Consider the following 53,408-nt stretch of genomic DNA (forward strand, 5'->3'; position numbering starts at 1 on the left):
GGTGGTGTGATCCCCGAGCCGGTAGCTGACCGCTTCGATGAGCGTCGGCCCCTTGCCGCTGCGAGCCCGCTCGACGGCGGCGCGGGTCGCCTCATAGACCGCCACCACGTCATTGCCGTCCACCTGGAGGCTGCGCACCCCGGCCCCTATGCCCTTCTGGGCCAGGGTGGGCGCGCTCGACTGCAACTTGCGCGGCACCGAGATGGCCCACTGGTTGTTGTTGATGATCATCACCATGGGGAGATGCCAGACACCGGCACAGTTGAGCCCCTCGAGAAAGTCTCCCTTGGAGGTGCCGCCATCGCCGATGGTCACCACGGCGACTCTGGGCTGGTTGCGCAGCTTGAAGGCAGCCGCGATGCCGGCAGCATGGGTGATCTGGGTGGCGATGGGAACGCAGATGGGCAAGTCTTCCGACAACTCGCCATCGGCCTTGTAGAAGACGCTGCCACGCTCGTCCCCGCCCCAATACTGCAGGTTCTGCTCCATGGGCACGCCCCTCACGTAGAGAGTGGGCATGTCCCGGTAGTAGGGCACATAGACATCCTCTGGCTGCATGGCGAGCCCGACCCCGATCCCCACCGCTTCCGCCCCGAGATGGGAGGGAAAGGTGCCGAGTTTGCCGGTTCGCTGCAGTGCTATCGCTTTCTTGTCGTAACTGCGCACCATCACCATGTTGCGGTAGAAGGTGTGCAGCATCGCCTTGTCCAGCCAGGTCGGCAGTGTCGCGACCGGGCGCCCCTCCTCATCGAGGTAACGAAGGAAGGGGATGTCGACATGGGTCATAACTGGCTCCTTGCCGTTGTCAGCGTCACCACCATGAGGTGACATTTAAAATGTAAACAACATGTTAACCAAAGGGCAACGAGATTCATCCAGGTAAGACCAGTAGAAACTTCTTTTATTTTCGAAGGTAATCGGAATTTTCGGCGAGCATAAACAAAGAAGGGAGCCTGTTCAGGCTCCCTGTCATATCGAGTTCGGGATCATACCCATCACCGCCATGCTGCTTGCCACCGCCCGTGGCGCAGGATCAGCATGACAAAAAGGCATCAATTCACTCCCACAAACGGGTGGGTACCACCAGCAGCATGGTGCGCTGTCCGATGGCCACGTTGGCGTTGGGGAAGACCACCGCCTCCCGCGGTTTCTCTACCCTGTATTGCCGATCCCCATCTTCTGCCAGCACAAAACCCTGGGGAAATTCGGTGAAATTGTCCACATCGCTGGCAAACAGGAAGCGGAACTGCTCCGACTGCTTGTTGATCACCCGATCTATGGCAAAAAGGGTGAAGTCATCGGCTCGCCATGGCTCGAGGGCCACCTCATCCCGGGTCACCAGCTCCTGCAATGTCTGGCGCACCTCGATGAAGCAAGTCATGTCGTTTTCACCGAAGGGCCGCACCTTGCCCAGCTCCACCGTAAAGGCATGGGCGCCGTGCTGGTGCGAGCTGTAATAGCTGAAGGTGGTGGTCGGGCCGCTCGAGAGCAGTATGGTGCGCACGCCGCAGGCACCGAGGAAACGTACCTGCTCCTTGCAGTGGGGGCGTTCGTGGGGGAAGGGATAGACGGCAAACTTCTCGTGGCGTGAGCCGCGAATGGCGGTATGGAGATCGTAGTGGTAACGGGGCCTAGCCGAGTCGGCAAAGAAGCGGCTCACATACTGCTCCAGACGCATGGCGCGGATGCGCTCCCGGTTGCACAGCCCCTCCCCCTTGCTGTGGGCGCCCGAGAAGAGGCGGTTCATGTTCTCTTCCACCTCCCTCACCCCCTGGTTCATGGCGGCGGGGTTGCCAAAGAGGAAGAGCACCCGGTGACGAACCTTGAGCTCCTCTGCGAGCAACCGGGTCAGCAACTGGTTGCAGATCTCGATGGGGGCTGTCTCGTTGCCGTGGATGCCGCAGGAGAGGACGATGTCCTTGTGCCCGGGTTGCCCCGCCTCGGAAGCGGGTTCCAGGCAGATCACGCCGGTATCCCACACGCTCACCCGGGTACCGTCGGTCAGATTGAAGGCGAAAGGCTCGAGCTGCCACTCATGGCGGCGCGTCAGGGCCAAAAAGTCATGCTGGGGAATCATCCGTCTCACCCTTTAGTCTGGAATGCCATGGCCGGATTATACGCAAGGCAACCGGGCTTAAAATCAGTTTTTAAACAAATTCAAACAGTAAGGATACAAAAATGGTGAAAATGAGTGACAACTCATGCAACAGGATCAAGCGGGGGGAAACACGGAAGAGGGAAAGCGGTGAACGGGTATCGGCAGGTGAAGACAGCATGTCTTCGGCAGACAGGCGGGCAGCATGCCCCTGGGATCAGCAGAAAAACAAGGCATCCATGCCCGGCTGATCAACCACGCCAGAACGGCTTGGTGGTCTCTTGATAGCGGTCGGCTTCGTTCAGACCGATGTCCTTGAGCAGGTAGGCGGGCAGCTCGGAGAGCTGGCGACGGCTGCGGCTGCGTTCCAGCCAGGTCAGGACGGTCATCTTGACGCGAGCAACCAGATTCGATTCGCTGGAATGCTGGTAACCGGCTTCGGTATAAGTCATGTTGGCCATGATATGGCTCCTCTCTCTAGTTCTGCGCAAGGCTCGGATTTGATGCGCAAAGCTTAGTCAGGGCGGGGAGGTGCCTCAATTGACGAATTTTGATACATGACATTAGTAAAAGTAATGGTTGATATCGCCAGGGCAATAACCATAACCATATGATTTTAAAATGAAATAATGCTGAAACTTTCCCCCTGGCAGCCTGACAGCATTTTCTCCTGCGCCACCCACTTCTAACTATGCACTTTCCCACGCTAGCTATGCACGGCACGACGCCGAGTCAGCAGGGTGCAAACTCTCGGCCACCAGGGTTTGTTAACAAATAGATCGCGACAAGATCGTTATTTAACAAAAAGATACGAACAGGCAACCCGAACCGGATGCCCCCATGTCACCCCCATCGTCAGGGTGGCACCGGACACTTGGCACCCTGCCATCATACTGGTATGGTTATTTATACAGTGGTTTATCATGCTGCCTCCCCACACTGCCCCAATATCATGCTGAACAGGGGAGCGGCACACACACAGGATCTGCCGATGGACACCTTTACCCCCACCGCCGCCCTGCGTCAACAGATGGCCCTGCTGGAGGCGTCGCTGGCACGCCTTGCCCGGCAACTGGGCCAGCTCGACCTGCTGGAGGCTCATGTCTATCCCCTCCCGGCCGTGGCCCAGGGGGAAGAGCATGAGCCCATCGAGGCCATCGAGGTGGGCTATCTCTCGGGCGAGGCGGCCCTGGCCGCCACCCTCGCAGCCTTTCAGGACCACAGCGCCCGCCCCGGCTGCTCCACCAAGGCGACCCACCGTCTGCCCGGCTGGCTGCGCTTTCCTGCCGCCTGCGCCAGGGTGTTGGCCCCCGTCATCGAGGAGATCAACGCGCACAAGCTCGCCTTCAAGGCCATGGTGCAGGCGGCGGGCGGGCGGGACGAGAAGTTCGAGCTGGTGCACGGCGCCCTGCCCGGCGTCATCACCCTGCAGGTCTATCGCAAGCTGACCTGGCTTCAGGGGGATCTGCATTCGCTGGGCTTCACCTGGGCCGACAAGCAGAGCATCAGCCGCCTCAGCCGGGAGCAGGTACTGGAGATGCTGGAGCGCAGCCGCCGGTATGTACCGGCGCTCTTTGACAACGAAGAGTGGAGCAAGATGGTGGATCAGGAGGTATACGACATTCGCCGCCTGCCGGCGGATGCCGCCCTGCGGATCCGCAGGCCGGTCAAGACCCACCCCATGATCAACCTGCTCTGGCAGGACAGGGAGCCCCGCAAGCAGCAGATCAAGGCGAGCCTTCCCCTGCTGCTCTGCTCCGATACCCAGCCGGCCGTCACCCATCTGGGCCACTACCCGCCCAAACTCCGCCAGGCACGCCGGGATCGCAAGATTGGCGGTGACCCCATCATAGAGCGGCTGCACCTCTACCTCTATCAGGGGTAGCGCAGGCTCGGCACCGCCACAAATGACAAGGGGAGCATCACGGATGCTCCCCTTGTCACATCGGGCGACAGCCCATCGCCGTCAGCTCATCAGCAGTGCCCGCAGGCTCTCCACATCCAGCCCCTTCACCTCGGACTGGCCGCTCAGGAGGCCGTCGGCCAGTGCCCGCTTCTCGTCGTGCAGCGCCACTATCTTCTCCTCCACCGTCTGCTCGCACACCAGGCGATAGACGGTCACCGGCTGGGTCTGGCCCATGCGGTGCGCCCGATCGCTCGCCTGATCCTCCACCGCCGGGTTCCACCAGGGATCGAGGTGCAGCACGGTGTCGGCCTGGGTCAGGTTGAGGCCCGTGCCCCCCGCCTTGAGGCTGATGAGGAAGAGCGGCACCGCTTCGTGGCGAAAACGCAGGATGGACTCCTGACGGGACTTGGCCGAGCAGCCCCCATCCAGATAGCAGTAGTCCCACTGCCGCTGTTCGATACGGCTGCGCAGCAGGCTCAGCAGATCGACAAACTGGCTGAACACCAGCACCCGGTGGCCACCATCGATGGCTTCGTCCAGCAGCGCCATCGCCTCGTCCAGCTTGCTGCTGGTCTGGGACCACTCCGGCATCACCAGCTGGGGGGAGCAGCAGAGTCGGCGCAGCCGGGTCAGGCCGCTCAGCACATGCATCAGGGCACGGCCATCGGCACTTTGCACCTGCTGCACCACCTCGCGCCGGGTCGCCTCGTAGAGCTGACGCTCCTCGGGGGAGAGGCTGATGTGATGGATGATCTCGGTCTTGTCCGGCAGCTCCGTCAGCACCTGTTGTTTGAGGCGGCGCAGGATGAAGGGGCTGATCACCGCCCGCAGCATCGCCATGTGCTGGGGATCCTTGACCGCCTTGCCAAAGCGGCGCTTGAACTCCCCGAGGCTCCCGAGCAGGCCGGGGTTGATGAAGCTGAACAGGCTCCACAGCTCCCCCAGATGGTTCTCGATGGGGGTGCCGGAGAGGGCGAGGCGAAAATCACCGTCGAGCTGGAACAGCAGCTTGGCGCGCTGGGTACCGGCATTCTTGATCTGCTGTGCCTCGTCCAGCACCATGCTCGACCAGCGGCGGGACTTGAGCGCCTGGGAGAGACTGCCGAGCATGCCGTAGTTGACCAGGACGATCTGTCCGGCCCTGGCCCCCTGGATCAGGGTCTCCCGCTCGGCGGGATGGTCGAACACCACCACCTCGAGCTCGGGGGCAAAGCGGGCCACCTCCTCCTGCCAGTTGGTGACCACTGACTTGGGCACCACCACCAGCGCCGGGCCCAGGTGCTGGCGCATGCGCAGCACAATGAGGGCCTGCAAGGTCTTGCCCAGGCCCATGTCATCGGCCAGACAGGCGCCAAAGCCGTGATGGGCCAGGGTCGCCATCCAGCGTACGCCCTCCTTCTGATAGTCCCGCAGCGCCGTCAGCAGCTCAGGGGGACAGCTCACCTCCTGCTGCCACTCCTGCTGGAGATTCTGCCAGGCGGCATCCCCCTCGGTGGTGATGACGGAGAGCAGGCGGGCCAGCGGATAGGCCAGCTTGTTGTTGATGCGCTGCTCGTTGTCCAGCATGGCGCCGAGCACGGTGAGGCGTTCCACCAGCTTGTCGCTCAGCATCAGGCTGGTCTTCTCGTCGAGTTGCACCGTGCGCTGGCCCGGTGTCAGCTGGCGCAGGATGAGGCGAAGATCGAGGATCTGGTGCTCGTCCAGCGAGAGCGCCCCCTCCACCTGGAACCAGTCCTGACGCCGCTCGATGCGCAGGCTCAGGGCCGCCTCATCAAGGCTCTTGAGGCGGGCGCTGTCCTGGTGCCAGTGCACCACCACACCGGCGTCCACCAACTCCGGCAGGGCGTTGACCAGGGTGAGCGCCTGCTCCCCGTCCAGCTTCCACTCGTTGCCGGGCAGGCCGATGGGTAACTGGTTGCGAAGGCGCTGGGCATCGTCCTTCTCGGCAGCCAGATCCCGCTGCCAGTAGTGATACTCCCGGATACCCTGGCGCACGATGGCCTCCCCCTTGCCCAGAGGCAAGGGCGGCAGGTCCCCCTCCCGGGTCACCAGCTGGACCACGAGCTGCCCCTCCTGCCAGTCGAGCAGGACGGAGGGAACGCCGGGCCAGGGGGCCAGCTCGGCATTGCCCCTGAGCCCCACCACCTGGCTGTGCCAGGGGAGATCGGGGATCGCATCCAGCGTGCGTTGCAGCTCCTCGAGCCCGGCCGGCGGCAATGCCGGAATGGCCTCCAGGGCCGGTAATCTGTCCAGCAGTGCCTGCGGTGTCAGAATAAGCTGCCACAAATCCTGAGCCAGAGGGACGATGTGCGCACCGCGGGCGGCGGGAGCAGGATGTAGTCTGGCACTCATGCCCTCCCCGCTCTGTACCAGTTGCAGCAGGGGGGCGCTGACGGCCAGTTGCAGCTTCTGCCCCTTGGCATTGAAGAGGCGAGGATGGTTTGCCAGGGGCACCCAGGCATCCCGGGGCAGCTTGCCCATGTTGCGCGGCAGGGTGCGCACCAGTGCCCAGTCCGCCTCGTCCAGCAGGCTGGCGTACTGGGTGGAAAGCAGGGCCGGATCGACCCTTCGCCCGGCGGTCCACTCCCCCTTGGTGCTCTGCTTCTGGATCTTGCACTCAAGCTCAGGCCCCTCCGCGTGGAGCAGCCAGACCAGCCGCTCCTGGGGCTTGCGCACCCCGCTCGAGCGTCCCAACCCCTGCAGCCAGTTGAGCCAGCTTGCCGAGGCGGGGGCCTTGCCTTCCTCCTCGGTACCATCCTCTTCCTCCCCTTGAGCAGGGCGCAGCGCGCGCAGGGGCCAATGGGCGGCCTCCCGGCCAAGCAGGAGTCGCAGCAGATCCTGGCAGAAGGCCATCAGGCGATGCCGGGGCTCGGCGTCCAGCACGTGGGAGAGGTCCCACTTGTGCAAGATGGTCACCTGGGGGCTCTGCTCGCCGTGGCGCGCCAGGGCGCAGAGATCGAGCCAGAGGTAACCCCAGTGGAGCTCCTCCAGCGGCAGTTGCAGGGTATCGAACAGGCCGACCGCCTGGCCGTGGCGATCTCCGGCCCACTGCCCCAGCAGATCGGCCAGCAGGGGGGAGTGATGGCCCAGACTGCGCTGCCACTTCTTGCGCTGCTCGCTCCCCTGCACCGGATCTGCCTGTTGCAACCAGCCGAGCCAGAGCAGGGCGCTGAACATCCGGGGCCAGGGCGACGCCTCTTGCCCCTGCCCCTGGCCAAGCGCCCCCAGCAGCCGCTCGGCCAGGGGTTGCTCATCCCCTTGCTGCGCCAGTTGTTGCAGTGCAGGCCAGTGAGTGGTTACCTCGCCGCCAAAGGGGCCGCAGAGCCACTCCCATTCTTGGGCGCGAGCCTGGATCTGGCCAGAGAGCGCCGGGGAGCAGGAGGTAACCAGCGTTGCCAGCGGCCAGCCCTCGTCAGGCTCTGCGTCAAGCAGGGCCTGCAGGGCGAAGTGCTCGAGCAGCAGGGCCTGCCAGGCGGGGCTGGAGCCTGCCAGCAGGCGGGGAGCATCGGGGAGATCCAGGAGGCTCAGGAGTTCGGCACTCTGGTAATAGGCCGGGATCTGCCCCGCGTCTCCCAGACAGAGCTCGCGCACCACCTCCTGTGCCCGCTCCAGGCCCGTGACCGAGGGGATGCGGGACCACTGCGGCATGGGGCACTCCCCCGCACGCACCGCCAGGATCAGGGTCAGGGTTCCCTCTGCCGTCAGACTCCACTGCTGCTCCGCTCGTTGACGGACAAGCCCCCACTGCTGCAACTGATCGAGGGTGTCGAGCAGCGCACGCCCGGGTGCGCCCGGGGCATAGAGGGTATCTTGCAGGTAACGAGTGCTGGCGGCGCGCTGCAATTGCAGCTCGCACAGCAGGGCATGGCAATCTGAAGAGAGGGTGAAGGCTGACATCAGAACTCACGGGCAAGTGCAAAGGCGGAATTTTAACGGGAAAGCGGCGGCGGCTCGACCCTTAAGCGCGAAATAGTGCAAAAAAGCTGGCGCCTTTGATGGGTACGCGAGCGACAGGGCTGACAGGGCACTCGCCCCTGCCACCGGGCAACGGGCCGCAGGAGGGGCGCGGTCATCAAAAAAGGCGCCGCAGCGCCTTCTGGAAACAGATTGTTGGCTCAGCCTTCCAGCCGGGCCAGACGGGCTTCCAGCCCCTGCAACTGCCCCTTGAGGTGCTCGACCTCTTCTTCGAGCGCCGCCAGTCTGTCTGCCGCCGGTGACACAAGGTTGCCAGCGGGCGCCGCGTCGGCCAGCGCCTGCAGATCCACCTCGCCACTGAACAGGTGCGCGTAGCGGGATTCCCGCTTGCCCGGCTCACGGGGCAGCTTGACCACATAGGGCCCCCGCTCGATGAGGGTGGCCAGCACCGCATCCACCTCGGTCACATCGTCAAAGCTGCACAGCCGGTTGGTGCGCGAACGCAGCTCACCCGGGGTCTGCGGGCCACGCAGCAAGAGTTCGCAGATGATGCCGAGCTCCTGGGCCGAGAACTTCAGCTCGCCGAACTCGGTATTGCAGAAACGATGCTGATAGCGGGGCACCCTGGCGTTGAAACCGGCGGTATTGACCACCAGACGGCGGCGGATCAGCTCGTCGATCACGGCGCGAATATCCAGCTCGGCGAGCTCCAGCACAGGTTCCCGGTTGCTCTTCTGGTTGCAGGCATTGACCAGTGCATTGAGCGAGAGAGGGTACTGATCCGGCGTGCAGATCTCTTTCTCAATCAGGCAGCCGATCACGCGGGCCTCTAATGGGCCTAGTACTATCTCCATGTCATACTCCCTTGCCAAACAAGACGTTAAGACGGTTATCTTAGCCAAGGCGCTTGCGCCGTCCAGCAGATAACCCCATTTTTGCGAGCCGATGAAACCCTTGCTGCAACCTTGTACAGCAAAACGGCCTCGGTGCGCGGGCGAGGTGAACGGATGGCCGGGAACCTCTTTGGCAACCAGCCCCCTCCCCCTTCAACGAGGCGGGCACAAGAACCATCACGGCCGCAAAGGCGGCCGTGATGGTAGACAGATTGAAACGGCCCTCACGAAGAGGGCTTGCGCTCCAGGGTCGCGGCCACCTTTCTTGCGGCCGACACGGTGAGCAAAGGCTCACCCGGATAGAGCATCAGGGCGCTTGCCCGCAGGTTGTCGGCCTCCGCCGTGCGCCCCAGGGCATTGAGGGCGATCACCATGTTGGCGTAGATGTTGGCCCTCGGGGTATGGCGCACGAAGGCCTGTCCCCAGTCGAGGTAGGCTTCAAGCTCCGCCTGGTTGTTGGCCTGCAGACCGACCATGAGGCGCACCGCGTTTACGTCGAACTCCACCCGGGTCAGCCAGGCCATGGGGTTGACGATGTCGAGCAGGAGCGCAGGCTGCTTGTAACCGCCCCGCTCATACTTGGTCACCACCCAGGCGGTATGCATGGCGGTCAACATGAAGGGGATGACGATCAGGGGAATGGCGATGGCCATGAAGCGCAGCAGCAACCAGGGGCGGCACAGATGGTCGCGCCAGTTGCCGTGGTCTTGCTCCTCCACCTCCGCATCCATCGCATACAGGAGCAGCAGCAGCGCCCACCACAGGGCGATGGCGTGGTAAAAGGGGTACTCGGTCTGGGTGTGCAGCAAGATGGGGGTCACCAGCGCGAGCAAGGCGGCGCCCTTGACCCAGCCCGCCCGGCTCAAACGCCACAGCAGGGCCCCGCCCATCAGCACCATGCCCAGCATGGGGGCCAGACCCCCTTCCACCGCCCAGTAGAGAAACTCGTTGTGGGGGTGATCCAGGTTGTACTCGATCTGCACCATGGCCGGGTTCAGCGCCTTGTCGGCCATGTAGTGATGGAGAAACACCGACTCGAAGCTGCCATAGCCCCAACCGGTCCAGGGCATCTGGGCAATCAGCTTGGCGGCGTAGGGCCAGTAGATGGAGCGCATGCCGCCGGACTGGTAGATCTCCAGCCCTCGTCTGGCTCCGGCCATCAGGTATTGCGAGGCCAGCCCGAGCAGAATGCCCAGGGCCACCAGCGCGAGCATCCTGCCCAGCCGCCGCTCACGCCCCAGCTGGGCAGACAGCAGCAAGAGAGCCATCACGCCGCCCAGTTGCCCGACCCGCGATTGCAGGACCACCAGCAGCAGGGAAGTGGCCAGGATCACCCCATAGCGCAGCCCCTTGAGCCAGGGGTTGGCATCACCGCGCAGCTCCAGCCAGATGGCCAGTGACAGGCCGGTCGCCATGAAGCTCGCCATCACGTTGGGTTGCTGGAAGATGCCATAGGGGCGGTTGGTCTGGGTGTCGTACCCAATCCAGTTGCCCGGCACCAGCAGGTAATACTGCACCAGGCCGAGCAGCGCCTCGATGGCGACGGCCCCCAGCAGCAGATAGAGCAGCCTGTCTCGCGCCTCGCGGCCGAATCGCCACTGATAGAGGCTTGCCAGAAACAGCAGGCCGGCAAACAGCCCCAGCAGCCGGGGAATGGCATAGTCCTTGAGCTCGAATCCCGGATAGGCCATGGGCAGCAACAACAAGATCCCCCCCAGCCACTGGGCCGTCAGCAGCGGCGAGACCACCAGTCGCTGGCTGAGGGTCACATGCCACAACCCCAGCGCCATCACCAGGCTGGCGAAGATCCAGCCCCAGGCATTGAACGGCAGATAGAGCCCTGCCCCGCCCGGGTTGTGCATGAAAAAATGCATGCCAAGCAACCAGTACAAGACTGATGTTCCCCAAAAAACCTTATGAACCAAACTGCACTCTCTTCCCATTTATGCCTCATCATGCATAAAAAAAGCCGTGACAGTAAAAACACTATCACGGCTCATTAGACTAACGAATCAATACCGAGAAGAGTCTTACAACGGCAGACGTTCAGTCATGTCATACAAGGTATGGCTTCGGCTGAGCATCTGCCCCCCATCTCTTGTCAGAGGAACCCATCCAATTGTTCCCTTGGATGTTGTGGGACGAATCAACATCAAATCGAAGGGAATCGTGATGTAGATACCTTTGGTAAAACTGCCTTCCCCGTACTCTTCGGCCGACACATCCGTCAAGGTCGCGTATGCTCCCATCACAATCCCGGAGTCAAAGCGCTTGGAGAAATCAAACGTGGCCCCCAGGTCACCAGCCAGATAACGCCCGACAGCTACCTTGGCAGTGACATTGTCCATAAAAGGCAACTGCCAATAGCCAGTCAAGTGACCCGTAGCAACGTCGTAATCAGCCATCTTCAGGGTGTTGTTCCAATCACGCTGCTTGACCCAGTTGGTATCCAGACCCAGAGCCCATGACTGACCGAAAGGACGATAAAGCACCTCTCCCCCGACACCGGCGTACATCATTTCCAGATAGCCGCCGTATGCCTGGCCGAACCACTCCTGACCAAGTTGCTCCATATGTGTTAACTGGAGGTTGTTCAGCAGAATATTGGAAGAGTCGACATACTCTCTCACCCAAGTGCGTACTCTCGGTAACGCATCCGTGTCGGCAGGTGGTGTTTTGTAATTAAATTTGTCGTAATTGTTCGCAATATTGAAGAACAACGTACCCTGTAACCAATCCTTATCGGAAAGACGCAGCTCACTGTTGGCATTAATGCCTATCTGATACATATAAAATGATTCAGGACCACCAAAAGATTGCGTCAGGGCCGGGTCAAATGAATAAGAGAACCACTCTGGTTCAGATTGGTAACGGAGCGTTCCCTGAACAGGAGCAGGTACTTTTTGATGCTCTTCTACCACTGCCTCCTGCCCAAGAACCTGGGGCTGGTTCGCCTTTCGCACAGAGTCGAGATCAATCACCGTCTCTTGCAACTGGAAATCTCGCTGGCGCTCAATGACTCTCAACTCTTCGACAGTGTCAGGCAGATGATTAATCGCAACCAGAGCAGTACGATCGATCGCTTCTTGCTGGTCCCTATATTTGTGCTGTTGACCCAGCAAGGTTACAGTGGACTGGTCACTATAAAGTGATGCTGTATTCCAACCAGCATTGCTTTCAAACTGTCCTGCCATGACAGGCCAATCAACGTGTGACGAGTCTATCGGGGCCTTTTCAGCGATATACACAGGGCGAGGCTCATCTAAATGATTCTGACGTAAATCATTAAAGTTGGTCCGAAGAGTAACACCCCACATCAGAGTATTTCCCCTCTGATAACTAAGATGAGTGTCCATGTAATCAAACAGACGATAAACAGCACCTATATTGATAGGAGATGAATGATCAATTTTCCCGGCAAATTCATTACTGTAATCATTGCCATCATATTCCAGCTTCAGGCGAAGTGGCTGCCAAGGTGTCTGGTATTCAACACCCCCAAACAAGGCAGCATTACCGTGGAACATATTTTTTGTTTCAAATTTGCCACCACCGCTGGAATAGCCATTATCTCGTGAACACCAATCATTTTTCCACTCGCAAAAAGGATTGGTAATGTTCCCGCTCTCCCCCATATTTCCCCAGCCCATACCAAGGGTGAAATCAAACGGGCCAACACGCTTGCTGCCGACAATGTACTCACTGTCAAACAGCCCCGTCCCCATCAGGTCACGAAAACCCAGAGAGAGATTCGGGATCCAGGTAGACTCTTCCAGCAACCTGACTTTGACATCCATGCCCTTGTCTTTGTAAGTCTGGTCACCACTGAAGTCGGGATTCGCGTTATAAAGGCGAGTTCTTACGTCGGTATAACGCAAAGTGGCTTCAAGCCAGTCGAACGGCTGCACTGACATAGACCAGCGACGGTACTGATCATCATCAACATAATTGGCACTGAATTCACCCGTCTTGGCCATTCTGGCGGTTGGCATTTGCAGCAAGCCAACGCCGCCGAAGTCACTTTGTGATGGACCCAACGGCTCAAAAATGTCGGCATCAGCGTGTGTTGCAAAGGATACCAGCAGGGCAATCAGTGAGAGTCTTGGATAGGTCATTTGGGCATCCGATTCGCTAACAACGTCAACATGCGTGTATTCAAGTCTGTATATTGCTCAGGCAGCACACTCGGAGCAAAACCGACAAACAGAGTGGCGCCAGGCATGGCTTCAACATGGCGTTCATTCCAGATGGCAACGGGGATCCACTCAGATTTGCCACTGGGGGAAATCAGATACGCGCCGGTGTCATCACTTCCGGACAAGCGATCCAGCTTTTTCCAGTACTCTCTCAGCCCTGCCGCAGGCAAAACCGGGGCCTCGCCAGGGCGACCAATCAAGCCGGCCAGATAGATTTGCGAACGGCGAGGGGCAAGATACAGCTGATAATCCCCCTGCAATACGGGGTTGGCACCTGAGGGCGCCAGGCTGATATCCGGATCCACAGGCAATTCGAAACGCCCTGTCAAATGCAACTGCTGCAACTGTTGATTCAACTGTAAAGCGGCATGGGCGAGTTCAGCTTCATCATGCTGCTGCCAGTACGTTGCCAGCAAGCTGAGATCCTTCAGCACGGCTTGCTGTTGATACTCAATGTCTTTTTGGCGCGCAGGAGTAGAAATATGAGCGACAGGCCAATAATTATCGTACTGAGAGACTGCCGAGTTTAACAACGCGTCACTCAACAGCATGGACTGGGGATGAGTCATTGTTGCTGTAGGTTGACCTTGCCACCAAACAGATACGGACACATCTGCCATAACAGGGGCAGCCCCCAAGGTTGCGAGCAATAAGCTATATATTATTTTCATGATGAATAGGGCTTAAGGAATGTCATTTCGATCATTGGCAAGGAAGGGCCTAATTGCTGCTGGAATTTACGAACTTGACCTGTCTGCTCATCGATCCAGAAATGATTCAGCCATCGATCTTCATTCGGGGCGGTAACGACATGCTCTTCTACAATCGTCGTTTTATAGGGGCGGTCCATAATATTCAGAACCTCATTCCCCATCTGCGTGTAATGCATACTCAAGGGATAGCCACTGGTGTATTTTTTCGACCACTCAGCGACACTATACCACACCATCGAGGGTGTCTTGTCTAACCGGGAAATCTTCAGCGGATCCTTATCCAGACTCCCCAGATAGCGCAAATCATTTGGCAAACCCACTGTTTTAATCAAGCGCCCATGCTGAGTCACAAACATCACACCATCGGCACTCATCCATGACATGCGCGGACCATTGACATATGCCAGTACAACCAACGCCTGGGGAAGATCGCCCACCTTGATATAGGCACTCGCATAGGGTAGCGCTCTCAGCTCGGATGAGGTCAGTACAATATCATCAGGCTTGTTGAACACATAACCCAGAGTCTCGATCGTCTGATGGGTCGAGGTGCTGCAGCCAGCCAATAACAATGTGGCTGACCATGCCAATAATCGGGAGGGGAAATAAGATAAATACTGTGCCACGCGCAATACACCATCCATGAGGGATAAGAAGAAAACAAGGCTGCTCAAACAGAGCAGCCTTGTTGAATATTATCGGGTTGAGGTGGTAGTGCTGGTGTTGTTGTTGCGGTTGTTGGATTCAGATACCGCAACCACAGTTACCAGCGCAGCAGCAGCACCCACTGCAATAGTGGTACCAGCCACACCCGCAGCAGCGCCGCTCGCACCCGCACCTGCAGCACCGCCAGCTTCTTCGACAGCCATGGCATTAGCAGAGACAGCCAGCAGGGCGGCCAAAACAAACGCAGTCTTCTTCATGTTATCTTCCTTTTTGTTGACACAGCTAAAACATAATACTGAGAAGGTTAACGCTCTCAGTCTTATCTAGTATTACTCAAAGGAGGCATCAATTGAACCTTCAATTTCGCCTCCCTGAATATTACCAATCCCTTATCGATTATCTGCAGCCGGATCAGGCTTTGGTTTTATCACTATAGCTATATTGATAATATCCGTAATTACCGTAATAACTGCTGGCTTTCTTTTCTACCGCGTTGAGCAGAATACCCTTGATGGCCACGCCATTTTGCTCGAAGCGACGAATCGCCACTTCCACCTCTTTCACAGCCGTCTTGGCAAAACGAGCCACCAGCAAAGACGCCCCGACATGCTGGCCGACGATGGCCGCATCCGTGACCGCCAGGATCGGCGGGGAGTCGACAATGACAAAGTCGTAATGTTCGGCGGCCCAATCCAGCAGCGCTTTGAAGCGAGGATGCATCAGCAATTCTGAGGGGTTAGGTGGCACTGCACCACGACAGACAAAATCGAGCCCGTCAAAGCCAGTCTTGCTGATCACCTGCATCATCTCGCTTTGACCCGCCAGATAGGCGCTCAAGCCAGCCCCCATCTCTTGCCCCATGACTTTCTGCATATAGCCCTTGCGCAAGTCCGCATCGATGACCAGTACCTTCTTGCCCCCCATGGCCAAGGTGGCAGCAAAGTTGGTCGATACGAAGGTTTTACCGAGACCAGGACCAGGGCCCGAGATCATGACGATGTTGTTTTTGGCCTCCATCATGGCGAAATGCAGGCTGGTACGCAGACTGCGCAGCGACTCCAGCGCCAGGTCGGCCGGATTACGGGCGGCCAGCAAGGCTTCATTGAGAGCCATCGCTTTTCGACCTTTCTTCTTCTGCTGCTGCTCTATCTTGGCCTGATCTTCGGAATAGGGAATCGTGGCGTAGACGGACAGCCCCATCTCTTCCAACTGTTCGGGGCTCTCGACACCCCGGTGGAATGCAGCGCGCACCAGGATAAGGCCCACTGACAACATGCCTCCAAGCAGCGTCGCCAGCACCACGATCAGCGGCTTCTTCGGCTTGACTGCCCGGGTTTCAACTGCGGCATCATCGATGATACGCACATTGCCGATGGTCCCCGCCTTCATGATATTGAGCTCTTGCTGCTTGTTGAGCAGTTGGACGAAGATCTCCTGGCCCACTTGCACATCACGGGTCAATCGCAAGATGTCCTGCTGGGTTTTCGGCAAGCGCTTGATCGACTTGTTGATGTTGTTCTTGGTGTTGATCAGAGTCTGACGCTTCTCCATCAAGGCGATATAGGCCGGATGCTGACGGGTATAGAGCTGTTGCAGCTCGGCTTCACGGAAGGTCAACTCATTGAGCTGTTTCTCAATCCCGACCATGGTGTCCAGTGCCGCTTTCGCTTCGAGCGACAGATCAACCGACTCGTTCTGTTGACGATACGTATTGAGCAGCTCTTCCGAACGGTTCAAGTCATCTTTGACCTGGGGCAGATGGGTCTGCAGGAAATCCAGGCTCTTCTGGGCTTCTTCGGTCTTGCGCAGCACGTTCTGCTGGAGATAGTTCTGGCTGATGTTATCGAGCACAGCACGAATGCGCCCCTTGTCTTCCCCTTCCAGCGCCAGGGAGATGATCCCGGTATTCTTGCCCTTCTCGCTGACCTGAAGATCCCGCTGCAGCTCGCCAATCACATCCAGCAACGGCTGCTTGACCAGGGTAAATTCCTGGCCATCTTGTGCGGCAACGTCTGCGACGAGCAGGGTCACATCCTCTTTTTCCAGCAGCTTGCCCACCTGCCCTTCGAGCACCCGACCTTCCACCTCCAGGGTAAAACGGTTTTCTCCGGTCAAGGTCAAGGTCAAGGGGGTGCCAATCAGCTCGGGTGCCACCTCAAAACGACTAATCGCCATCTTGGGATAGGGCTGGCCCATCAAACGAGACACACCACGCCCAACCAGCGGGAAGAAATCGGGGGTCACCACGGTATCAAGATGGAGCTCTTGCACTGTGCGGCCAAGCACCATGCGCGAGGTCAAGAGTTCTATCTCGGCGGCGGCATCAGCCTGTTCGCCACCCAGCACATCGGCCATGTCACCGAGAAGAGCGGTGCCGCTGGCCTTTTTTTCCACTTGCAGCAGGGCATTGGCCTTGAAGACTGGTGTCGCCAGCAAGGCGTAAGCAACACCCATCATCATAAAGAAGCCGGTGATACACACAATCCACCAACGGCCATCGATCAGGTAGCCCAGAAGGCGCCCCAGATCGATCTCATCGTTCTCCACCGCGGCACTGTTTTGCCGGGACGAAACAGAAGAAGTCGTCATTACACAGAGTCCATTTTTATTGTCAGATAAACCCGAACACAGGCACAGGCTGTGGTTACAGTTTTTTTACCCAGGCATCGGCCCCACGCACCAGCAACTGGTAAACGTGCTCGTAGGCTTCCCGGCTGAGGCGATAGGGATCTGGCACCTCGCACTCACCCACCCAATGGCCAAAGAGCATGGTCTTGCCGCGGGCGCCAGGATCAATGGCGGTCACGGCGGAAATATGCCCTTTCTCCATGACAAGGATGAGATCGGCCTCCTGACACAACGCGCGGTTAAGCTGTCGCGCAACATGTCCCTCCAGAGAAACCCCATGTTGCAGGGCTACGTCGCTAGCGACCTGATCGGCAGGCTTGTCGACCAGGGCGCTCACTCCGGCAGAACGGATATCACGGCCGGGCAAACGCTCCCGCAGCAGACGCTCACCTGTCGGGGAACGACATATATTGCCCACACACACGACGAGAATTTTCTCAAACATATTACTGTCACTCTTTCATCTTCAACCCGATGCCAAGGGCCCCGAGTCAATATCCATTGACTGTTACCAGTTGCGAACCCGCAACATACCTTCCGTCAACTCGTTAAAGCCAGTGATGGAGGGAACCAGTTGACTCAACACGCGGTTCCAGCGCGTCACAGGTGCGGTAGTCACATACACAACGTCATAGGGTTGCAACGCAAACTCCGTCCCCATCACCAGCGCAGTGGCGTCACTCAAATCAAGTTGATAGATGGCGGCTTTCTGCTGTGACTTGCCTGCCGGGCGCAATACGAAGATGCCGGTCGCATTGGCGGCATTCTGGTTAAGGCCCTCGGCACTGCTTAGCGCTTCTGTCAGGCTCATCCCCTCACGACCAATGGTCAGGGTCGATGCCTTGTTGACCTCACCCATCACAAAAACTTTCTGGGCATCGTTGCGCGGCACGTAGAGCATGTCGCCGTCACGCATCAGCTGATTGTGAGAGAGATCCCCATACTGAAGCAGGTCCTGCATGGAGAGCGGGAACTCCTTGCCCTGGCGGGTCAACACCACATGGTGCCAATCTGCGGTCGGGGTCAGCCCGCCAGCCAGATTGAAGGCATCGAGCAGGGTCATCGGCACATTGGTGATGGGCTGGGCGCCCGGCTTGGTCACCTCACCGGAGATATAAACCTTCTGGGAGCGGAAAGCAGCAATGCTCACATCCACCTGCGGGCTCTCGATAAACTGGGCCAGGCGCTTGGCGATATCGGTACGGATCTCTGCCACAGTTTTCCCCACCACGGCCACCTTGCCGATATAGGGGTAGAAGATGGTGCCATCGGCGTGGACCCAGTTGCCCGCTTCGCTGGCACTGCGGTAAGAACCAGCCGGGATGGTCAACTCGGGGTGATCCCATACAGTGACATTGAGGATGTCGCCCACACCAATCCGGTACTCGTAACGGCTGATCTCGCTATTGAGCTCGGGGTTGGCCTTGCCCACCACCGGCGCCTTGCGCATCTGGCTGATCAACGCCGGTGTGACCGGATAGACATCTGCCAGCTGATCAACATCAACGGAACCTGTAGCCACCTCGGTTTTGCCACTGGTGGAAAGATTGGTACCGGGCACCACAGTGCACGCACTGAGCAGGGCCACGGCCGACAACAGAGGAATGAGCTGAATCCTTTTCACTACCACACCTTATTAAGCTTGCCATCAAGAACTGAACGGAAAAATCGCCGTATGATAGCGGAAATTACAGAAAATACTGAGATAAATTCCCAAGGAATCACTTATTTCCTCAAGAAACTACGGTATACAGACTTACGAAGATTGCCAGGCAATAGCCTTACTGGGACTCGCACAAGAAGATTTTTACAAAGTTGTAACTCACTTATAAACCCAGATTTATAAAAACCCATCTGTGCAGAAACTTCTGAACAAACGTATTTGAAACCACCACGCCGAATTTCCATTCCATTACCGGTTCTGGCATAAACAAGCACCTCGGGTATATTGGCAGTAATAGCGCCATTATTTATCATTCTCGCCCACAATGCGTAATCCTCATACAAATAGTTATCTTGATAACTACCTGACTCTAGAACATACGATTTTTTATACATTACAGACATATGGTTGAACGGATTTCTCTGTTTAGCATATGCGCATATTTCAGTGTGTGATGTAGGAACTTTTCTTAGTGCATGTGTCTGTGCAGGTTCATGATCGAATTCAGACACCCAAGAGCCCAATAAACAAACATCAGGGTGATTGGAAATATATTTAATTTGTTTTTCAAATCTATCCGTTGCACAGATATCATCACTATCAAAACGAGCAATCCAATCATAGGAGCAATACTCTATACCATGAGAGAGCGCGCGTCCTAAGCCACAATTAGAACTAAGCCGAACATCTTTAATATTAAGATTTTTTTTAAACTCAAAGATTTCATTGTCTAGTTCAACACCAATTGGACCATCTACAACAAGTACCACTTCATCAGGGACAAATGTGGACTTACATAAACTATTTAGCGCCTCACGAAAATGCATTGGATTGTCATTTTTATAAACAGACATTAAAACAGAAAATTTCATAACGTAACCCACTATCTATTTCGCCCTGAAAAAACTAGACGCAACATGAAATGTCACTTTTCTCGCAATAAATATATCAGCCATATCTTTAATACTATTTAAGTCAGCAATAGAAAGATACCTAGGACTACTACTCCCATAAGGAAAGTCAATAAATCTCAAATTAATCCCCCTATACTCCAAGGGATCTACGCAGGATTTGAATAACATCTGAAAATAATGTTCATCAGCACATGATGTATATTTATATCGTCTCAGATACTCTTTGTCCATAACACTATAAAATAAATCCATATGCTGTCTACTAATAGTAAACCATTGACTGCCGATATGAATTTCATCTTCATCAAAGTTAGAGCGCTTGACGCCAAGCAATGATTGAACTTTTATAAAAACTGAGGATAGCGCTCGAACAAAAAACTTTTGTGAAAAACGAGACTCTCGCCAAAAATTAAATTTGTTAATGCGCCAAAAATATTTTTCCCTATCATCTCTAAATTCAATAAATGATAACCCTGAATACTTTGTAAGATAAGATTTAAAACTCTCAACATTGAGTACAATATCTTCACCACTTAATAAACAACAATAGTCAAAACATATATTATTAACATAAACAAAATCAATCATTTTCAAAGTAGCTTGAACTTGAGAAAAACCAGACCAAGATACAGAGATAGGGTTATCAATAATAAAAACCTGAATACTATTATAATAGTGTGACCTAAGCAAAAAATTTAATTTTCTATTTTTCCCATCAACATGTATGACAACCTTATCAGATTCGGATAATTTAAGTGAATCAACGAGAAATATTACTTGTTCGAGATTTTTATGACACTGGATAAAATAGACAATATTCACAATTTGTTACCATTATAAATTTCAACATCTTCTGCACTGGGTAATGAGAATCGATCTATGTAGCCAACTTCCTCTAATAACTCCACCATATAATACCCCGGATAGACATTGAGAATAGGGAATCTATAATAGTATCCAGGCAACATCAGCTTATAAAGCGCGAATAAAATTGCAATTATTGTAAAGCCAGTGACTTGAATTTTCTTCGAAAAAAGATTAAAAAAACTATAATAATAATACCCATATAGAATGAATACAATCGGCATCAATACTCTAGATGGGACTCCAGGAAGGGCTGATAATATGAGCATAGACATACAAAATAAAAATACTGATGGACCATACTCCCATCTAATCCCCCTACATCTCAATATAGGATCAAGAACACATAGTGGTAATATATAAATTATTTGTTTGACTGATTTAACCAATTCATTTTTGATAAGATCATTTTCGTTAAGAAAGTATAAAACATACCCTATTTTATCAGTATTTATCAATGCATTAATCGCAGACAATACATTATATGAAAAGAATGTGAATATAAATAAAACACTACATGCAATCAGAGCCTTTTTATAAGTTCTGACTTTTAAAACAAACTTTGTTACAAAATATACAATAGGAGATGTCAAATGAAAAATGCAGCCAATGATTAACCAGAAGAATTTTTTCCGTGGTTCAAAAATAGCAAATATTACAAAAAATGATGCGATAGCTTGTCTCTCTATCGTGAGCATTGCAGTAAATTTAATGAAAAGCAAGATCCACAATAACAATGCTAGCTTACTATACAGGTCATACAATGGAGAAATCGATATAAGATATATAAGAAGTGCCATAAAAATGGCAATATATATTGCCTGTATTAAATATGGCATTGGCTGATCAACAACTATCGATAGAACATAATTAACTACTGGCAGACCAATCTCTATGCCACCACCAAACACAAATAAGGCTTCATAATTCCCGTGTAACAAATCTAAATAATTACTATAATATGTTGTAAAATCATCCTCTCTGATAAGGAATTTCTGAACACTAACTTCATTTACTATGTGTGACAGAACCAATATTACAAAAAACAAAGAAAACATGATTTTACTTCGTTCTTCTCTGTTGTTAACGATCAAAATCAACATGATAGAAGATAATACGTACGACAATAGAGGAAACAGCAGTAATGACAACAATACAAAAAAAAGCATCATCAAGATAAATTTATTAGCGTTTATGTTCAACCCCTCCCCTCCCAAGCAATATAACGAGAGCAACAACTTATAATTACTGCATTTGCATTTCACAAATATGATGAAAAAGTTCTACCTGCCTAAAAATTACAGCACCAAACTCGTCATTTAACTCCCCTAAATCCAAAACAAAATTACTCACCGATTTGTTATGAACATAATGGTATTGGGTTGAGTTTGCGATTCCATATAAATTTATCGTATACCCTTTAGCTATAAAACCACTCACACACTCTTCAGCAATGACATTAGCTTTTAAATCAACCCCCTCCACTTCCCCCCAATTAAAACTATCTCTAGGATGTGGAATCACGACATCCTCATTGCCAAGCGAACTCAGAAAAGAAAATCTAACTTTCTCTGGAGACTTATATATCTCATCAAAATGTGGACATAAATATATATTCACATATTTTTTATCTGACAAACAATTAATATGATTACTTTCAGAATAACCAAGATAAATCTGTTCAACATTTCTTATAATGTTTGGCAAATGATTAGTAGAGTAATGGCATTGAATTCTATCTTTTATATCATCAATATCTTTTATTCTATTACCCATAAGGAAATATTTTATTTTCACTCTTAATGATAACGATTTATAGACGTAGAAGATAGAATTGTCTACATAATTTGCCGTGCCATCATCAAAGGAATAAAAATTATCAAAGTTAAATTTTGATATTATCGTATGAATGAATGGGTCATCAATACTAGAAAAAAATATATTATAACTTTTCCTTTTAATTTTCATGCATTTTTTTAAAAATGCAACCATCTTAAGTTGACTGAGAAATCTAGATATAAAACCATCACCACTTACTATATAATAATTGTCAATATATTTAGTTAGAATTGTACGTTCTCTATCTGAACATCCTTCAGAAAGATAAACAAAAACAACGTCCTTTATACCTTTACGCTCAATTATGACACTAGCAAAATACACTTGAAATATTGTTCTACAAATAAATAAGTTCATATAGTCACTTATAATTTAATTGAGATCTATTTTAGCATTATAGGGGTAAGCCATGAGAAACCACACACTCGCAAAGCAAGCAACCAAGTTGCAATAAAGCGTATACACATAGAAAATGCAAATGCTATTGATACACCAACGAGGCCATAAAACTCCATAGCATATACCATAAGCATAATATTTAATATGCCACATGTTATAGTAACCAGCGACAATAGTCCTGTACGTTTTTTATAAAAAAGATAATTTGTTACCATTAAATACATTCCTGTAAACGCTTGCCCCAAACAGAGCCAACCAATTAGACCTGTTGCTTCAAGGTATTCATCACCGACAATAAACTTGACGACATATGGCCCCACCCAAAAAGAAAGTATACCTAGAAAAAAAACCACAATGAAATATAAATAAGTGAATCGCACGAGATTATTCAGCTTTGTAATATGATTCTCAGCTAAAGTCCTAAATAACCAAGGAACAAATGCTTTATTGATAGCATCAAATACAACTATCATGCCAAGGCTTAACTGAACCCCAACCATATAAATGCCTGCGGCAGCAACCCCTAACTTATCACTAATCAAGACTCTGTCTATGGAACTTAATAAAAATATTCCTATTACATGTGGAATCAATGGAACACCAAACATTAATGCATCTTTAATATAATCAAGTCTCACTTTCGTTAAAGATAATAAACCTTCTCTATACAGGGCACTAACACTAATTACTACATAAAGCACGCCTGTTATACTCATTGCATTAATTCGACTAACAGCGCCCTGCTTGAATGAAAATAGCAGTAGTAGTGTCACAAAAAATAGAAAAATGCTCTGACTTACTTGTAATAAACCATACTTAAATGCTTCCTCACGAATCTGCCACTGACCTAGCCTTAGCTGGATAATGAACGTACAGCTAGAAACAAAAATTGCCCACAATAACCAATCATGAGGAATATGCAACAATTTACTTAACAGTGAATGCATCATCAAAAAAACAATAAATAAAGCGCCACTACTAATAAATAGTATATGGAAACAAGCGCCATTATATTCACTCACACTCTGACTTGTATTTTTATCATAAAAGAAACGATTAGCAGAACCAACTGAATTTAGGCCAGTCAACGCTAGTAAACCACTAACTAACGTTTGAAACATAGCAATCTTACCATATTCATCGGGTGATAAATTATTAGTGAGAATGGGTAGTAATAAAAACGGAACAATTGCATTCAAGATATTTGACAACAAATATACCGAGGATCTTTTCAACAAGCTCATAGGAATAACCAATATAGACCATCAGGTAAAGTCATAAAAATCTTTATATCCAGAACTAGAGTTCAATAAAAAATTCTTTATCAAATACATAGCTGTATTACATACAGACTTCTTATAATATGGATTGCTCGCCAGTCTGATTTTGTTAAGAAAATCACTATTTTGACTCATGAGAATTGATTTTGAAATATCATCAACTGTACAAGCACAATCAATAACTGAGGTGCCACGTACACGTCCCTTTTGCCTATCCCCAATATTAATAGTAGGAACATGCAACGAAGGAACTTCTATAAGTCCGGAAGATGAGTTTCCTAGCAAACCAATACTATTTTTTATTAACGCCAAGTATTCTTCTGGCTTTACAGAAGTAATAAATCTAGCAGAGTTTTTCTCACAAAAGGATGTTATCCTTCTCGTTATTTCATAGGAACCCGTATCAGAGTTAGAACCTATGAAGAAAAACTCATACTTATCAGTAAACAAATTCAATGCATTAAGCAAATGTTCAACTTGTATCGTAACTGAAACAGTAGACAGCGTTTCAGGATGAAAGACGACCATAAAGTATGGTTTTTCAAACAGACCAAAACGTTTTTCAAGGATCTGTCTTGATGGCAATTCCATTAATAGAGCATTTTCAGCCCCCAGAGCACCAATATTAAAGACTGAATCAGGATGCTCCCCCATCTGGATTATTCTATTACGGTACTCATCAGTCGATGCCAAGTGAAGCCGACTCATCTTTGTTATAGCATGACGAATAAACTCATCATAATTACCTAATGTCTTTTCCCCACCATGTAAATGAATAATTGGTAAATTATGCATTGCAGCAGCTATAGCAACAGATAGAATTTCATATCTATCACCTAATATCATCACAGCATCAAATTTATGATTTTGAAAGTAATCACCAAACGCCATTTGGCATAAAGCCATAGATCTCAATACACTAGCATTACAATCATTTTTTATGTCAATATCAATCAACTTGTCAATTACAAAACCATCATTCTCGATGACTTTATAAGTCAATCCATATTTAGAATCACAATGCATTCCTGTGGCTACAATCGATAACTCGATATCAGGGTCTACTTGTAAGCTCTTCAGTAATCGCTTCATTATTCCATATTCAGCGCGAGAACCGGTTACATATAGTATTTTTTTTTTCATTACAGAACCTCTAAAATGTCTTGCTCAAGCTGCTGATAACCCGATGCGGAAAAATGTAAGCCATCGTTAGTGAAATAATCATACAGGTTGCCAAATTCATCATAAAAAGACTTTGATAAGGGCACCCAAGTAACGAACTTAAACTTTTCGCTGTTCTTCATCAAAGTTATATTCAAATCATTGATGATTGAGTTATTCCTTTCAATCCTGCCACGAACAGGTGGTATTGACAGAAAATATATTCTTGCCTCTGAATTAACACTATGTATCAGCTCAATAATTTTATCTGTCCATGTGATTGTATACTCGGGTGACCACTCATCAAGGACAATATCATTTGTACCAGCAAAAAGTAATACAACATTACCAACTTTGACATTTGAAATATTATCAAATAAGAAATGAAAGCAATCTTTGCTATTGATGCCCGCAATTCCCAAGTTATTGATTTCACGGCCACCTAGAGATTTTACATTCCAGTAATCAAAAATAGAATGCCCGATTAATGTTATAGGAGAACAATAATGGAGCTGATGCCTTTTTTCATTTATACGTCGACTAACTAGTTCATTTAACGACTCAGCTTTATTAATTTGCGATTGAATTGCAATTGCCAAATCAAAATCAACTCGTTCATCTATATCTACCGAGTCTCTTTTATTCATTATATAAGCTATGCTGTCTTTTCCAAAAAAGTGCTTCTTTTTAAAATACGCAGTAACCTTACCAATAAAAATAGCTCCGTTAGGAGTGTACTCCTTACTATCTTGACGGCGATAATTGCTAAAATCTAAATCAAAGTTTTTTAGTGTCAAATCAGAATCGATTGGCTTAATTAAATCCGAACTTTTATTACTTTCCGTTACCGACACTAAAAAATTAGCATCACTTGATTGCTCAAACTGATTAACCGCATCTCTAATATGTATAAAACTTCGAAATGGGGAAGTCGGTTGTAATAGCATAAAGTAATCAATAGCATTTACATCACAGCAATGTGTAAGCACATCCTTTATCACCATATATGATGTGGCTGTATCAGATGCAATCTCTGAATTTCTTATATGAACTTCAGCACCGTAGCGTTCGGCAATAGCTTTATATTCCAGAGAGTCAGTGGATACAATGACTCTCGCAAAAATGCCTGATTTTAACGCGGCTTCTATTGTATATGCGATTAAAGGTTTATCTAACAACATTAAGATGTTTTTATTAGGCAATCCCTTAGAGCCAGAACGCGCAGGAATAATGGCTATTTTATTGAGAGTCAATTAATTACACCTCTTGATTGATGAATCTTGAATCTTGAATTAACTCATCTTCGCTAAAGTCTCGTTCAGCAGTTTTACCTAGAAGGTCATACCAAGACATAGGACTAATGCCATTACCAGGTCTTTTTGTTGTGATATTATCAATAGTAAAAATATCACCCGTCTTTATTTCACACTTAGCTACGATTGATTTTCGAGCGACAATTTTATTTTTTCTTTCTGAATTTGTAACTAATTTCTCAAAACTACCCAAAGCTTTCTCAACAGCACGAATCCCTTCACATAGCAATTTCAGCTCGCTTGGAGTAACTGAGGCTTTATGGTCTGGCCCTTCAAAGTTTTTATCTAGGGTAAAGTGCTTTTCAATAAATGTAATGCCATAAGGAACCGATGCAATTCCGGCAAAATATCCGGGAGAGTGATCTGAAAAACCAATTTTATATTCACCGAAGGTTTTTTTGAATCCAGCAATAGAATTCAAATTAACATCTTCAAATGGTGTTGGATACTCCGTGTTACAATGTAATATTGTGATCTGTTCTGGAGCCACTCCATTTTTGGCCAATACACTAAGTGCAACTTTAATTTCATCTACAGTTGCCATACCAGTAGACAATATTATCTCTTTATTAGCAATTTGCAATTTAGCAATTTTTTCGAGATAAGGAAGATTTAATAATTCACCTGATGGGATCTTCCACATTCTTTGATTTCTTGAGGCAAGAAAATCAATAGAATCAAAATCAAATGGTGTTGAAAATACATCCAGGCCTAATGATAAAGCATATTCCTCTAGCTTAATAAACTCGTTATATGGCAACTCTAACTTACGAGTCATTTCAAGTTGAGACTCGCTATTACCTGTAACCTTGATTTGATATTCTGCTTTAGGTGCAAACTTTGAGATCAATTGATCAGCTTTGAATGTCTGAAATTTTACTGCATTGACACCTGCATTTTTAGCTTCATCAACCATTTTTTTGGCCAAATCAAAATTACCATTATGATTACAGCCAATTTCGGCAACAATATAGATTTCGTTCATTAAATGATTTCTCTCAATAAGCGGGTTGGTGAACCAGCGACAACAACTTTATCTTTAATATTTCGAATAACAACAGAGCCTGAACCAATTATACTATGTGAACCAATCGATATTTGCCCATTAACAACTGTACAACTACCAACAAAAGTCTGCTCGCCTACACATACATCTCCATTCAAGACTACATTTGTTGAAATATTGGAGCAGCAACCAATGTGATTGCCATGTTCAATGAGAGATCTCGTATTGACAACAACGCCATCTTGTAGCTTCGAATCTCGATTAACAATGCACATTTTACCTATGTAAATTCCACAACCTAGAGAAACATGTTGCGAAATCATAGCTGTTGGATCTATAACATTAATTAGCCGTAGACCTTTGTTACGTAACAAGCATAAGAATGAATATCTTATTTGTGGTTCCCCAACACCAATAAAGTATACATATTGATGTGGGTTATCAACATGCTCGAGATCATTGGCGATAATTGGATATCCTTGATGTGTTCCATTTTTAAAAGTATCAATGAAACCAACCAACTCGAACTGACTATAATCGACGCTATCAATTATCGATTTAGCAAAGCCACCAGCACCAATAACAATCAATTTTTCCATATAACATTCAACATTTTTTGTTTGAATTTCAACTCTATGGCTAGAAGGCTATCGCCCCATCCCAAACAGCACAGTCTTGACTGTCAGCAGCAAGATCTTGATATCCAACATCAGGCTTTGATGCTTGATATAGAAGATATCGTATTTATGCTTCCACACGGCATCTTCAATAGATGCCCCGTAAGGGTAGCTGACCTGGGCTAGGCCGGTAATGCCGGGCTTGACCGCATGACGGAAGCGATAGTACGGAATAACGGCTTCCAGCTCTTTGATAAATACTTCCCGCTCGGGTCTTGGGCCAACCAGAGACATTTCCCCTTTAAAGACGTTGATCAATTGCGGTAGTTCATCAATACGGGTCTTGCGAATGAAACGGCCAACACGAGTGACTCGGGCGTCGTTCTTGCTTGCCCATTGAGCACCATTTTTTTCGGCATCGTTTCGCATAGAGCGGAACTTGATTACGTCGAATTCCTGGTTGAACAGGCCAACCCGGGCTTGACGATAAAAGATGGGACCAGGTGATTCCAATTTGATGGCCAGCGCAGCAAGCAAGCCAATGGGAATGGCAACCAGACTGAGCGCAATGGCAGAGACCAGATCCAGCGCACGCTTGACAATGCGATTGGATGGACGGGAGAGGATGGAGAAAGATTTCATGTGCAGGAAGTAGCCGCTGTGCAGCAACTCCACTTCAGTGCGGCCGAAGCGACGGTCCAGATAACTGACCAGCGGTTCAACGTAGGCGCCATACTTGGTGGCCAACACCAGCATTGCGGCCAGTTCATCGGGAAGGTCACCACTCTTGTAATGCACAAGGGTTTTGCCTTTTAGCTGGGACATGTCCGTCACATTGAAATGCAACGTGAACGGATAATCGGCTAGCACTCGCTCAATAAGAGCCTTGTCACTATCACTACAATACACATAAAGCTCATCACTTTTCATGTGAACTCGCTTCAGCTCACGTATGAGATGACCAATATCTTGTGAATGAATCTTCTCTGTCAATTTTTCATTCGCTGCGTTCCATAATGCAGCACTGCTGTTGATTTTATTATCCATTTCCCTTTACTCTTTAATTTTAATATTCCGAAAGGCAAATATTTTAATTATTGTGTATGCCTTCCATGCAACCTCATGCAACCTCATGAGCAGTTATTTCGTTATTGCACGTGATCTAAGTATCTGAATGATAATAATGTATTGCAAAAACACATTTTTTGTGCCTTCATTCAAATATATGTGTCAAACATGTGCCTAATCTAAAGCGGCTCTGACAATCTACTGCTCAAGTACCAGACTAGTCGGCTATAAAAACAATATTGTCATTAAATGATGACGTAGAGCATTGAATAAAGTAAGCTACCGCCCCTGAGTTACAGCTCCCAGTACGCTCGCAGTCGATATATTGTTTAGTTTGCCAAAGATTTATGACCGTTCTGATCCTGCACACCTTTGCAAACAAGACAGCGAGACGCTCGTTATGCTTACTTTATGGTTATAACCATGATCATGTTGAGCCTATTAAGCGCAAGAAGATACAAGATTAATTTTGAATCGGCGGGGCGATTTTACCTATGCTTTGCTCAAAAGGGTAGTCAATCTGGTCTAATCAGTTTTTGATCGCTCAAAAAACAACCAGACATTAAATTGAAAAGATGTCTGATGAGGCGCGTAATAATAGAAAATCATTGATTTTCAATATAAAAATCGATGTTGTGTGTAGGAAGTGGAACCACATTGTCTGTTGGCAGATCACGTTGTTTAGCAAGCCACACCAGGTCACAGATACCGTCTGTTGGTTCGAACGCAGCAGGGGCGTGCATCAGAATGTCGCGTACTTTCTGTTGATCAAAGTGGTGACAGGCGTCATCCAGCGAGGCCAGCAAGGGACGCAGCCTTGACCAGGGGAGCCAGCATTCTTGCGCCACCATGATCCTGGGATGTTCTGTACCTCTAGCATCATCCCCAATCAACAATTCTTCATAGAGTTTTTCACCTGGCCGCAACCCCGTCACCTCAATAGCAATGTCGCCATCGGGCCGAAGTTCATCGCGAAGCGTCAGGCCGCTAAGACGGATCATACGTTTTGCAAGCTCCATAATCCGGACTGGCTGCCCCATATCGAGCACAAAAACATCGCCCCCCTCCCCCATCGCGCCCGCCTGGATAACCAACTGGGCAGCCTCCGGTATTGTCATGAAGTAGCGAATGATATCAGGATGAGTCAGAGTAATAGGCCCACCTTTGTCTATCTGTTGTCTGAACAATGGCACCACTGAGCCTGAAGATCCGAGCACATTACCAAAGCGCACCATACAAAAACGGGTTTTGTGCTTTTCACGGGTCAAGGCTTGCAGGATGAGCTCGGCCAAGCGCTTGCTGGCCCCCATGGTGTTGGTTGGGCGTACCGCTTTGTCAGTGGATATCAGTACAAAGGTTTCAACTTCCGCTTCAATGGCTGCTTGAGCAGCATAAAGAGTGCCAAATACATTATTGCGCACCCCTTCTATGATATTGAACTCGACCAAGGGCACATGCTTGTAAGCGGCAGTATGGTAGATAGTCTGGATCCGAAAGCTCTGCATCACCGTCTTGAGGCGGTGCTGACGCTGCACCGAGCCCAGTAACGGAGCCAGCTCTGTTTCAATTCCCTCACGTTCGCACTGTTCACGCAGGTTTTTGTGCAAGACATAGAGGGCGTATTCAGACAGTTCGAACAGAACCAAGGTGGATGGCCGGCACCGCAAGATCTGGCGACAGAGCTCCGATCCAATAGAGCCCCCAGCCCCCGTCACCATGACCGCTTTGCCTGTGATGTTGGCTTCCATCAATGTCGTCACCGGCTCTACCGGGTCTCTACCCAACAGATCGTCGATGGAGACTTCATTAAGCTGATCAATACGGGCAGAGCCATTGACCAGATCGGCCATACCCGGGATAGACAGCACTTCACAAGATAGTGGCTCTAGTGCATTGATCACTTCCTGACGACGAGCCCTGGTGCTGCTTGGCATGGCTAACAGGATCTTCTTCACCCCATGGTGATCAATCAGGGTGGGGAGCTGAGCACTGTTGTACACGGTACATCCCTGAATAACGCACCCTTGTTTGGCTGGATCATCATCCACAAAGGCAACTGGGTAAAACTCATTGCCTTGCAACAAAGCCACTTGCAACTGCCGCCCCGAGGAACCCGCACCGTAGATCAGAACCTGTGTACGCGCCAAACGAGTAGTATTCAACAGTGCCCGAAAGAACAACCGCACACCACCGACCATCAACACCAAAAATGAGAGATAGATGACCGATACGGTTCTGGGCAGGAAGATATCGAAGTAAAACGCAGAGATAACAAAAAAGCTCGTTGAAACAAATGCACCTAATGAGATTGTCCAGAGCACTCGAAAGCTAACATATCGCAAGATTGCACGATACAAACCCAGCCGAACAAAGACACTAATGCTTAGGACAATAATCGCACACAAAAGGGCCCAATGACGGGGGCTTGCGATTGGCCAGCTATGTTCAAGCCTGATCCAATATGCCCCCCAATATGCCATGGTAATCAATAACGTATCTACTGCGACAGATATTGCTCGCTTGCTGGCTCGTGACAAGGAACCAAGGCAGGTAAGTAACCAGCTACCCCCCGGCAAAAAATCTGTGCTCATTCAGGTACTCCAGCCTTTAGGTAAAATGCGAGATAAGTTAGCGGTAAGTAGGCAATAATCAGACCCAACACGCCATCGAGCGCCCCCCCTACAATCATGGCAGCAATAGGTGCAAGCCATAGGACATTTATCAAGAGCACCATCAGTGTCACATTGCGATGACTTTTCCAGTGCCTTGCAAGATATTGGTAGGCATGAGTTCGATGAGCATCACTCAAGTGACATTTGAGACGATAGCGATTCAGTAAAGTCCAGGTAGCATCAACGACAAAGACGCCGAGCATGACAAGCCACGCCCACAGGAATTGGGGGGTGAAACTTGCATCAAGCAACATCAGGGATGCGAGCATCATACCAAGGAAGCCACTGCCCCCATCTCCCATGAAGATCTTGGCCGGTGGAAAATTCCAGCACAAAAAGCCCGCAACAGAAGCCCCCAGCAACAGGGTCAAACTCGCAAACGGCCACTCACCTCCAAAAAGGTAATGCAGTAACGCCATGACGATACAGACAGTCACGGCCTCACCGGCAGCTAGGCCATCGATGCCATCCATGAAGTTGTAAAGATTGATAAACCAGATCACACCTAACCATGCCAGCGCATAACCAAACCAGGCAAGATTTAGCTGCCACCCAAAGAAAGTCAGCTCTGGCAATCCATCAACAGCTACTACAACCAATGCAGCAGAAAGACTCTGGACAATTAAACGAGTTTTTGGCTCAAGAGACAGGTGATCATCGATAAAACCAACTAGTGCGATGCCCAGTGCTGCAATCCATATCAATAGCAAGCTTCCATATGATACCCCATACAAATCCGACACCTGGCTCACGACGAGAAAAGGAGAAGCCAACAGAAATGTAACGACAATCGCCATCCCTCCACCTCTCGGCGTAGGTATATGATGTGAGCTGCGATGATTGGGTTTGTCAAGAAGACGGCTCTGACCGTAGCGCTTAAGTAAGCCTGTCATGATAGTGGAGAAAAACAAACATAAAACTAGAAGTAACGGAAATGTCAGCATCACAAACTACTCATTTTTGGAAGATGCCATCAGGGATAAAGCCTGAGAAAACGTATAAGGAGCCGACCATTGTAGCTGCCTCTGAGCCTTGCCCGTATCCATTTCTAGAGAGCCATAAATCCGCTGCAATTTGGCATCAATCCCAAAGCAACGGCCAATCCCTCTTACTAGAATTGATGGAATATAAAACAGTCGAGAAGGGACACCTTCAGCATCAGCAATAGCTATCAGCATTTCAGATGTCGAAACAGGAACTGGATCTGCGACCAAAAAAATCTGATTCACGGTAGCAGGATGATCTATCGCACGAGCAATGAAATCGCATAAATTGGGTAATGCCAATAAACTCCGTGCATTTTTCAAGCGGGCAAAGGGGAGTGGAAAACCGGTATGCACCATCTTTAACATGCTGGCAAAATTAGCCTTCACACCCTTACCATAAATAAGAGGAGGCCGGATAATGGTGACAGCCATACCACACTTCTTAGCAAGTGCCATCAGCCCTTGCTCTGCATCATATTTTGAGCGGCCATAAGGGTCTTGTGGTGGATTCTGGACATGTTCATCAAACGGCTTACCGGGCTCAGTCTGCTCACCATTTACTTTAATCGAGCTAATAAATATGAAGCACTTAACACCAGCATCTGCGGCCTGGTTTGCGAGATTTAATGTGCCAATTGTGTTTACCGCTCGAAACGCTGTTAGAGGATCGGCTTCCTTATCAGACATCACATGCACCCTGGCGGCACAGTGAATGACAACATCCACCTGTTGTAATTGGGTTGTCCAGTTTGCATCTGCTGTCAAAGAGGGAGCGTTGATGTGATACGAAGCAAGCGGGTGACTTCGCACCGCACCTTTCACATTCACACCCAGACTCAGCAGGTGTTCACAGACCGCCTTGCCAACAAATCCGTTGGCGCCTGTTACCAAGACTGTACTTTTGATATCTGACATTACCACCAACGCCAACCGTGAATATTGAAGAAAGTCACCATAGAGCGCCCAAACATCCAGATATGCCGCCAACCTTTGCGCGATGCATGACCACCATGATGAACAACCTTCACCTGAGGGACATAGGCAATCCGGCTGACCCTCCCTGCACGTAAACTGATGTCAAAATCTTCAAAATAGAGAAAAAAGCGAGGGTCAAACCCTTCGAGCTGCTGCAATACATCTGTGCGAAACAGCATAAAACAACCACTGACAATGGGTGGGTCCCACAGCACATCATGATTGTTGAGCTGATCTGCCATCTCATATTTCGCCAAGCGCGTCTGAAATAACCTTTTCACAAAAGCAGGAGCAAAACCACGCAACAATAGATCAAAGACTGTTGGATAACCTTTGCAAAGCCGTTGTACCTCACCATCAGCCCATGTCGCGAAAGGCGTCAATAATCCGCACTCCGGATGTCTCTCCATAAACTCTAGTGCGTTTTTGAGAGCATCTGGTGCAACTTCCAGATCGGGATTTAGGATCAGATGATACTTAGTATCACTTAGTAAAGCTCGGTTATGGCCAGCTCCGAAACCAGGATTCAGTGGGTCATTAATTAGCTTGCTGCCACAGCCAAAACACTGAAATACACTGTCAGATTGAACCATAGAATCCGGGAAGGGAGAATGGTCAATGAGCGTCAACACGGTATTTATTTCAACGTCATTATCAGAAATAAAATCAACTGCACCTTTAAGCTTATTCAGCGTCAGGGATAACATCGACATATTAGCATTGTAAGTTACGATGCTAATTGAAACGTCAAGTTTTATCACATCATATCCTCTAAGGAATACGTATAACTCTCATAAAATCACCATATAGCTAGATAACTTTTATGGCTTGGCGATCACAACCACACCATCAAAATTTGTTCTAGTAAATGTAGACAAACAAGATTCAAAAGCATTTATTACGTCATCATGTGAATGGTGAGCATATAAAACAACATTGTTTTTATTGATATAAGAGCATGTTTTATCTACGTCACTGATACTAGAGAGCATATCGACACTGACATGCCCCGATGCATAGTTTTCAAGATAGTATCGATAATATGCTTCGTTGGGGCTCCAGGTCGCATATATTTTATAATCTTTACCACTATATTTTTCCGATATAAATTTTGCTGCCTCTTTATATTGTTCGTCAGCATACACGCTCGCTTGAGTTCCTGCTGCGGGAGAAATAAACACGATTATTGACGCTATCGCCAAAATAAAAAACCTGTTTTTAGACAACGATAATGTTAAGTTAAGCATAAGATAGACACACCAAGGAATAATGAATATGAAGTGTCTAGGATGGAGTATTCCTGATTTTTTACAAACAAAAGCTAACACACATATTGAAACAGCAATACATATAGAAACTTGAGTTTCAGAGGTTTTTCGTTTACAAATAAAATACACAGATGACAAAGCGACCAATATAGAGCTTACACCAAAGTAACCATACATTATATGCAACATTGATTGCAGTGCTTGTAGATATGATATTTGGGACCACGCGACTCCGCCACTCGCGGTAAAAAGCAGGCTGTGATATGATAGGAATATCCAACTAAAAACAAATGGAACTGGTATTAGGGGAAGTACATAGCGCCTTTGCTTGAGATCGCTATAAGCAATAAAGATATATACAGCACCAATAAAAACAGCCATATAGTAATGTGTCAAAAATGAGATAGTAGCAAGAGTATAAAAAGTAATGCGCCACATAGACTCATTATGACCAGCTTCTTTTATCTTATTGAAAGCTAAAAGACATAATAAAGATAACATCAAGAAAAATGTATAACTTCTAGCTTGTGTGGCATAACTCTGGGTCACAGGGTGCCACAGCACAACTAATGTAGTTATGGAAATCAAAGTTCCGAGCGGATAATTTTTACGCCGCCAGCAAGACACAAATATGGTAATAGACGTGAGTGCAATGAGGAAAATATTAAAACCACGTAGGGAGAGCTCACTATCACCAAATAAAGACGCCCATCCCTTTAAGGAAAGGTCATACATAGGTGGGTGCTGCTCTCCTGCTTTGACAGTCAAAAAACTATCATTCATTTTAATCTGCATGACTGTTTTTCTTTCAAATTGACTATCTAAAATAGGATGGTAACGGACTACGGCCGCAGTAAACAATTCGTCAGACCAGAAACCTCTCTCATTAATGGTCGGAATTATTTTCCAGATCGCACAGAATGCTATTATAAAATAAAAGGAAAGCTCAATTACCTTCTCAAAACTTGAACAACGTTTCATTATTTACTTTATCCAATTTGAGTTATCAATTTTCTTTGCTTTATTACTCAAGATAGCTCAAGAATAAGTTTGTTATCCTATTGAATGAATTCATTTATTGTACACCTGGAGCCAAGTGATAAAGCGAGGTCTTTAAAAGACTAATTTTCCAAACTGATACTATTCTTGAATTTACTCTCAATAACTCATTATCAGGAAGTGAGGGTTTAGGAAACATACTATTAGCCACCCTATTTTTAATAGCCATACGGCTAATTCAGAGAGTTTTAGCGTGGCGCTCTACTCTCTGATAATGAGCCGTATGATTAATCTTCATTCAAAAATCAAACATAATTACATCTTATATTTATATATAGTTTAAATCCATATCACTTAATAATTTCGTGAATTGGTTTTCGACTCAATAAGCGCTTGATCGCCCTCTGCAATCTAAATGGAATATAACGTGCAAATGAACTGACGATACGCATATTTCTAACCTTCCATAGATACTGTAAAAGTTGTTCTTTTCTTGATAACAGTACAGTACTAGGAGCAAGACTTAGCTTTTCATTCCACTTATTGACCAAAATAGAACCATCTGTAGGTGTTAATACTGTCAATCCACTCAGGTATTTATCTTGATAGAAATTATCGTCTCGCTCTATTTCATCACAAATTTCAGCTGAAACAAGGAAATTGCTTAGCTTGGCACCCTGGGCATACGCACGCCAAAATGCAGCACAATCAATAGGTTTGATATTCCAGGGTAATAATAAAGAGTTATTTCTATTTTCGATACGCTCGACAAAAGCACCAATATTCGGACAGACAACAGGATATTCATGGTCAAGCGCAATTGATAGCGTATAGCTGTATGTCTCAGGCCATAAAGCAGGGAACCAGACCACATGAGGTTTAATACTGTTAAGTTTTTCTTCAAGTTGATCCAGTCTATATGCACCATGGTTCACAACACCACGCAAAGGACGATAGCCATAGCCTAATAGATGGAACTCTATGTTATCTGGATCACACAGCAAAGCAACTTGTTCTAATAGATCAGCTCCTTTTTCCCGACTCAGAGCACCAAGGATTAGTACACGAAGCTGATCACCCGGTTTATGACTCTGTTTAGGTTCAGAATAACAATAAGCATCTGGATGGTATGTTACAATTGCCTTGTTAGATAGCTCACTTTCATTTCCATATAGCCTGCTAAATCGCTGATATACATCTCTACTGGGATAAATAATCCGCTCTGCTCGAGAAAGTAAAGGATATATACCACTGCGCCACTCCTCACCTGAGACACTGATCTGTGCTGCATCTCTACAGACATCATCATGATTTTGATTATCCTCACTCACAAATTGTCCATAACGATCTGTAAGTGTTGGATTACCATTTAGCATATAGTAATCATGAATCGTCACGTCATAGGATACGCCTAGCGAACTAGGCAGTAACCAAGTTCGTGGCGGCAGCCCCATGCCGTGAGGGGAGTGTACCCGACCAACTCTTAGATCTCGTAATAAACTCACTAATAATTCATAATCTGTGTGAACGTTGAAGACGAATGCATCAGTCTTATCACCGTCCAATGCGCTCAAATAAAGATTAACATATCCTTCTCTGCTACCGGGAGTTAGGCGAAGAAACCATGCCTTTTCTAAATAATACGACGCAAGCTCTGAAACATGTTGAGCAACTCCACCACCGAGGTGATGTGCAACAGCTAAGATAACTGGGAGGCCAGTCTCGGCTATGTATTTTATCTTAGCCATCAACCTTGCTTGTCTTGCAGGATCTTGTGCAATAAATGCCATCACATCGTGAGTATAATTAGGATGTAATGTGTTAAGTAACTCTAATGCACGAGCTTTTCTTGGGTCCCCTTCCTCTTGAAAACTCACGCCACCTTTGTGGTAAGCAAACACATTCAATTGATGATAATTCTTCCACCCCAACTTGTGCGCGCGCTGGCACCAGTCATTTTCCTCTCCATAACCTTTACCGAAGGTTTGTTCATCGAAATAACCAACCGAATCTAAGCAATCTCTACGGATATACATACAAAATCCGACACCTGTAGGTACCTCAACGAGTTCGCTTTCAAGAGGAAGATTAGAGAAAAGACGATCTAGCGCATTAACATCCAAACCACAATACAGTTCATTGTCCTGACAAAAATTTGGAAAGCTACATATTGTAGCATTATTAGAAAATGGAGTTAAGCTTGCAACCCGATCATGGCTATATGCTGCTTTTCGCATTCTATTAAGCCAATCCAGATTAGAAACCTCTACATCACTGTTAAGTAACAGTACGTCTCTATCTTTGTTCAGGCTCATGCCATAGTTTACTGTACCGACAAAACCTTTATTAGCCTTGTTTTCATGCAACTCGAAGCCTAAATTACTCGCTTCTTGTCTAAGCCAATTAGTTAAATCAGGCTCGGGGGAGCAATCATTAATGACTATAAGCTGAGCCCACTGTGGAATACTAGACAATAACGAAAGTATACACTCTTTAGTTTCATCAAGCCCACGATACACAGGTATAATAACGTCAAGATTTCTAATTAACATAAATTCACTCATAAATTCAAATAAAACGTCTTATATAAAAATTTAATATTCTGTTGTTACGTATCTTGTTTAAAAGCTCATCACATTCTTTGATTTTTTTATCACGCAAATGTAACTCTTCAAGAGTGTCAGAATATTGTTTTGAAAGAGTATTGAATTGCTCAGTAATCTGCTCAACCACCTGAATGGCATGCCCGTGTGCCTCACCCTCCTCAACTAGTCGCCTATTAACGTCTGTGAGTTCTTGTGATAGCACATGTACCTGTTCAGTGAGAGCTTGCAATCTCTCGTTACGATGAACTCTAAGTTGATTACTTGCCAATACCTGAGCTATCAGCTTTGTTTGAAGATCTTCAAAAGCGCTCTCTTCTGGTAAAGTCATATCATCATCTCTCATATAACAACCCAAATGATACTCAATGATGGCTTTCTCACCTGGCTCACTTAAACGAAAACGCAGATAACGGGGGGACAACTGACATGATCGTGGAACTAAATAAGCAAAAAGATAGAATGTCAAACGCCTGACCAAAGATAAAGAATGAGGTATTTCTTTGGCCAGATGACATAATGAACTGTCACCGAAGATTGTCACCGGAACCCCAAGAAGTAGAGCTTCTAGTGCGACACTGGAATTTATAGTCATTATTTTTTTACAACGAGCAACAAACTCCAGACTGGTTGGCGATTCATCTATTGGCATTATTCCTTCACGTAACGTAAACAGACTACCTGGATGAGGACGAATCAACAGACTTGATGTAGCTGTTTGGTTACGAGCAGCAAGTATAATAGACTGGTTATCCATTCCATTACCAAACGCAACTAAATTGGAATCATCCTCAACCTGAAGTGCTATTCCAATTTCAGAGGTTTTCTCTGGCAAACTTTTAATAAAGCTAGGGTCTTTCAAAAAAAACAAAAGAAGATCATTTAACTTTAATTCATTTAGAGAATTTAGAGACCAGCCCCTGAATTCACACTCACGATTTTCAGCTTCAGAATTTCCATTGACGCCCTGAAAATCAACGTAAGCTGTATCACGATATATATGCCCACGCAGGGGTCCTAACTCCTGATGAATCACAGGAATACCAAGTCGTTGACAAACTGCGGAAAGTGACGGGACATTTAAAAATGTAATTACAGCTTCAATCTTATTTGGTGCAGAACATAGCATCTCATGAAGTTCTGCTTCATAAGCATTATCACGTTCACATAAGAAATGACGAAAAACGGCTAGAGGGTTGCTGTTATGAATGCTCAACCATTCGTCAAAACGCCCTTTATCTAACCAAGCATAATGATGCTGTGGAGGCTGTGTATTTTTGGGTAATGCATAGTTAAGTCTTGTTGCAGCATCATTTGTGCACTCCCAGCGGTCTTCCCATTGCTCAATAGGTCGCACATAGTCGCGCCCTGTAATGAACATACAAGATTCTGTCGCCCATTCACACAGTAGGCGATAATAACACCACAGATATGGTGCTGGTACAGACCTAAAAGGGTAAGGGGGTAAAAAGGCTGCTAGCATTGTTAATACCGATGAGTTCAGGCCAGAACAGTAATTGGAGCATGTACAACACCGCCCAATTCTCGGGCAGACCAGAACTTGACCGCACGCATTGGCCGGCGCTGATCAAGTTCTTCACGCATTCCTCCTCTGAGGGAGGCCAACCCACAGTGCAGTAAATAATCACCACTATTGATTGGTAAAGTAACTTGATAAGTCACTATTTGGCGACCTGGTTTCAAAGTGAGAGAATGGCCGGCAGCAATATTGTTATCCCCCCATATATCCCCACCTTGAGTCCGACTCAAAGAAAGTCCGAGCACTACATCTTCAATAACCTCACACGCCAAGAGCTCAAAGCGTAGTGTTAAAGTCTCCCCAGATTTCACTAACGGCTCTTCATGATAAGGTGTTCCATCATTTTTTAATATTGTCAGACTTGCTATTATGGCGCGGGCAGAGCCAAATCGTTTTTCACCCAGCACCATATTTGCTTCATTTTTTTGCTTCTCAATTAAGAGCGATTGAGATGGACATTCTCCGTCATTTTCCCTTGCTACTGATGAAGATGACTCTGCTTTTTCTTCCGACAATATCATCCCTTTTTCATACGCCATGACTGCTGCTAAGACATCCGTAGTATCACCAATCAGGCGCCCTCCTTCCATAACCAGGCATCTATCGGCATACTCTAGAATACTACCAGTCGAGTGCGTCACCATGAGAATAGTCACTCCCTTGGCTTTAAGGGCTTCCATTCGCTTGAAACATTTGTACTGAAAACCTATGTCCCCAACTGCAAGTGCTTCATCTACAATCAATATCTCCGGGTCGATACATGCTTGTACTGCAAACGCAAGACGGACATACATACCACTGGAATAGGTCTTGACGGGTTGCTCCATAAAATCGCCAATGTCGGCAAAACGAGCGATTTCATCAAACCTTGCATCAATATCCTCTTTACTCAATCCCAGGACACTGGCATTGAGATAGACATTATCACGCCCACTGAACTCCGGATTAAATCCAGCCCCCAGCTCAAGCAATGCAGCAATACGCCCATTAACACTAATTTCACCATGAGAAGGATTTAGAGTGCCGCATATCAGTTGTAGCAATGTAGACTTTCCGGCTCCATTATGACCAATAATACCAACGGTTTCCCCTTTCTTTATCGTGAAGTTAATTGATTGCAGAGCCCAAAACTCACGAAAGTACTGCTTTGAGGCACGTCGAAATAATCGCAACACACGCGGGAAAACGAACTGTTTGAGTCGATCGACAGGTTGCCCATACACTTGATAGCATTTGCTTAGCCCATGAACTTCAATTGCCACTTTGTCAGAGCACATCGGCAAACCCCTTACGCGTTTTTTGGAACAAGGCAAATCCTGCATACATAACTACCGTTGCGACAATCAATGTCATGCCGTATTCTTTCCAATAAGGCATTTTCCCCCAGTAAAGCACATCACGTACTTGTGCAATAACAGGAGTAAGTGGGTTGATATTCAACCAGTGGCGGTACTCTTCAGGTAATGCTTCAATAGGATAAAATATAGGAGAGAGGAACATCAATATGGTACTGATAACGCCTACCAATTGAGAAAGGTCACGTAAGTAAACCCCCATTGCTGCAAGTGCCCATGAAATTCCCATTATAAAGAAAATGAGCGGGATAATTACTATCGGAAAAAGTAGAACAGTAATGGGTGGTGTACCAATAGCAATAGCATAGAAAGTAAGCCATACCATAAAGCTAATAAACATATTTATCATAGCACTGCCCAATGCGACCCACGGCAGTATATCGAGTGGAAACACCACTTTCTTGACATAGTTGACATTTTCAAGAATCAATCGTGGAGCACGATTAAAACACTCTGAAAATAGATTGAAGACCATTAGACCGGCAAAAAGCACCAATGCAAATTCACTACGAGAATCACTACCACCACTCCAGCGAGCTTTGAATACCACGCTAAATATGAATGTGTAAACTGCCAACATAAAAAGTGGAGTAAATAAAGCCCACAAATTTCCAAAAAGTGAACCACGATATCTCGCTGCAACTTCGCGGCGAACTAACGTCATAATCAAATGGCGGTTTTTTAAAATCGATAAGATACGGACGGGGGATATACTACTATCTCGGTTCATAATTACCCTTGAGAAGAAACCAAAATAAACCTCTTACCATATAGCTAGAACATCTACATAGTTCTATTCATGCTGATACAAAATTAAAAAATTTCAGCCTTGTGAAATGAAAAGGCATTCTCATCTTTTTTTGAAAGAATAGGTTTATCTAATGGCCAATCAATGCTCAAGTCTGGATCTTTCCAGAATAGACTTCTGTCACTTTCAGGATGATAATAATTAGTCGTTTTATACAAAAACTCCGCCGTCTCGCTCAGAGTTACAAAACCGTGTGCAAACCCTTCCGGGATCCACAACTGTCGCTTATTCTCACCTGACAAGTGAACCCCAACCCACTGTCCAAAGGTTGGAGAGCTTTTGCGGATATCTACCGCCACATCAAACACTTCACCTGCAACACAGCGCACCAGCTTGCCCTGGGCATGGGGAGACAATTGATAATGTAAGCCACGCAATACCCCTTTCGACGATTTGGAGTGATTATCCTGCACAAAACTCACAGGATATCCTACTGCCTCTTCAAACAACTTGTGGTTGAAGCTCTCAAAGAAAAATCCACGCTCATCACCAAATACTTTTGGCTCAAAAATAAGCACGTCAGGAATTGCTGTTTTGATTACGTTCATCTGTTTACCCACATTTGATCCAGTTTTTATGGGGGAACAACATTCCTCCCCCCATATCACATCAGGCGTTAGCAACCATTCTTAACAAATATTGGCCATATGCATTTTTCGCCAGCGGCGCTGCAAGCTCACGTATCTGGTCAGCACTGATAAACTTTTGGCGATAGGCGATCTCTTCAGGACACGCCACCTTCAATCCCTGGCGCGTCTCGATAGTCTGAATAAAGTTGCTCGCTTCTATCATGCTTTCATGGGTACCGGTATCCAGCCAGGCATAGCCACGCCCCATCATCGCCACCGACAGATTGCCTTGCTCCAGGTAGATACGGTTCACATCGGTGATTTCCAGCTCACCACGCGGTGACGGCTTCAGGCGCTTGGCAATCTCAACAACGCTGTTGTCGTAGAAATAGAGGCCGGTGACCGCATAGTTGCTCTTGGGCTCCAACGGCTTCTCTTCCAGCGAGATAGCGGTACCCTCTTTATCAAATTCCACCACCCCATAACGCTCGGGGTCATGCACATGGTAGGCAAAGACGGTAGCACCACTCTCTTTGGCCGCTGCCGCCGCCAACTGTTTCTGCAGGTCGTGGCCATAGAAGATGTTGTCCCCCAGCACCAGCGCACAGGGGTCTGACCCGATAAACTCTTCACCCAGAATAAAGGCTTGTGCCAACCCGTCCGGACTTGGCTGCACCTTGTACTGCAAATTCAGGCCCCACTGACTGCCGTCACCCAGCAATTGCTCAAAACGGGGGGTATCTTGCGGCGTGCTGATGATCAGAATATCGCGAATGCCCGCCAGCATCAGGGTGCTGAGCGGGTAGTAGATCATCGGCTTGTCATAGATAGGCAACAGTTGCTTGCTCACCGCCATGGTCACCGGATAGAGACGGGTGCCTGAGCCACCGGCCAGAATGATGCCTTTACGTTTGGTCATGATGCTTGTTTCTTATTTTTAAATTGCAAAAGAAAAAGGTGGCTTGCAGCTACACCTTTTACGTTTTATCTCTTGCCAGCCAGGGATGCACTCAACACATCCCTGACCAGGGATTTACTTGCTGAGGATCTCGGTCAACATCCGCTCCACGCCGACGGTCCAGTCCGGCAGTACCAGATCAAAGGTGCGCTGGAATTTGTCGTTATCAAGGCGGGAGTTATGGGGGCGTTTGGCAGGGGTCGGGAAGGCGCTGGTCGGCACTGCATTGAGTTGCGTGACCGCCAGATCAACGCCAGCCTCTCTGGCTTTGGCAAACACCAATTGGGCGTAGTCAAACCAGGTGGTGGTACCGGAGGCAATCAGATGGTACAGCCCGGCAACCTCGGGTCTGCTCTGCGCCACGCGGATCGCATGGGCGGTGCAATCGGCCAGTAACTCGGCACCGGTCGGGGCGCCGAACTGGTCATTGATGACCGACATCTCGCTACGCTCTTTGCCAAAGCGCAGCATTGTCTTGGCAAAGTTGGCTCCACGGGCGGCGTAGACCCAGCTGGTGCGGAAGATCAGGTGACGAGCGCAGAGAGCCGCCCCCTGTTCCCCTGCCAACTTGGTTTCACCGTAGACGTTGAGCGGTGCAGTTGCATCGGTTTCCACCCAGGGACGCTCACCGCTGCCATCGAACACATAGTCGGTGGAGTAATGCACCAGCCAGGCACCCAATGCTTCCGCTTCTTTGGCGATCGCCGCCACACTGGTCGCGTTGAGCATCTCGGCAAATTCCCGCTCACTCTCCGCCTTGTCGACTGCGGTGTGGGCTGCGGCGTTGACAATCACGTCCGGCTTGACCAGACGTACCGTGTCGGCCACCCCTGCCGGGTTGCTGAAATCGCCACAATAATCGGTGGAGTCAAAATCAACGGCAGTGATGCGGCCCAGCGGTGCGAGTGCACGCTGCAGCTCCCAACCGACCTGACCGTTTTTGCCAAACAGCAGAATATGCATCAGGCACGCTCCCCGTAATTCTGCTCAATCCAGGATTGGTAGGCACCGCTCTTGACGTTGTTGACCCACTGTTCGTTATCCAGATACCACTGCACAGTTTTGCGAATGCCAGATTCGAAAGTTTCTTGCGGCTGCCATGCGAGCTCACTGCTCATCTTGCTGGCATCGATGGCATAACGGCGATCATGGCCAGGGCGATCCGCCACATAGGTGATTTGCTCACGATAAGAGCCCGCCTTCGGCACCATCTCGTCCAGCAGATCGCAGATGGTGTGTACCACCTCCAGATTCTGCTTCTCGTTATGACCGCCGATGTTGTAGGTCTCCCCGACCAAGCCCGTGGTCACCACCTTGTAGAGCGCGCGTGCGTGGTCTTCCACATAGAGCCAATCGCGAATTTGGTCGCCCTTGCCATAGACCGGCAGCGGCTTACCATCCAACGCATTGAGGATCACCAACGGGATCAGTTTCTCGGGGAAATGGTACGGGCCGTAGTTGTTGGAGCAGTTGGTGACGATGGTGGGCATGCCGTAGGTACGGCGCCAGGCGCGCACCAGATGGTCACTGGAAGCCTTGGAGGCAGAATAGGGGCTGCTGGGGGCGTAGGGCGTCGTTTCAGTGAAGAGTGGCAAGGGTTCACCAGCAGACGCTTCATCCGGATGTGGCAGATCGCCATACACCTCGTCGGTGGAAATATGGTGGAAGCGGAAGGCCGTCTTGCGCGCCTCGTCCAGACCGTTCCAATAGGCGCGGGCCGCTTCCAGCATCATATAGGTGCCGACGATATTGGTCTCGATGAAGTCGGCGGGGCCTGTGATAGAGCGATCAACGTGACTCTCGGCGGCCAAGTGCATCACGGCATCCGGTTGATGGGTAGCAAACACCCGATCCAGTTCGACGCGGCTGCAGATGTCGACCTGCTCGAACGCGTAACGATCGCTGCCCGAGACCTCAGCCAGGGATTCCAGGTTGCCTGCATAGGTCAGCTTGTCGAGGTTGACAACTGAGTCTTGGGTATGCTGGATGATATGGCGAACAACGGCTGAACCGATAAAGCCGGCACCACCAGTCACAAGGATCTTCATTGAAAGGTTCCCGATTTCAAGATAACGAAATGACAAGACATTGTTTGACGCTTGCGTAGAAGATTTTCACGGTAGGTTTGCGAAGCGCCTACACTGATGACTAAATCGTCTAGCACACAGATATATCACTGAAACTAAGCTTGGTTAATTTTTCTGCATAATTTCTAGCGATACGACTTGTAAATAATTCTTATTTGATAAATTTGGTGGGGAGGGTAATTATGAAAAAGATGACATAGTCAACAAAGTGAAACGCTACCGCCCTTGGGTTACAGCTCCCAATATGCTGATTTTAACCTTCTTGTCCGTGCTGTTGGCCATCAGATCCTCCAGCTTCTTGTTTTGATTGATGTTTAACAATTCTTAAGCATTCCATTACCTTACTAGGCTGTCCGGAACCTACATTGCTCACATCTTGGGCTTTTTGCGCCCTAAACCCGATCGCGGGTCAGATTCTATCTTGTTTAACCCAAGGGTGAATAGTCAAAAGGTGCAAAAGGCACTCGATAGGGTAAGGATTCAACAGCATTCCTATTAACCTACTGACTTCAATGTCACCAGTATTTTTACTGATAATCCTCTAGTGACACCTTTCGATGAAGAATAGAAAAAATATGTCTGTCAGTGTGCTCTTATCACCTCATTCGTGGGCATCAGATTGTTAGGATAGCGCCAAGAGATCAAGAGTGTGCTCTTCTGTTGACTCATTAACGTACCTTACTGCCCCTCCACTGCGATCATAACGGTCGCATACTGCTGTCACCGTATGTAAATCGCTTCGTGTCACAGTGTTTTGACATCTTATTAAACACTCTATTGAGGAGTTCAGTCTGGGATGATTCAGTCCCGATACAGCGGGGTCAGGTAGGATCCGGATTGACTCTCCCTCTTGTTGACCCTCTAATTGACAGCCTGGACCCTCATCATCATGCATCTTATGAAAATCCTACTGGTTGAAGACGACAAGCTGCTCAATCACCACCTCTCCACCCTGTTGACCGAGGCCCAGAACCAGGTTTACAGCACGGACAATGCCCAGGTGGCGCTACACTACGCAGCCGACTACCCCATCGATGTCGCCATCATCGATCTGGGCCTGCCTGACATGGATGGCCTTCAGCTCATCACCCGCCTGCGCGAGCAGCAGATCCCCTTTCCCATCATTGTGCTGACGGCCAGAGGCAACTGGCAGGACAAGGTGGAAGGACTGGAGGCCGGGGCGGACGACTACCTGGTCAAACCCTTCCAGAAGGACGAGCTGCTGGCCCGCCTCAATGCGCTGGTACGCCGCAGCGCCGGCTTCATCTCCCCCAGAGTGAAGGCGGGTGACTACGAGCTGGATCTCTCCCGCAAGGAGCTGACCATCGCCGGCGAGGTCACCGTGCTGACCAGTTTCGAATATCTGATCCTGGAATACCTGATGCGAAATGCCCGTCAGGTGGTCTCCAAACAGCAGTTGCTGGATCAGCTCTATGGGGATGGTGAAGGGGATCCCAACACCATCGAGGTGATGGTGAGCCGGCTTCGCAAAAAACTGGATCCGGAAGGGAGCATCCAGCCCATCTCCACCATCCGCCGCCAGGGCTACATCTTCAACCTCGCCTGCAGCTGATGCGCCTTGCCATGATGCATCCCCTGACCCTGATCCGCCGCTCCCTGCACCTCAAGCTGATGCTGAGTGCCATGCTGGTCATCGCGCTCATCATGGCCTTCTCCGTCTACATCCTCTACCTCGGCCATGCCGAGGAGCAGGCCCAGAAAGCCAGTGTCCGCATGCAGGAGAACCTCTCCAAGCTGTTCTCGTCCAAGCAGCCGGAGCCCCATGCCATGACGGATCTTGGCAAGCTCACCCCGGATGCCATCGACCCCAATCTCGACACCCTGATCTGCCGCGCCGACGGGGAGCTGAGCTGGTCCAGCCTCCACATGCCGGAGGTGGTCTCCATCAAGGAGACCATCTGCCGGGATCTGATGAGATACCTGGGGGGACTGGATCAGGACTATTTCTTCAAGCTGCATACCATCAAGAACGGCGAGAGCTACTTCATCTACAGCCTGCGTTTCCTGCGCAATCATGGCGCTGGCCCCACCACCTACTACGTGGTGATGGTCGATTCCGCCCGGCGCTATCAGGCCCAGACCCGCGATTACCTCTACCGCTGCATTCGCCAGGCGCTGCTCGCCTACTGTCTGCTGGGCGCTCTGTTGCTGCTCACCAGTTTCTGGAGCCTCTCCTCCCTGCGCACCATGGCGCGCCAGATTGACGAGATCCGCGCCGGTACGCGAGAGGCGCTGTCAAACGACTACGAGCGCGAGCTGACCCCCCTGACAAGCTCGGTCAACCAGTTGCTGGAGAACGAACGCCAGCAGACCCAGCGCTACCAGCACGCCCTCAACGATCTCGCCCACAGCCTGAAAACCCGGCTGGCGCTCATCCAGATCACCGCCCAGGAGCTCAAGCTCGGCCACGACATCCATGACAACATCAATGAACAGATCACCACCATGGATCAGATCATCCAGTACCAGTTGCGCCGCGCCGTCACCGGGCGAAAGCGCCTCGCGAGCAAGGGCACCGAACCGGTTCCCCTCATCGAGAAGCTGCTGGCCAGCCTCGCCAAGGTCTATCGCCACAAGAAGCTGCAGACCGGCTTCCAGTTTGACGACGATGTCTTCTTTCACGGCGAGCAGGGCGATCTGATGGAGCTGATGGGCAACCTGCTGGACAACGCCTGCAAGTTTGCCATCAGCGAGATCCGGGTTCATGTCCGCCACCGGGAGAGCGGCCTGCTCATCGTGGTGGAAGACGACGGCCCCGGCATCGCCCCCGGCAAATCGCAGCAGATCTTCCAGCGCGGCGTGCGGGCTGACAGCTCCCCCGGCCAGGGGATTGGCCTCGCCGTGGTGACCGAAATCGTGCACAGCTACGGCGGCGAGATCCGGGTGGATGACTCCCCACTCGGCGGCGCGAGATTCCACATCACCCTCCCCTGACAGCGCAGGAGCCAGTACCTGGCTCCTGCCGCATTCGGGCGTTGCCATCCCGGTGCTTTCCATGTCTCACACCTCACTCCTTATGCCTCGACCAGGCCAAGCACATGGCAGCGAGGCTGACGAGCTTGCGCCCCCATCAGAAGCTGGCCTGCCGCTCCCCTCAGCCCCCATGCTCGCGCAGAAACGGCAGGCATAAAAAAACCGGCCGCGAGGGCCGGTAAAACAGTTCAGGCTTGTCAGGTGACAATGCGCACCCAGCGGATGAAGACCGGTTTCAATTCCCTATGAAGCCCCGTCCTCTTGAGTACGTAGGTTCACTTTACGCCCCGGTCACTGAATCGGGACTGAACCATGTTCACCCTGGCAAGGCTCAGAGACGGATCCCGAGGGACTGGCGCAGATAAGCTCCCGCCCCGAGCAGCCCCGGCCCTTCATGGGTGATGAGGAAGACCGGAATGTCTTTGAGATAAGGCTTGAAGCGCCCCTTGTCCTCGAAGGCGACCCGAAAGCCCGATCCGATGAAGAACTCCTGGAAGCGCGGCACTATGCCACCGGCGATGTAGACACCGCCGAAGGTGCCCATGTTGAGGGCCAGGTTGCCGGCAAAGCGGCCCATGAGCACGCAGAACAGGCTCAAGGTGCGACGGCAATCGAGGCAATCCCCCGCCAGCGCGCGCTCGGTGATGTCCTTGGGGGCAAAGGGTTCGGGCTCGCGGCCATCGGATTTGACCAGGCCGCGATAGAGATTGACGAGCCCGGGGCCCGAGAGGAAACGCTCCGCCGACACATGGCCCAGCTCGCCGCGCATCACCTGCAGCACCGCATCTTCCTCTTCCGTGTTGGCGGCGAAGTCCACGTGACCGCCCTCACCCGGCAGGCTCAGCCACTGCTCACCGGCCTGCACCAGGTGGGCGACGCCAAGGCCGGTCCCTGCGCCATAGATGGCGATGGGCTTGCCGGCTACCGGAGCCGCGCCCCCGAGCTGGATGCGATCGCTCTCGCCGAGCACGGGCACCGCCATGGAGACGGCAGTGAAATCGTTGATCACCTGCAGGCGCGCAAGGCCGAGGTTGGCCTGCATCTCGCGGATGGAGAACTCCCAGCTGTGGTTGGTCATGGCGACCCAGTCACCATTGATGGGACAGGCGATGGCGATGCACGCCTCGCCCACGGTGGCATCGTGCTCTTCGAGATAGAGGCGCACCACGGCCTCCAGGCTGGGATGGGCCAGCCCCGAATAGGTTTTTGCCTGAGAAATGGCGCCCGTCGCCAGTTCGCAGAGGGCCAGCCGGGCATTGGTACCGCCAACGTCGCCCACCAGCGCATGGGTATGCTGCATAACAAACTCCTTCGTTACCGACTCGGGGCGGCCCTTACCGTCCCGACATTATTATTTGGCTGCAATACTACTCGAGCCCGCAGCCGGGCTGCGCGATTTATGCAGACAAGTGTGCGCCCGCTCACAGTGTTGTTGCTTTGCAACATTTGTAAGCGTTTTCAAGACGCAAATGGAAGTTTGCAACTAAAAACACGAAATTATTAGACATGAGTCATACTTTGCAGGGCCGAGATTAGTTCCGATAAGCGCTTGTCTTGTATAGTCATCGCGGAGACTGGAAACCTGCTTGAGCTGTGAATTTAGTGCACAGACACTGAAGTTAAATTACAAAAATGCCTGGTGGTAATGATGAATACCCTCGATAAAATTACGAACAATCTGGAAAGTTTCAGTAAATCAGAGCGTAAGGTGGCTGAAGTGATCCTGGCCTCACCCCAGACCGCCATTCACTCCAGCATTGCTACCCTGGCCAAGCTGGCCGATGTGAGCGAACCGACCGTCAACCGTTTCTGCCGTCGCCTCGATACCAAGGGTTTTCCCGATTTCAAGCTGCACCTGGCCCAGAGCCTGGCCAACGGCACCCCTTATGTGAACCGCCACGTGGAAGCGGAAGACGGCCCGGATACCTATACCGCCAAGATCTTCGAATCCACCATGGCCTGCCTCGATGCCGCCAAGAACAGCCTGGACATCTCGGCCATCAACCGCTGCGTCGATATTCTGACCCAGTCCAAGAAGATCAGCTTCTTTGGTCTGGGCGCCTCCTCCGCCGTCGCCCGGGATGCCCAGAACAAGTTCTTCCGCTTCAATATCCCCGTCGTGAGCTTCGATGACATCGTCATGATGCGCATGAGCTGCATCAACAGCAGTGAAGGGGACGTGGTGGTCCTCATCTCCCACACCGGCCGCACCAAGGCCCTGGTGGAAATTGCCGCGCTGGCCCGGGAAAACGATGCCACCGTCATCGGCATGACCGCCAAGGACTCTCCCCTGGCCCGCGAATGCAATCTGGTGCTCTCCATGGACGTGCCGGAAGACACCGACGTCTACATGCCCATGGCCTCGCGCATCGCCCAACTCGCCCTGGTGGACGTGCTGGCCACCGGTTTTACCCTGCGCCGTGGCATGAAATTTCGCGAAAACCTGAAGAAAGTCAAAGAAGGTTTGCGCGAATCCCGCTTTGATACCCCGCACTCCTCCTGATCATTCGGGGGTCCGCCCCCGACTGTCTATGCCAACGGGCTTGGTGTAGTATCGAAATTCAATCAAACAAGGCCACCCAGATGGCCTGCCAGTTGGCGCCATGCCACATGCTTGACGGGGCAGTATTTCAAGTCATATCAACTTCACATTGGAGTCTTTCATGCCAAGACGTACAAAGATTGTTACCACACTCGGTCCGGCGACCGATCGCGACGGCATTCTCGAGGGGATCATTCGCGCCGGTGCCGACATGGTGCGGATGAACTTCTCCCACGGCACTCCTGAAGATCATATCCAGCGCGCCAACCAGGTGCGTGACATCGCCGCCAAGCTGGGCCGCCACGTGGCCATCATGGGCGATCTGCAAGGCCCCAAGATCCGCGTCTCCACCTTCAAGGATGGCAAGATCTACCTCGCCATCGGTGACAAGTTCATTCTCGATGCCGCCCTCGGCAAGGGAGAAGGCTGCCAGGAGCAGGTCGGCATCGACTACAAGAGCCTGCCGCAGGACGTGGTATCCGGTGACATCCTGCTGCTGGACGATGGCCGCGTGCAACTGAAGGTCGAGCAGGTCGAAGGCACCCGCATCCACACCACGGTGACCGTGGCCGGCCCTCTCTCCAACAACAAGGGCATCAACAAGAAAGGTGGCGGCCTCTCCGCCCCAGCCCTGACCGAGAAGGACAAGGAAGACATCAAGACCGCCGCCCGCATGAACGTGGACTACCTGGCGGTCTCCTTCCCCCGCAGCGGCGATGATCTGCGCTACGCCCGCGAACTGGCCCGCGAAGCTGGCTCCAACGCCAAGATCGTGGCCAAGGTCGAGCGCGCCGAGACCGTCGCCAGCGACGAGGCGATGGAAGACATCATCCTTGGCTCCGATGCCGTCATGGTGGCCCGTGGTGACCTGGGTGTCGAAATCGGCGACCCCGAACTGGTGGGTGTACAGAAGAAGCTCATTCGCCACTCCCGTCGCCTGAATCGCGTGGTCATCACCGCGACCCAGATGATGGAGTCCATGATCAACGCGCCGCTCCCGACCCGTGCCGAAGTCATGGACGTGGCCAACGCCGTGCTGGACGGTACCGATGCGGTGATGCTCTCCGCCGAGACCGCCGCCGGCCAGTTCCCCATCGAGACCGTGACCTCCATGGCCAGCGTCTGTGTGGGCGCCGAGAAGCACCCGAGCCTGAACGTCTCCAACCACCGCATGAGCTACACCTTCACCTCGGTGGAAGAGGCGGTGGCCATGTCCACCATGTATGCGGCCAACCACCTGGAAGGGGTCAAGGCGATCGTGGCACTGACCGAGTCGGGCACCACCCCGCTGCTGATGTCCCGCATCAGCTCCGGCCTGCCCATCTTCGCCATGTCTCCTCACAACAAGACCCTGGCCTGGGCCAACCTCTACCGCGGCGTCACCCCCGTGCTGTTTGATGGCGACGAAACCAAGCCGGTCTACGAGGTGTGCCGCGACGCGCTGGACGTGCTCAAGGCCAAGGGACTGCTGCAAAGCGGCGACATGGTATTGCTCACCCACGGCGACAAGATGGAAACCGTCGGCAGCACCAACACCTGCAAGGTGATGATGGTCGAGTAATCGCCCCTCCTCCCTGCAACAAAAACGGCTCCCGCAGGAGCCGTTTTTTATGGGGCCAGCCCAGGCTCAACCGCGAAACAGCTCCACCTTGTCCCCATCCTGCAGGCTGCCGGCGCCGCGCACCACCACCTTGTCTCCCTGCTTGAGGGCGCCACTCACCGCCACCTCCCGGCTGTCCCCAAAGAGCACGGTGACCGGCACCCGATTCACCGTGAGCGCCTCGCCGCGCTGCTCCACCTGATAGACCACGCTCCCCTCGGTGCCGAGCACCAGGGCATCCCGAGGCAGCAGCATGGTGTGCTGCTCTCCCATCGGCAGCGCCACCCGCACTGGCGAGCCGATGATGAACGTGCCC

The 53,408-nt window shown here is 50.0% G+C and carries 42 protein-coding genes and 1 pseudogene; 5 read left to right on the plus strand and 38 right to left on the minus strand.

Annotated elements, in window-relative coordinates:
* From AACR77_RS16690 to AACR77_RS16700, 3 genes are all read right to left on the minus strand, one after another.
* Window positions 1-786 (minus strand): thiamine pyrophosphate-dependent enzyme (locus AACR77_RS16690; protein ID WP_042877731.1); only part of this gene is annotated, 786 nt, incomplete at its 3' end.
* A gap of 271 nt (window positions 787-1,057) precedes the next feature.
* On the minus strand, window positions 1,058-2,077 hold the full coding sequence (astE, locus tag AACR77_RS16695) for a succinylglutamate desuccinylase (RefSeq protein ID WP_042877734.1): 1,020 nt from the start codon (window positions 2,075-2,077) through the stop codon (window positions 1,058-1,060).
* 269 nt (window positions 2,078-2,346) lie between these two features.
* A complete protein-coding gene (locus AACR77_RS16700; protein ID WP_010675316.1) occupies window positions 2,347-2,556 on the minus strand; it encodes a DUF1127 domain-containing protein in 210 nt (69 codons plus the stop codon).
* 530 nt (window positions 2,557-3,086) lie between these two features.
* Between AACR77_RS16700 and AACR77_RS16705 the strand changes: the two genes are divergently transcribed.
* The gene (locus tag AACR77_RS16705; protein ID WP_042877736.1) at window positions 3,087-3,980 is read left to right on the plus strand and encodes a DNA replication terminus site-binding protein; all 894 of its coding nucleotides are present in this window, start codon (window positions 3,087-3,089) and stop codon (window positions 3,978-3,980) included.
* Window positions 3,981-4,061: 81 nt separating this feature from the next.
* Here AACR77_RS16705 and AACR77_RS16710 read toward each other — a convergent pair whose 3' ends face one another.
* From AACR77_RS16710 to rfbB, 33 genes are all read right to left on the minus strand, one after another.
* On the minus strand, window positions 4,062-7,898 hold the full coding sequence (locus AACR77_RS16710) for a DEAD/DEAH box helicase (protein WP_042877737.1): 3,837 nt from the start codon (window positions 7,896-7,898) through the stop codon (window positions 4,062-4,064).
* Window positions 7,899-8,116: 218 nt separating this feature from the next.
* A complete protein-coding gene (locus AACR77_RS16715; protein WP_039040218.1) occupies window positions 8,117-8,770 on the minus strand; it encodes a YceH family protein in 654 nt (217 codons plus the stop codon).
* Window positions 8,771-9,033: 263 nt separating this feature from the next.
* On the minus strand, window positions 9,034-10,671 hold the full coding sequence (locus AACR77_RS16720) for a PglL family O-oligosaccharyltransferase (protein WP_231563056.1): 1,638 nt from the start codon (window positions 10,669-10,671) through the stop codon (window positions 9,034-9,036).
* 168 nt (window positions 10,672-10,839) lie between these two features.
* On the minus strand, window positions 10,840-12,924 hold the full coding sequence (locus AACR77_RS16725) for a YjbH domain-containing protein (RefSeq protein WP_042877741.1): 2,085 nt from the start codon (window positions 12,922-12,924) through the stop codon (window positions 10,840-10,842).
* Window positions 12,921-13,676 carry a capsule biosynthesis GfcC family protein gene (locus AACR77_RS16730; RefSeq protein ID WP_042877743.1) on the minus strand — a complete coding sequence of 252 codons (756 nt, stop codon included), beginning with the start codon at window positions 13,674-13,676 and terminating at the stop codon, window positions 12,921-12,923. Before AACR77_RS16730 ends, AACR77_RS16725 begins: the two co-directional genes overlap by 4 nt.
* Window positions 13,673-14,392, minus strand: a complete 720-nt coding sequence (locus AACR77_RS16735; RefSeq protein WP_162513457.1) for a YjbF family lipoprotein — start codon at window positions 14,390-14,392, stop codon at window positions 13,673-13,675. The genes AACR77_RS16730 and AACR77_RS16735 overlap by 4 nt, the downstream gene beginning before the upstream one ends.
* 21 nt (window positions 14,393-14,413) lie before the next feature.
* Window positions 14,414-14,641, minus strand: coding sequence for a hypothetical protein (locus tag AACR77_RS16740; protein ID WP_081999251.1), 228 nt, complete (start codon window positions 14,639-14,641; stop codon window positions 14,414-14,416).
* Between the two features lie 154 nt (window positions 14,642-14,795).
* The gene (locus tag AACR77_RS16745; RefSeq protein ID WP_042877744.1) at window positions 14,796-16,973 is read right to left on the minus strand and encodes a polysaccharide biosynthesis tyrosine autokinase; all 2,178 of its coding nucleotides are present in this window, start codon (window positions 16,971-16,973) and stop codon (window positions 14,796-14,798) included.
* Window positions 16,974-17,028: 55 nt separating this feature from the next.
* On the minus strand, window positions 17,029-17,457 hold the full coding sequence (locus AACR77_RS16750) for an arsenate reductase/protein-tyrosine-phosphatase family protein (protein ID WP_042877746.1): 429 nt from the start codon (window positions 17,455-17,457) through the stop codon (window positions 17,029-17,031).
* A gap of 63 nt (window positions 17,458-17,520) precedes the next feature.
* On the minus strand, window positions 17,521-18,636 hold the full coding sequence (locus tag AACR77_RS16755) for a polysaccharide export protein (protein ID WP_081999252.1): 1,116 nt from the start codon (window positions 18,634-18,636) through the stop codon (window positions 17,521-17,523).
* 101 nt (window positions 18,637-18,737) lie between these two features.
* On the minus strand, window positions 18,738-19,547 hold the full coding sequence (locus AACR77_RS16760; RefSeq protein WP_081999253.1) for a glycosyltransferase: 810 nt from the start codon (window positions 19,545-19,547) through the stop codon (window positions 18,738-18,740).
* A gap of 15 nt (window positions 19,548-19,562) precedes the next feature.
* The gene (locus AACR77_RS16765; protein WP_162513456.1) at window positions 19,563-20,411 is read right to left on the minus strand and encodes a beta-1,6-N-acetylglucosaminyltransferase; all 849 of its coding nucleotides are present in this window, start codon (window positions 20,409-20,411) and stop codon (window positions 19,563-19,565) included.
* A complete protein-coding gene (locus tag AACR77_RS16770) occupies window positions 20,408-21,511 on the minus strand; it encodes an EpsG family protein (protein WP_162513455.1) in 1,104 nt (367 codons plus the stop codon). Before AACR77_RS16770 ends, AACR77_RS16765 begins: the two co-directional genes overlap by 4 nt.
* Before the next feature lie 187 nt (window positions 21,512-21,698).
* On the minus strand, window positions 21,699-22,649 hold the full coding sequence (locus tag AACR77_RS16775; protein ID WP_081999256.1) for a glycosyltransferase family 52: 951 nt from the start codon (window positions 22,647-22,649) through the stop codon (window positions 21,699-21,701).
* Between the two features lie 26 nt (window positions 22,650-22,675).
* Window positions 22,676-23,935, minus strand: a complete 1,260-nt coding sequence (locus AACR77_RS16780; RefSeq protein WP_042877783.1) for a lipopolysaccharide biosynthesis protein — start codon at window positions 23,933-23,935, stop codon at window positions 22,676-22,678.
* 21 nt (window positions 23,936-23,956) lie between these two features.
* Complete coding sequence (neuC, locus tag AACR77_RS16785; RefSeq protein WP_042877754.1) at window positions 23,957-25,114, minus strand: UDP-N-acetylglucosamine 2-epimerase; 1,158 nt, start codon at window positions 25,112-25,114, stop codon at window positions 23,957-23,959.
* Window positions 25,114-26,385 (minus strand): cytidylyltransferase domain-containing protein, encoded by a 1,272-nt coding sequence (locus tag AACR77_RS16790; RefSeq protein WP_042877756.1) that lies wholly within the window; start codon window positions 26,383-26,385, stop codon window positions 25,114-25,116. Before AACR77_RS16790 ends, neuC begins: the two co-directional genes overlap by 1 nt.
* A 4-nt stretch (window positions 26,386-26,389) precedes the next feature.
* Window positions 26,390-27,430 carry an N-acetylneuraminate synthase gene (neuB, locus tag AACR77_RS16795; protein ID WP_042877757.1) on the minus strand — a complete coding sequence of 347 codons (1,041 nt, stop codon included), beginning with the start codon at window positions 27,428-27,430 and terminating at the stop codon, window positions 26,390-26,392.
* Window positions 27,430-28,050: an acetyltransferase gene (locus AACR77_RS16800; protein ID WP_052224718.1), complete on the minus strand. Its 621-nt coding sequence runs from the start codon at window positions 28,048-28,050 to the stop codon at window positions 27,430-27,432. The genes neuB and AACR77_RS16800 overlap by 1 nt, the downstream gene beginning before the upstream one ends.
* A 48-nt stretch (window positions 28,051-28,098) precedes the next feature.
* The gene (locus tag AACR77_RS16805; RefSeq protein ID WP_042877760.1) at window positions 28,099-29,115 is read right to left on the minus strand and encodes a sugar transferase; all 1,017 of its coding nucleotides are present in this window, start codon (window positions 29,113-29,115) and stop codon (window positions 28,099-28,101) included.
* A gap of 626 nt (window positions 29,116-29,741) precedes the next feature.
* Window positions 29,742-31,727 (minus strand): polysaccharide biosynthesis protein, encoded by a 1,986-nt coding sequence (locus AACR77_RS16810; RefSeq protein WP_042877761.1) that lies wholly within the window; start codon window positions 31,725-31,727, stop codon window positions 29,742-29,744.
* Window positions 31,724-32,605: an MraY family glycosyltransferase gene (locus tag AACR77_RS16815; protein WP_231563057.1), complete on the minus strand. Its 882-nt coding sequence runs from the start codon at window positions 32,603-32,605 to the stop codon at window positions 31,724-31,726. The genes AACR77_RS16810 and AACR77_RS16815 overlap by 4 nt, the downstream gene beginning before the upstream one ends.
* Window positions 32,606-32,758: 153 nt before the next feature.
* The gene (locus tag AACR77_RS16820; RefSeq protein WP_081999257.1) at window positions 32,759-33,709 is read right to left on the minus strand and encodes a UDP-glucose 4-epimerase family protein; all 951 of its coding nucleotides are present in this window, start codon (window positions 33,707-33,709) and stop codon (window positions 32,759-32,761) included.
* A complete protein-coding gene (locus AACR77_RS16825) occupies window positions 33,709-34,530 on the minus strand; it encodes a glycosyltransferase (protein ID WP_042877765.1) in 822 nt (273 codons plus the stop codon). The genes AACR77_RS16820 and AACR77_RS16825 overlap by 1 nt, the downstream gene beginning before the upstream one ends.
* Before the next feature lie 60 nt (window positions 34,531-34,590).
* Window positions 34,591-36,018, minus strand: a complete 1,428-nt coding sequence (locus AACR77_RS16830) for a glycosyltransferase family 39 protein (RefSeq protein ID WP_081999258.1) — start codon at window positions 36,016-36,018, stop codon at window positions 34,591-34,593.
* A 368-nt stretch (window positions 36,019-36,386) separates the two neighbouring features.
* A complete protein-coding gene (locus AACR77_RS16835) occupies window positions 36,387-38,600 on the minus strand; it encodes a glycosyltransferase (protein ID WP_081999259.1) in 2,214 nt (737 codons plus the stop codon).
* A gap of 4 nt (window positions 38,601-38,604) precedes the next feature.
* Complete coding sequence (locus AACR77_RS16840) at window positions 38,605-40,122, minus strand: GT99 family glycosyltransferase N-terminal domain-containing protein (RefSeq protein ID WP_410488156.1); 1,518 nt, start codon at window positions 40,120-40,122, stop codon at window positions 38,605-38,607.
* A gap of 17 nt (window positions 40,123-40,139) precedes the next feature.
* On the minus strand, window positions 40,140-41,456 hold the full coding sequence (locus AACR77_RS16845) for an ABC transporter ATP-binding protein (RefSeq protein ID WP_042877767.1): 1,317 nt from the start codon (window positions 41,454-41,456) through the stop codon (window positions 40,140-40,142).
* Window positions 41,446-42,264, minus strand: a complete 819-nt coding sequence (locus tag AACR77_RS16850; protein ID WP_039041247.1) for an ABC transporter permease — start codon at window positions 42,262-42,264, stop codon at window positions 41,446-41,448. Before AACR77_RS16850 ends, AACR77_RS16845 begins: the two co-directional genes overlap by 11 nt.
* An 83-nt stretch (window positions 42,265-42,347) precedes the next feature.
* Window positions 42,348-42,890: a dTDP-4-dehydrorhamnose 3,5-epimerase gene (gene rfbC / locus AACR77_RS16855; RefSeq protein WP_039041246.1), complete on the minus strand. Its 543-nt coding sequence runs from the start codon at window positions 42,888-42,890 to the stop codon at window positions 42,348-42,350.
* A gap of 61 nt (window positions 42,891-42,951) precedes the next feature.
* Window positions 42,952-43,830 carry a glucose-1-phosphate thymidylyltransferase RfbA gene (gene rfbA / locus AACR77_RS16860; protein ID WP_042877769.1) on the minus strand — a complete coding sequence of 293 codons (879 nt, stop codon included), beginning with the start codon at window positions 43,828-43,830 and terminating at the stop codon, window positions 42,952-42,954.
* A gap of 114 nt (window positions 43,831-43,944) precedes the next feature.
* Window positions 43,945-44,832, minus strand: coding sequence for a dTDP-4-dehydrorhamnose reductase (gene rfbD, locus AACR77_RS16865; RefSeq protein WP_042877771.1), 888 nt, complete (start codon window positions 44,830-44,832; stop codon window positions 43,945-43,947).
* On the minus strand, window positions 44,832-45,917 hold the full coding sequence (gene rfbB, locus AACR77_RS16870) for a dTDP-glucose 4,6-dehydratase (RefSeq protein WP_042877774.1): 1,086 nt from the start codon (window positions 45,915-45,917) through the stop codon (window positions 44,832-44,834). Before rfbB ends, rfbD begins: the two co-directional genes overlap by 1 nt.
* Window positions 45,918-46,854: 937 nt before the next feature.
* Here rfbB and AACR77_RS16875 point away from each other — a divergent pair.
* Window positions 46,855-47,529 carry a response regulator gene (locus tag AACR77_RS16875; RefSeq protein ID WP_041207018.1) on the plus strand — a complete coding sequence of 225 codons (675 nt, stop codon included), beginning with the start codon at window positions 46,855-46,857 and terminating at the stop codon, window positions 47,527-47,529.
* 11 nt (window positions 47,530-47,540) lie between these two features.
* Window positions 47,541-48,911 carry an ATP-binding protein gene (locus AACR77_RS16880; protein ID WP_406569372.1) on the plus strand — a complete coding sequence of 457 codons (1,371 nt, stop codon included), beginning with the start codon at window positions 47,541-47,543 and terminating at the stop codon, window positions 48,909-48,911.
* A gap of 370 nt (window positions 48,912-49,281) precedes the next feature.
* Here AACR77_RS16880 and glk read toward each other — a convergent pair whose 3' ends face one another.
* On the minus strand, window positions 49,282-50,250 hold the full coding sequence (glk, locus tag AACR77_RS16885; RefSeq protein ID WP_039041241.1) for a glucokinase: 969 nt from the start codon (window positions 50,248-50,250) through the stop codon (window positions 49,282-49,284).
* A gap of 348 nt (window positions 50,251-50,598) precedes the next feature.
* Between glk and AACR77_RS16890 the strand changes: the two genes are divergently transcribed.
* Entirely contained in the window at window positions 50,599-51,453 is an 855-nt protein-coding gene (locus AACR77_RS16890; protein WP_029314760.1) for a MurR/RpiR family transcriptional regulator, read from the plus strand.
* Window positions 51,454-51,613: 160 nt separating this feature from the next.
* On the plus strand, window positions 51,614-53,053 hold the full coding sequence (gene pyk, locus AACR77_RS16895; RefSeq protein WP_041214849.1) for a pyruvate kinase: 1,440 nt from the start codon (window positions 51,614-51,616) through the stop codon (window positions 53,051-53,053).
* A gap of 66 nt (window positions 53,054-53,119) precedes the next feature.
* Here the strand turns inward: pyk and AACR77_RS16900 are convergent.
* Window positions 53,120-53,408 (minus strand): annotated as a pseudogene (locus AACR77_RS16900) (efflux RND transporter periplasmic adaptor subunit); the annotation flags it as partial.

The organism is Aeromonas sp. ZOR0002, from assembly GCF_963866995.1.
GTDB lineage: Bacteria > Pseudomonadota > Gammaproteobacteria > Enterobacterales > Aeromonadaceae > Aeromonas > Aeromonas caviae.

Bases quoted from the DNA above. Each gene is read 5' to 3' on its own strand.
- AACR77_RS16750 (WP_042877746.1), bottom strand. From the start codon at position 17,457: ATGTTTGAGAAAATTCTCGTCGTGTGTGTGGGCAATATATGTCGTTCC.
- AACR77_RS16805 (WP_042877760.1), bottom strand. From the start codon at position 29,115: ATGGATAATAAAATCAACAGCAGTGCTGCATTATGGAACGCAGCGAAT.
- AACR77_RS16890 (WP_029314760.1), top strand. From the start codon at position 50,599: ATGAATACCCTCGATAAAATTACGAACAATCTGGAAAGTTTCAGTAAA.
- AACR77_RS16745 (WP_042877744.1), bottom strand. From the start codon at position 16,973: ATGACGACTTCTTCTGTTTCGTCCCGGCAAAACAGTGCCGCGGTGGAG.
- astE (WP_042877734.1), bottom strand. From the start codon at position 2,077: ATGATTCCCCAGCATGACTTTTTGGCCCTGACGCGCCGCCATGAGTGG.
- rfbA (WP_042877769.1), bottom strand. From the start codon at position 43,830: ATGACCAAACGTAAAGGCATCATTCTGGCCGGTGGCTCAGGCACCCGT.
- AACR77_RS16880 (WP_406569372.1), top strand. From the start codon at position 47,541: ATGATGCATCCCCTGACCCTGATCCGCCGCTCCCTGCACCTCAAGCTG.
- AACR77_RS16715 (WP_039040218.1), bottom strand. From the start codon at position 8,770: ATGGAGATAGTACTAGGCCCATTAGAGGCCCGCGTGATCGGCTGCCTG.
- AACR77_RS16725 (WP_042877741.1), bottom strand. From the start codon at position 12,924: ATGACCTATCCAAGACTCTCACTGATTGCCCTGCTGGTATCCTTTGCA.
- glk (WP_039041241.1), bottom strand. From the start codon at position 50,250: ATGCAGCATACCCATGCGCTGGTGGGCGACGTTGGCGGTACCAATGCC.
- rfbD (WP_042877771.1), bottom strand. From the start codon at position 44,832: ATGCATATTCTGCTGTTTGGCAAAAACGGTCAGGTCGGTTGGGAGCTG.
- AACR77_RS16780 (WP_042877783.1), bottom strand. From the start codon at position 23,935: ATGAGCTTGTTGAAAAGATCCTCGGTATATTTGTTGTCAAATATCTTG.
- AACR77_RS16835 (WP_081999259.1), bottom strand. From the start codon at position 38,600: ATGAGTGAATTTATGTTAATTAGAAATCTTGACGTTATTATACCTGTG.
- AACR77_RS16700 (WP_010675316.1), bottom strand. From the start codon at position 2,556: ATGGCCAACATGACTTATACCGAAGCCGGTTACCAGCATTCCAGCGAA.
- AACR77_RS16760 (WP_081999253.1), bottom strand. From the start codon at position 19,547: ATGAAATTTTCTGTTTTAATGTCTGTTTATAAAAATGACAATCCAATG.
- AACR77_RS16770 (WP_162513455.1), bottom strand. From the start codon at position 21,511: ATGTTTTCTTTGTTTTTTGTAATATTGGTTCTGTCACACATAGTAAAT.
- AACR77_RS16850 (WP_039041247.1), bottom strand. From the start codon at position 42,264: ATGAACCGAGATAGTAGTATATCCCCCGTCCGTATCTTATCGATTTTA.
- AACR77_RS16810 (WP_042877761.1), bottom strand. From the start codon at position 31,727: ATGAGCACAGATTTTTTGCCGGGGGGTAGCTGGTTACTTACCTGCCTT.
- neuC (WP_042877754.1), bottom strand. From the start codon at position 25,114: ATGAAAAAAAAAATACTATATGTAACCGGTTCTCGCGCTGAATATGGA.
- AACR77_RS16830 (WP_081999258.1), bottom strand. From the start codon at position 36,018: ATGAAACGTTGTTCAAGTTTTGAGAAGGTAATTGAGCTTTCCTTTTAT.
- AACR77_RS16875 (WP_041207018.1), top strand. From the start codon at position 46,855: ATGAAAATCCTACTGGTTGAAGACGACAAGCTGCTCAATCACCACCTC.
- rfbB (WP_042877774.1), bottom strand. From the start codon at position 45,917: ATGAAGATCCTTGTGACTGGTGGTGCCGGCTTTATCGGTTCAGCCGTT.
- AACR77_RS16845 (WP_042877767.1), bottom strand. From the start codon at position 41,456: ATGTGCTCTGACAAAGTGGCAATTGAAGTTCATGGGCTAAGCAAATGC.
- AACR77_RS16800 (WP_052224718.1), bottom strand. From the start codon at position 28,050: ATGGAAAAATTGATTGTTATTGGTGCTGGTGGCTTTGCTAAATCGATA.
- rfbC (WP_039041246.1), bottom strand. From the start codon at position 42,890: ATGAACGTAATCAAAACAGCAATTCCTGACGTGCTTATTTTTGAGCCA.
- AACR77_RS16740 (WP_081999251.1), bottom strand. From the start codon at position 14,641: ATGAAGAAGACTGCGTTTGTTTTGGCCGCCCTGCTGGCTGTCTCTGCT.
- AACR77_RS16730 (WP_042877743.1), bottom strand. From the start codon at position 13,676: ATGAAAATAATATATAGCTTATTGCTCGCAACCTTGGGGGCTGCCCCT.
- AACR77_RS16775 (WP_081999256.1), bottom strand. From the start codon at position 22,649: ATGAACTTATTTATTTGTAGAACAATATTTCAAGTGTATTTTGCTAGT.
- AACR77_RS16705 (WP_042877736.1), top strand. From the start codon at position 3,087: ATGGACACCTTTACCCCCACCGCCGCCCTGCGTCAACAGATGGCCCTG.
- neuB (WP_042877757.1), bottom strand. From the start codon at position 27,430: ATGAACGAAATCTATATTGTTGCCGAAATTGGCTGTAATCATAATGGT.
- AACR77_RS16840 (WP_410488156.1), bottom strand. From the start codon at position 40,122: ATGCTAGCAGCCTTTTTACCCCCTTACCCTTTTAGGTCTGTACCAGCA.
- pyk (WP_041214849.1), top strand. From the start codon at position 51,614: ATGCCAAGACGTACAAAGATTGTTACCACACTCGGTCCGGCGACCGAT.
- AACR77_RS16820 (WP_081999257.1), bottom strand. From the start codon at position 33,709: ATGTCAGATATCAAAAGTACAGTCTTGGTAACAGGCGCCAACGGATTT.
- AACR77_RS16720 (WP_231563056.1), bottom strand. From the start codon at position 10,671: ATGCACAACCCGGGCGGGGCAGGGCTCTATCTGCCGTTCAATGCCTGG.
- AACR77_RS16710 (WP_042877737.1), bottom strand. From the start codon at position 7,898: ATGTCAGCCTTCACCCTCTCTTCAGATTGCCATGCCCTGCTGTGCGAG.
- AACR77_RS16815 (WP_231563057.1), bottom strand. From the start codon at position 32,605: ATGGCGATTGTCGTTACATTTCTGTTGGCTTCTCCTTTTCTCGTCGTG.